Annotated in this window: 42 protein-coding genes and 2 tRNA genes (2 of these 44 running past the window's edge); 30 read left to right on the forward strand and 14 right to left on the reverse strand. The window is 45.9% G+C overall.

All coding sequences use genetic code 11. From position 1 onward, the window contains the following. The 5 genes from EIZ48_RS04315 to EIZ48_RS04335 all read left to right on the forward strand — a co-directional run. Positions 1-204, forward strand: partial view of an APC family permease gene (locus tag EIZ48_RS04315; RefSeq protein WP_160648863.1) — the final stretch only. The gene continues 1,203 nt to the left of window position 1, outside the view; 204 of the gene's 1,407 nt are visible here — the last part of the coding sequence; its start codon lies off the left edge, out of view; its stop codon occupies positions 202-204. A gap of 15 nt (positions 205-219) precedes the next feature. Then, positions 220-1,311, forward strand: coding sequence for an agmatine deiminase (gene aguA / locus EIZ48_RS04320; RefSeq protein ID WP_160648864.1), 1,092 nt, complete (start codon positions 220-222; stop codon positions 1,309-1,311). An 84-nt stretch (positions 1,312-1,395) separates the two neighbouring features. Beyond that, positions 1,396-2,442 carry an ornithine carbamoyltransferase gene (argF, locus tag EIZ48_RS04325; protein WP_075762775.1) on the forward strand — a complete coding sequence of 349 codons (1,047 nt, stop codon included), beginning with the start codon at positions 1,396-1,398 and terminating at the stop codon, positions 2,440-2,442. Positions 2,443-2,840: 398 nt separating this feature from the next. Then, entirely contained in the window at positions 2,841-4,106 is a 1,266-nt protein-coding gene (locus EIZ48_RS04330; RefSeq protein WP_160648865.1) for a RidA family protein, read from the forward strand. A 374-nt stretch (positions 4,107-4,480) separates the two neighbouring features. Then, entirely contained in the window at positions 4,481-5,029 is a 549-nt protein-coding gene (locus EIZ48_RS04335) for a hypothetical protein (RefSeq protein WP_160648866.1), read from the forward strand. A 132-nt stretch (positions 5,030-5,161) separates the two neighbouring features. On the opposite strand, the gene EIZ48_RS04340 is transcribed toward EIZ48_RS04335, so the two are convergent. Both EIZ48_RS04340 and EIZ48_RS04345 read right to left on the reverse strand, forming a co-directional pair. Next, complete coding sequence (locus EIZ48_RS04340) at positions 5,162-6,271, reverse strand: AAA family ATPase (RefSeq protein WP_160648867.1); 1,110 nt, start codon at positions 6,269-6,271, stop codon at positions 5,162-5,164. Positions 6,272-6,293: 22 nt separating this feature from the next. Further along, positions 6,294-7,505, reverse strand: coding sequence for a vWA domain-containing protein (locus EIZ48_RS04345; protein ID WP_160648868.1), 1,212 nt, complete (start codon positions 7,503-7,505; stop codon positions 6,294-6,296). Positions 7,506-7,641: 136 nt separating this feature from the next. Here EIZ48_RS04345 and EIZ48_RS29900 point away from each other — a divergent pair, with 136 nt between their 5' ends. Further along, entirely contained in the window at positions 7,642-10,497 is a 2,856-nt protein-coding gene (locus EIZ48_RS29900) for a BRCT domain-containing protein (protein ID WP_160648869.1), read from the forward strand. A gap of 152 nt (positions 10,498-10,649) precedes the next feature. On the opposite strand, the gene EIZ48_RS04355 is transcribed toward EIZ48_RS29900, so the two are convergent. Then, positions 10,650-11,048 (reverse strand): hypothetical protein, encoded by a 399-nt coding sequence (locus EIZ48_RS04355; RefSeq protein WP_160648870.1) that lies wholly within the window; start codon positions 11,046-11,048, stop codon positions 10,650-10,652. Positions 11,049-11,635: 587 nt separating this feature from the next. Between EIZ48_RS04355 and EIZ48_RS04360 the strand changes: the two genes are divergently transcribed. Next, positions 11,636-12,724, forward strand: a complete 1,089-nt coding sequence (locus tag EIZ48_RS04360) for a DUF871 domain-containing protein (protein ID WP_160648871.1) — start codon at positions 11,636-11,638, stop codon at positions 12,722-12,724. Positions 12,725-12,851: 127 nt separating this feature from the next. Here EIZ48_RS04360 and EIZ48_RS04365 read toward each other — a convergent pair whose 3' ends face one another. Together EIZ48_RS04365 and EIZ48_RS04370 are read right to left on the reverse strand one after the other, a co-directional pair. Further along, the gene (locus EIZ48_RS04365) at positions 12,852-14,531 is read right to left on the reverse strand and encodes a hypothetical protein (RefSeq protein ID WP_160648872.1); all 1,680 of its coding nucleotides are present in this window, start codon (positions 14,529-14,531) and stop codon (positions 12,852-12,854) included. 189 nt (positions 14,532-14,720) lie between these two features. Then, a complete protein-coding gene (locus tag EIZ48_RS04370; RefSeq protein WP_160648873.1) occupies positions 14,721-15,611 on the reverse strand; it encodes a LysR family transcriptional regulator in 891 nt (296 codons plus the stop codon). 179 nt (positions 15,612-15,790) lie between these two features. Here EIZ48_RS04370 and EIZ48_RS04375 point away from each other — a divergent pair, with 179 nt between their 5' ends. Next, a complete protein-coding gene (locus tag EIZ48_RS04375) occupies positions 15,791-17,047 on the forward strand; it encodes an adenylosuccinate synthase (protein ID WP_160648874.1) in 1,257 nt (418 codons plus the stop codon). 116 nt (positions 17,048-17,163) lie between these two features. On the opposite strand, the gene EIZ48_RS04380 is transcribed toward EIZ48_RS04375, so the two are convergent. Continuing rightward, positions 17,164-18,288, reverse strand: coding sequence for a M14 family metallopeptidase (locus tag EIZ48_RS04380; protein ID WP_160648875.1), 1,125 nt, complete (start codon positions 18,286-18,288; stop codon positions 17,164-17,166). 279 nt (positions 18,289-18,567) lie between these two features. Here EIZ48_RS04380 and EIZ48_RS04385 point away from each other — a divergent pair. The 4 genes from EIZ48_RS04385 to EIZ48_RS04400 all read left to right on the forward strand — a co-directional run bounded on the left by EIZ48_RS04385 (position 18,568) and on the right by EIZ48_RS04400 (position 27,648). Further along, positions 18,568-18,658: transfer RNA gene (locus EIZ48_RS04385), tRNA-Ser, on the forward strand. 41 nt (positions 18,659-18,699) lie between these two features. Beyond that, positions 18,700-18,776 (forward strand) — tRNA-Asp (locus EIZ48_RS04390). Between the two features lie 1,666 nt (positions 18,777-20,442). Beyond that, positions 20,443-26,631: a pullulanase-type alpha-1,6-glucosidase gene (pulA, locus tag EIZ48_RS04395; RefSeq protein WP_160648876.1), complete on the forward strand. Its 6,189-nt coding sequence runs from the start codon at positions 20,443-20,445 to the stop codon at positions 26,629-26,631. Between the two features lie 171 nt (positions 26,632-26,802). Then, positions 26,803-27,648, forward strand: coding sequence for a dienelactone hydrolase family protein (locus tag EIZ48_RS04400; protein ID WP_160648877.1), 846 nt, complete (start codon positions 26,803-26,805; stop codon positions 27,646-27,648). Positions 27,649-27,652: 4 nt separating this feature from the next. On the opposite strand, the gene EIZ48_RS04405 is transcribed toward EIZ48_RS04400, so the two are convergent. Then, positions 27,653-28,564 carry a LysR family transcriptional regulator gene (locus EIZ48_RS04405; RefSeq protein ID WP_160648878.1) on the reverse strand — a complete coding sequence of 304 codons (912 nt, stop codon included), beginning with the start codon at positions 28,562-28,564 and terminating at the stop codon, positions 27,653-27,655. 216 nt (positions 28,565-28,780) lie between these two features. Here EIZ48_RS04405 and EIZ48_RS04410 point away from each other — a divergent pair, with 216 nt between their 5' ends. Beyond that, complete coding sequence (locus EIZ48_RS04410; protein ID WP_160648879.1) at positions 28,781-29,488, forward strand: short chain dehydrogenase; 708 nt, start codon at positions 28,781-28,783, stop codon at positions 29,486-29,488. Between the two features lie 492 nt (positions 29,489-29,980). Here EIZ48_RS04410 and EIZ48_RS04415 read toward each other — a convergent pair whose 3' ends face one another. Together EIZ48_RS04415 and EIZ48_RS04420 are read right to left on the reverse strand one after the other, a co-directional pair. Next, positions 29,981-31,801, reverse strand: a complete 1,821-nt coding sequence (locus EIZ48_RS04415) for a methyl-accepting chemotaxis protein (protein ID WP_160648880.1) — start codon at positions 31,799-31,801, stop codon at positions 29,981-29,983. Positions 31,802-32,308: 507 nt separating this feature from the next. Continuing rightward, complete coding sequence (locus EIZ48_RS04420; RefSeq protein ID WP_160648881.1) at positions 32,309-33,421, reverse strand: NADH:flavin oxidoreductase; 1,113 nt, start codon at positions 33,419-33,421, stop codon at positions 32,309-32,311. Positions 33,422-33,815: 394 nt separating this feature from the next. On the opposite strand from EIZ48_RS04420, the gene EIZ48_RS04425 reads away from it, so the two are divergent. From EIZ48_RS04425 to EIZ48_RS04500, 16 genes are all read left to right on the forward strand, one after another. Next, positions 33,816-34,478, forward strand: coding sequence for a CatA-like O-acetyltransferase (locus tag EIZ48_RS04425; RefSeq protein WP_160648882.1), 663 nt, complete (start codon positions 33,816-33,818; stop codon positions 34,476-34,478). A 329-nt stretch (positions 34,479-34,807) separates the two neighbouring features. Beyond that, complete coding sequence (locus EIZ48_RS04430) at positions 34,808-36,055, forward strand: SGNH/GDSL hydrolase family protein (protein ID WP_160648883.1); 1,248 nt, start codon at positions 34,808-34,810, stop codon at positions 36,053-36,055. 311 nt (positions 36,056-36,366) lie between these two features. After that, a complete protein-coding gene (locus EIZ48_RS04435) occupies positions 36,367-36,810 on the forward strand; it encodes a type III secretion system chaperone (RefSeq protein WP_160648884.1) in 444 nt (147 codons plus the stop codon). Positions 36,811-36,819: 9 nt separating this feature from the next. Next, on the forward strand, positions 36,820-38,253 hold the full coding sequence (locus tag EIZ48_RS04440; RefSeq protein ID WP_160648885.1) for a hypothetical protein: 1,434 nt from the start codon (positions 36,820-36,822) through the stop codon (positions 38,251-38,253). A 203-nt stretch (positions 38,254-38,456) separates the two neighbouring features. After that, positions 38,457-38,924, forward strand: coding sequence for a hypothetical protein (locus EIZ48_RS04445; RefSeq protein WP_160648886.1), 468 nt, complete (start codon positions 38,457-38,459; stop codon positions 38,922-38,924). A gap of 59 nt (positions 38,925-38,983) precedes the next feature. Beyond that, on the forward strand, positions 38,984-40,582 hold the full coding sequence (sctC, locus tag EIZ48_RS04450; RefSeq protein WP_160648887.1) for a type III secretion system outer membrane ring subunit SctC: 1,599 nt from the start codon (positions 38,984-38,986) through the stop codon (positions 40,580-40,582). Between the two features lie 5 nt (positions 40,583-40,587). Further along, positions 40,588-41,781 carry a type III secretion system inner membrane ring subunit SctD gene (gene sctD, locus EIZ48_RS04455; protein WP_160648888.1) on the forward strand — a complete coding sequence of 398 codons (1,194 nt, stop codon included), beginning with the start codon at positions 40,588-40,590 and terminating at the stop codon, positions 41,779-41,781. Between the two features lie 205 nt (positions 41,782-41,986). Next, complete coding sequence (locus EIZ48_RS04460) at positions 41,987-42,202, forward strand: EscF/YscF/HrpA family type III secretion system needle major subunit (RefSeq protein WP_075761812.1); 216 nt, start codon at positions 41,987-41,989, stop codon at positions 42,200-42,202. An 8-nt stretch (positions 42,203-42,210) separates the two neighbouring features. After that, positions 42,211-42,585 carry a hypothetical protein gene (locus EIZ48_RS04465; protein ID WP_160648889.1) on the forward strand — a complete coding sequence of 125 codons (375 nt, stop codon included), beginning with the start codon at positions 42,211-42,213 and terminating at the stop codon, positions 42,583-42,585. Continuing rightward, positions 42,578-42,913, forward strand: coding sequence for a type III secretion system inner rod subunit SctI (sctI, locus tag EIZ48_RS04470; RefSeq protein WP_075761814.1), 336 nt, complete (start codon positions 42,578-42,580; stop codon positions 42,911-42,913). Before EIZ48_RS04465 ends, sctI begins: the two co-directional genes overlap by 8 nt. A gap of 2 nt (positions 42,914-42,915) precedes the next feature. After that, a complete protein-coding gene (gene sctJ / locus EIZ48_RS04475; RefSeq protein WP_160648890.1) occupies positions 42,916-43,692 on the forward strand; it encodes a type III secretion system inner membrane ring lipoprotein SctJ in 777 nt (258 codons plus the stop codon). Beyond that, on the forward strand, positions 43,673-44,503 hold the full coding sequence (locus EIZ48_RS04480; protein ID WP_160648891.1) for a SctK family type III secretion system sorting platform protein: 831 nt from the start codon (positions 43,673-43,675) through the stop codon (positions 44,501-44,503). The genes sctJ and EIZ48_RS04480 overlap by 20 nt, the downstream gene beginning before the upstream one ends. After that, complete coding sequence (locus tag EIZ48_RS04485) at positions 44,470-45,051, forward strand: HrpE/YscL family type III secretion apparatus protein (protein ID WP_160648892.1); 582 nt, start codon at positions 44,470-44,472, stop codon at positions 45,049-45,051. The genes EIZ48_RS04480 and EIZ48_RS04485 overlap by 34 nt, the downstream gene beginning before the upstream one ends. A 25-nt stretch (positions 45,052-45,076) precedes the next feature. After that, the gene (locus tag EIZ48_RS04490; RefSeq protein WP_160648893.1) at positions 45,077-45,538 is read left to right on the forward strand and encodes a type III secretion system chaperone; all 462 of its coding nucleotides are present in this window, start codon (positions 45,077-45,079) and stop codon (positions 45,536-45,538) included. A gap of 12 nt (positions 45,539-45,550) precedes the next feature. After that, positions 45,551-48,331 (forward strand): hypothetical protein, encoded by a 2,781-nt coding sequence (locus EIZ48_RS29045; protein WP_192928457.1) that lies wholly within the window; start codon positions 45,551-45,553, stop codon positions 48,329-48,331. Between the two features lie 187 nt (positions 48,332-48,518). Beyond that, entirely contained in the window at positions 48,519-50,702 is a 2,184-nt protein-coding gene (locus tag EIZ48_RS04500) for an AAA family ATPase (protein ID WP_192928458.1), read from the forward strand. A gap of 910 nt (positions 50,703-51,612) precedes the next feature. Here the strand turns inward: EIZ48_RS04500 and EIZ48_RS04505 are convergent. The 4 genes from EIZ48_RS04505 to EIZ48_RS04520 form a co-directional block, all read right to left on the reverse strand. Beyond that, positions 51,613-52,701, reverse strand: coding sequence for a phage exclusion protein Lit family protein (locus tag EIZ48_RS04505; protein ID WP_160648894.1), 1,089 nt, complete (start codon positions 52,699-52,701; stop codon positions 51,613-51,615). Then, on the reverse strand, positions 52,680-53,222 hold the full coding sequence (locus EIZ48_RS04510) for a hypothetical protein (RefSeq protein WP_160648895.1): 543 nt from the start codon (positions 53,220-53,222) through the stop codon (positions 52,680-52,682). Before EIZ48_RS04510 ends, EIZ48_RS04505 begins: the two co-directional genes overlap by 22 nt. 1,276 nt (positions 53,223-54,498) lie before the next feature. Next, on the reverse strand, positions 54,499-54,882 hold the full coding sequence (locus tag EIZ48_RS04515; protein WP_160648896.1) for a carboxymuconolactone decarboxylase family protein: 384 nt from the start codon (positions 54,880-54,882) through the stop codon (positions 54,499-54,501). Then, positions 54,875-55,861: an aldo/keto reductase gene (locus EIZ48_RS04520; RefSeq protein ID WP_160648897.1), complete on the reverse strand. Its 987-nt coding sequence runs from the start codon at positions 55,859-55,861 to the stop codon at positions 54,875-54,877. Before EIZ48_RS04520 ends, EIZ48_RS04515 begins: the two co-directional genes overlap by 8 nt. A 47-nt stretch (positions 55,862-55,908) precedes the next feature. Between EIZ48_RS04520 and EIZ48_RS04525 the strand changes: the two genes are divergently transcribed. Continuing rightward, positions 55,909-56,853, forward strand: a complete 945-nt coding sequence (locus EIZ48_RS04525; RefSeq protein WP_160648898.1) for a LysR family transcriptional regulator — start codon at positions 55,909-55,911, stop codon at positions 56,851-56,853. Between the two features lie 764 nt (positions 56,854-57,617). Here the strand turns inward: EIZ48_RS04525 and EIZ48_RS04530 are convergent. Continuing rightward, positions 57,618-57,671, reverse strand: the 3' portion of a protein-coding gene (locus tag EIZ48_RS04530; RefSeq protein WP_160648899.1) for a DUF6404 family protein. It continues 294 nt past the right edge of the window; 54 of the gene's 348 nt are visible here — the last part of the coding sequence; its start codon lies off the right edge, out of view — the gene reads right to left on this strand; its stop codon occupies positions 57,618-57,620.

Raw genomic sequence — 57,671 nt, forward strand, 5'->3', positions numbered from 1 at the left:
TCCATCGTGTGCTTCTTTGTCATCTTCCAGGCAGTCGTACTGTTTATCTTCCCGGAAGCACTCGATCTTACGGTCGCAGATTGGAGTTATACCGGCCCTGTATTGGCAGGTGTCATCGCCACAATCTTGATTGGTGAATGGATTCTGCTAGGTGCACTTAAACGCAAAAAAGAACAAGTAGAACAGCAAGAAGCAAAGGCTTAGTTCAGGAGAAAAATTATGAAAAAAGTATTAACAACAACGCCAAAAAAAGATGGTTTCAGAATGCCTGGTGAACATGAGCCTCATAGTGAAATTTGGATGGCATGGCCAGAGCGCACAGACAACTGGCGCAATGGCGCCAAGCCGGCACAAAGAGTGTTTACCGATGTCGCTAAGCAAATTAGCAAAACTACCCCAGTGACTATGCTGGTGAGTTCAGAGCAATACGATAACGCGGTGTCTCGCTTGCCAGACGATATTCGGGTACTTGAGATTTCTACGGATGACTCATGGATGCGTGATATTGGCGCGACATACGTCACCAACGACAAAGGTGAACGCCGTGGTGTCGATTGGGAGTTCAATGCGTGGGGCGGGTTTGTTGATGGCCTCTATTCACCATGGAATCGTGATGATCAGGTCGCACAAAAAATGTGTGAAGCCATCAGAGACTCACGCTACAGAGCGCCTATCGTTCTGGAAGGCGGTTCAATCCACGTTGATGGTGAAGGCACGCTCTATACCACTGAAGAGTGCCTCCTTCATGAAAGCCGCAACCCAGACTTAAGCAAAGAGGAGCTCACAGCTGTTCTGTGCGAACACCTCAATGTTGACAAGGTGATTTGGCTGCCTCGAGGGCTGTACAACGATGAAACTAACGGTCATGTCGACAACATTCTTCACGTCGTGAAGCCTGGCGAAGTCGTACTGACCTGGTGTGAGGATGAAAATGACCCTCAGTTTGAAATAAGCCGTGAAGCATACGACTACCTGTCCAGCCAAACGGATGCCAAGGGGCGAAATATCATTGTGCACAAACTGCCGATGCCAGGCCCGTTGTTTATGTCTGCTGAAGAAGCTGCAGGAATTGATATCGCAGAGGGAATGGAACGAGAGGCAGGCGAACGCTTGGCCGCTTCTTATGCCAACTATCTCATTACCAATAAGCAGATAGTACTGCCTCTGCTTGATGAGCGATACGACAACGACGTCAAAGCGATACTAGAGGACATCTATCCAGGCTACGAGGTTAATGGTGTACCAGCCCGTGAAATCTTACTTGGCGGCGGGAACATCCACTGCATTACCCAGCAAGTACCAAAAATTTAATTTAGATCTAATCCAACAACTTTCAATGAAACAAAAGGGGATGTTCGACAAGAAGATCCCCCGGATAAAACAAGGAACATTACTATGAAACTACCATCTTCAAGCGCGACTGAACTAAACAAAGCAAACATGGAACACATGGTGTCAATGAAAGACTTCTCTGTTGAAGAGATGGACAACATGATGGAGCTGATGACATACCTCAAACAAGCGCGCAGAGATAACGCCATCCCTCAGCTTTTCAAGGGCAAATCAGTAGGGATGATTTTTGAGGCGGGCTCTACGCGTACTCGCGTTTCTTTTGAAGTGGCAGCGACGTTACTTGGCGGACACGCACTGTTCCTGTCTCCTAAAGACATCCACCTGGGCGGTAAGGAGTCTATTGATGATACTTCACGTGTATTATCACGCATGTGTGACATCATCATGGCGCGTACGAACAGTCCAGAAACTCTCGATGGCCTGTTAGAGATGTCAACCGTGCCGGTAATCAACGGCCTGGATACTCGTTTCCACCCGACACAAATGCTTGCAGACCTTTATACCATCAGAGAGCACATCACGGATGGCCGCAGACTATCAGATCTTACTCTTGCCTTTATGGGCGACGCGACAGACGTATGCCGCTCACTGATGCTGACATGTGCAAAATACGGTATGGGCTTTAAGCAAATTGGTCCTAAGAAATACCATATGGAACCAGAGTGGGTAGAACTTGCAGAGTCTTTCTGTAAAGAGTCTGGTGGTCATATCGAGATCACGGATGATGTAGATCAGATTAGTGAGTGTGATGTGGTTTATGGCGACAGCTTCTACTGGGTAACACAAATGGATGAAAAAGAAGAGCGTCTAGCTGCCTTCATGCCAGATTATGTGATTACCGAAGAACTGATGGCGAAAGCTCGTCCTGGCGCAATGTTGCTGCACTGTCTACCAGCTAACGACAAAGAAGAGGTGACCCGTGGTGCGCTAGAAAGTGAGTACTCTGTCGCATTCGATGAAGCTGAAAACCGCTTAACGGCTCAAATGGCTATCTTGGTATACTTCACGCACAAGCATGCGGTCATTCCAACAGAAGAAACTATCAAGCATCATGAAGAGAAGATCAACGGCTTCTTAAAAACGCTATAATGCATAACGATTAACTTATATTAAATAATAAAGGCCTCTATTTCTTAGAGGTCTTTTTATATTTATGGTAACTATAGAAAGAAGATGAGAAACAGCTTTAGCAAAATATCAGTCACCTCTCTAGTGATAAAAACGCAATATCGGTTTTTCTATGTTATTTCTTTAATATATTTAAATGAAGCTAACACTTTTTATTCGAAACTAAGGATTAATCCGGAATGTTGACTCTAATCAAATTAAATTGTACGTCACTTTATCTATTATAAAGTTATTAACTATTCGCAATTTTAGCTATCCGAAATTACTTTTTATTTAAATAAGACAAGAGCAAATAAAGAATTAACCCAAGCCAATGCAAAGCAAATATTCACTTACTCTACAACAGGATAAACGCCGACATGACCAGCAAGATCGTAAAACTTTCAAGAAATACTGAGAACGCACCTAAAGACTTGGCCTCCACACAGACCGTTGCATTTTCTCACTATAATAATATTTCAGCTCAATTACCGATAGACCCTACCACAGGCCTTATTGTAACCGGTGGCATCAAAGAGCAAACCAAACAGTGTTTAGACAATATTAAAGCCATTGTTGAAAGCATCGGCCACATTATGGACGATGTGGTTAAACTCAATGTATTTGTTAAAAACATTGCTGATGTTGACGCTGTAAATGATGTCTACTCAAGCTTTTTCAACAGTTACCTTCCGACTCGAACAACTGTTGCAGTTGCTGCGCTGCCAATAAATGATGCGTTGGTTCAAATCGATGCCGTTATTTCTAATGGTGAAGGTACCCCATCACAAGAGCCGTGTGACCTCATCAAACTGGTAAGAAATACAGACAATGCGCCACAAAGCGCTTTGTCTACACAAACGGTGGCGTTTTCCCATTACAATAATGTGTCTGCTCAATTACCGATTGATCCCACAACGGGCCAGATTGTTTCTGGCGGAATCAAAGAGCAAACAGGGCAGTGTCTACAGAACATCAAAGCGATTTTAGAGAGCATTGATGTTCCATTTGATGATATCGTTAAAGTAAACATCTTCCTAAAAGATCTTAACGATATTGAAGCCGTTAACGAGATCTATAGTACCTACTTCCCGGATTCCGCAATTGCGAGAGCTGTTGCCTATGTGCCTGCTCGCTCAGTGGTGGCAGCTTCTGCATTACCAATGGATGCGTTGGTACAGATAGACGCAGTGGTATCACACGGTGACGGTACTCCACCGCAAGAAGTAGAAGATCGTCATGGCATCGTTATCAAAGCCAACAATACAGATAGCGCTCCAATAAGTCCGTATTACACTCAAACGGTCGCGTTTTCTCATTACAACCATATCGCAGCACAGTTACCCCTAGATCCTAAAACAGGCAAAGTTGTCGCTGGTGATGTAAAAGCTCAGGTCAAACAATGCCTGGACAATATCAAGGCGATCGTAGAAAGCATTGATCATGTTATGGACGATGTTGTGAAAGTGAATGTTCAATTAACAGATATTGCTGATATTGATGCCGTCAATGACGTTTATGTCACCTACTTCCAGGATGAACTACCAGCAAGAACAACAATTGGCGTTACGTCTATTCCTATGTCTGCCGCAGTCCAGATTGATGCCGTTGTATCTAACGCTGAAGGGACACCACCAAAACGATAAAAAGCAGCAAATAGTATAGTACTACGATAGAACACCCATTAACCTGAGGACAGCTTGGTTTAATGGGTGTTCAGGTTTTGAAGCCAGTCCTGTGTCGTTTCAGATATTCTAAACCCAGACTAATAGCGAGGGTATTCGGCTGGATTTAGCCTGCTTTCATATACACTCGTCCCCAAATGTATCCCCATGCTAGTACAGGCATCACAAAATGGCTCTGTAGCGCAATTATGGTTTATAAAGTTTGAGTTCTTTACGTTATTATCCACCGCATGATTCAATCATGATGACAAATTGCACTGGAAATATGAGCTCATTAAGAGCTTCATGTTGCTCAGAGTGTGGTTAACCCGCATAACATTAGAAGAGATTAGGTTTTGCTAGAGCTAGTTACAGAAGTATTAGGTTGGACGTCAGTGGCGTTCTACATCTCCATTACTGTGTTTAACAGTATGAAGTTCACCCGCTTCGCCGCGTTTGGTTCCGCTGCGAACGATATTATCTGGTCTATTCTGATGGGCTGGTGGCCAAAACTGATCCTCAACCTGTCTGTCGCGGCCATCAACACTTACCGTTACGTCAATGACTTTACCAAGGCTGCAAAAGTGGTGGTTAACTTACTGGCCGCGGTGATGGCTGCAGCAATCATGTACATCGTGTATGTTGCTGTTACGGCGTTTATTGCCGAGCCGACACTGCCTGTTGCCTTGCAGTTTATGGACTTGGGACTGATTGTTGCAGCCCTGTATATGACAACGCTACGTAAGTACCGGGTACTGATGCTGGTGTCAGGTTTTATCGGGATGGCGGCGTACTTCGGCAACCCGCAAATGATGGTTATCAAAGCCATGGTTATCGGCATTATGTCCTACAAGCTGATTGCGCCAAGCCAGCAGGAGAAAGGTGAGCTTGTTGCCCAAAATTAATCATTGCAGAAATGAATTAGGCTAACGCCGATCAGGTAACATCAAACAATTAGGTTCATGATCCGCTGAATAATTCCTGATCTTGGTAAAGTACCCTCAAGCAGTATGTTTGAGGGTATTTTTATGCTGGTTCTAAGCGGCCTGGCTAAGGAATAGCTTAGCCAGTTCGGCGTCTGCCAGGACGCCTTTCAGGCTGGTATTGCTTGAGTTCATCAAATCCTGCATTAAGCCCAGGCGCAAATCGTTCGGTAATACATCCATTTTGAGAAAAGCCTGGATATTGCCCATCTGGGTCTTGTTGACCTTTAGCCTGGACACCTCAAGGTAGTGGTGCAGTCTGGTGCAAAGTGTTGCCAGGATATCAATACGCGGGTTGCTGCTGCCGACAGTTTTGATGATTCGCGGACCAATTTCTTTGTCGAACTTTTTGCTGTCCACAATGGCCTGTGGTGATACTAGTTTGCTGAGGTTTTGCTCAACGAATACGATAAATGCCGCGCAGGTCGTTTCGTCGAGGCACGATTGGGCCAGCATGTTTACCAGCGGTAGCTGCTCTTTCAGATCGTCGATGGGTGCAATGCTCTGGAAAAACTGTACCAGCGAGCGGGGAGTGGTTCTCTCGCCATCGACCAGCTCCGGGTAGGTCAGTACAAAGTCGATACCGCGTGGATCTATTCCGTTCCTTTCTGCCCACATTGCCCATGCCTTGGCATTAAACTCCATCGTCACATGCATCATACGGGTTAGCATCGCATCATCCATTGGTGTGACTGAATAGTCACCCCCATCCGGGTTGGCAGTCAGCACTATCTGCCAGCCTTCTGGTAGCGTCCAGCTGATCAGCTCATGGTTTTGCAGTAGTTGCATAATGCCCCGCAGGATACGCTCATCGGCACGGTTAACGTCATCGATGAGCAGAATACCTGGCCCCGGTTCAGTCGGTACCCAATGAGGAGCGGCAAAGCGAGTGACTGTTTCACCGCTTTCCAATGTCTCGGTGATTGGCATTCCCAGCAAGTCTCCCATCTCTTCAAACTGAGCCGGCGCAATCGCGCGCCATTGCATCCCTTGCTCTTTGGCGATCTGTTCAACGAGTTGGGTTTTACCGATCCCGTGGCGACCCCAGATACACACAGGAACGCTGCGTTGGCCATCGACAGGCAGAAGGTGTTCGATAAACTGGCGGACTTCCGGTGCCTGACAGCTCAGGCCGTAATAAGTGTAATTGTGTTTGTGGCTCATAAGAACTCGCTTAGGGTCAAATTCAGGATGCAGGCATCGGGATCACGCGGCCGCTGCGGCGTAAATCGCTAGACGTATGTCCAGGTTCAGGGCTGTGCAGCAGCCATAACAGCGGCATTCGTGGAGCGATCTCTGGTGCCGGAGCGCCTCCGTCAGTGAAGTAAATAAGGGCGTCGAATTTGTGCTGATTGGCGTAGGCGATAGGGGCGTTAAAATCCGTCCCTCCGCGGCCACAAACGTTATCCGGGGCAATGCCCTTATACGGGTATGTCTGCTTAATCTCGGTATCGCACTCTTGTACGGTGATTTCTGCACCTGCCCGCCAGATGTGGCCAATTTCTTCAAAGAAGGCACTAAGTTGTTTGTTATCGACACTGGCAGACGTGTCCACGGCAACTAACAGGCGCTGATGCGGCTGGATCTTTGTGCCGGGAGTGGTTCCGTATCGCTTGGACGGACGGCGCAGGGTATTTTTGACTGAAGTACGACGGCTGCTGTTGGCAAATAGGCGTAACAACCGGCGCCAGTTCACTGTAGCCTGGCGTTTTTCCAGAAGCTGGGTCAACACATGCAGGATTGCGGCAGGCAGGTTACCTCGTGATTTCGCATCCAGTTCTATTCGCTGTGCTGCCTGGCTAAGTTTATTCTCCAGCTGTTGCTCCAACAGGGATCGTTCTGATTTAGCCGCATTGGTGAAGACTTGCCAACCATCGTGGCCCGGATTGAGGATCTGCGATGTATTGTTGTCACTGCCACGATCATTGCTGCGTTCACTATTGCCAATAGCAGATCGCCATTGCGGAGGAAGCTCTTCTGCTGGTTGCGCGATTGCCTGATAGTAATAGGCCACCTCGCGGTTAGGTTCTAGCGGAGGGAGTTTGAGCTCTCGACGCCAGTTGTTGAGATCTGAGAGCGTTATCGCTGTGTTGCCCAGTTGTTTGGCCTTAAGGTATTGATTGACGACGAGATCGGCGGCCAGGTCAAAACGGGCTTTATCGGCGTAGCGGCCACGCGCAAAGAGATGCCCAAACACCAAGTGCAGAGCTTCGTGCTTTAGTGCTCCCAACTGTTGATCTTCGTCCAGTTCTTGCCAGGTTTCACTTTGGCAAACCAGTTGAAGGTCGCTTTTTCCCTGTGGCTTTAGCTGAAGTGGCGGTGCATTTTCTGCACAGTTGCTCACTATCGATTTTTGAAAGCCTCCCAGATAGTGGCCATAGAAGGGCTCACGCAACATAAGCTTTACCAGTATGCGTGACAATGTGTGAGAACTAATGTGGTTGCACCGTTTAACTGTATGATTTTAAGGTGATTATCCATATAATGCGTGGATGGTCAATCGGTACAGAATAATGATTAATAAGGAATAATTCGTGACGAAAGCTTGTCTGGATGATTATGACGTTGAAGAAGTGCTAGCACAGGTGCACTCCAATGTCACCCACCTGAAATATGAATGCAGGAAAGAAAAGCCGGAATGGAGCGATGTTGCGAAGGCATTTCCCAGTCTGAGTTCGATTGAGCTTAACTGCTACAGTTATAGGGCAGATCAGAGTCGGTTAATCGATGCTGTTTTTTTTGCTCACTTCCCTGCACTGAAGCAACTAATCGCAAGAGGTTGCCTTGTGCAACTGGAAGGCGTTGATCCAGCCAATCTGTCTCAGTTGGAAACAGTGACGATCTCTTCAGTGCTGGATGCGGAATATCTCAGTGTGTTTGGCAATCTTCCTAAGCTGAGCCATTTAGAAGTGTCCGTACAAGGTACGTCTCTGGTGTTTGATGCGACATCGGCATCGGCGCTTGAATTCGTGAGCCTTGTTCTGCCATCGGTTGAGTTGCTGGATATCGATCTCAAGGCCGTCAACTCCCTGCGTAAGCTTGATCTCAATGATGAAAGCTATCATTTCGACAAAGATACTCAGCTGACAGTGAAGCGGCTAAGTTTGCCCGACAGTCTGGATGAGCTGCGACTGTCATTGCCTTGCGTGGATGGCTTGCCCGATAACGTGCTGGGTGATACTCCACATATGAGCAAGCTGGAGATGAACATTACGACAGCGGCGTTGCCGGAAAAGATGTTCGGGAATCTGCTTTCTGCCGATGAGCTGACAATCATGCTCAAAAAGCCGACGCCATCCTTACCGGACGGTTTGTTTTCTCAACTGAAGCGCGTTGATCGTTTGTCTCTTCGCATGAACAACAGTCCATGCAACATCGGCTGCCTGTTACATGATGAGCTAACGGTTAAAGAGTTGGCATTAAGTAATGCCAAAGGGGTAATGAGCGGCTTTGCACAGGTAAAGCAGCCAGCCCTTGAACAGATTGATTTATTCGGTGCTTCCATTGATGATTTGGGCTTTCTCAACCTTTGCTCCGATCTCCAGAGCTTGTCATTGGGTTCTATTCAAGGTTTGATGGATACCGCGGTCTTTCCACAGCTGCCGAACCTTAAAGCGTTGGCTTTATATCATTGCGACGGCACTGAACTGCATCCAGCAATTCGAACATTGAGTCAGATAGAGCAGCTCACTATTCAGACGTGTCGATTGCAGGCGCTTGGTGATCTCTCTGCAATGAGCTCGCTTGAGAAGATCGTCATTGACGATGTTTCAATGAATCTAAATCCGGTAAATCCACCGGAGTTGAGCGGGTTGCTTACTCTGCCTGCGTTCAAGTCTCTGGAGCTGGCGATTAACCCTGATGAGGAAGAAGGCTATAGCCTTGAAGCCCTGGCTGCTCTTCCACCAGGGAGCAGTGTTGAGATTAGCCTGTATGACAACGGACGTCGCAGTGAGATGCTACAAAAACAGCTGGCGGTATTAATTAATGCGGAGCTGACGGTAGATCAAAAACGTAATTATTGGCAACAGTTGCTCCCGCTGAAATTTCCCCGAGAACTGCCGATAATGGACGGGCGTTTCTACCTGACCTTCATGGAAGCGCGCTATACACCGTATAAAAAACAGGCGCTGGCATGGTTGCGACAGGTCGCCGAGTCAACGGTGGCCAAACGGCCGTTGGACAGTAATAGCTGTATATTCATTTGCGGCCGCAGTGGTTTTAAGTCTGCGGAAATCAAAGCAAAATCGGCTGAGCTTGGCTTTAGCATCAGTAAAAAACTGGATGATAAGGTTACTCATATCCTGGTGGGTAATAATCCGAAAGGTACAGCGGCTATTGATCCTGAACAGCACTTACTGGTTGACGATACCGCCTTGCAACAGTTTTTCCAGCAAGAAGCGCCACAGTTTCTGCAACAGGAAAGTGCTGTGGATAGCGGCATGATTGACAGCGTGCTGGAAATGCTGAACTCACCGGATGAGACATCACACCGGGTTGCGATTGAGATGCTGGCTCAGGGTGGTGTTACCAGCGCCATGCTGATGCCGCTGTTCTTGATCCTCAAGATGACTTCAGACAACGGTCTTCGTGCTCAGATAAAGGCGCTGCTTGCGGGTCATGGCAGCGAATTGTTCCAGCTGGCAGTCAATGATCGCACTTTGTTTAACACGGTGCGTGGTGACAACGGTGAAGGCTGGGATATGGGCGAAGGGCCGATGTTCAAAAAGCTTAAAGGTCTGCTTAAAAAGTGGGGACCAGAACTTTGCTTTGATTTTGCCAAGCACTACTTCGATCGCTACGGTGAAGGTCTGCTATTGGTGCTTACCCAGAAAGAAGACTCACCTCAACGCCTTGCCATCATAAGCGAATTGATCGAAGGGGAGTGCCTGAACTGGAATAAAGGTTGTGGATTCAATGGTCAGCTAGAAGGTGCCAGCGAAAAACGGATGACTGATAGTCATCGTTATCCGGATATTTATATGCAGCATCAGAATATGTTGGGAGAGCCTAAAACTCGCCTGCCGAAGACCTTGCCGGCTTCGTCTAAAATTACCGAGCTAAATCTGAGTAACTGTTACCTTGGTACTTTGCCATTCGGTTTTGAGCTGTATACCGATGTGACAAAACTGAGTCTTCGGTTTAACCACCTTGAGGGGCTGCCAGCTAAGCTTGCCAAGTTAACCGAACTTGAAGAGCTGGATTTATCTTATAATCACTTCGATGAGTTCCCTAAGGTACTGTTTAAGCTTAAGAAGCTGAAACGATTAGACTTCCGCCGTCCGAGCCAGCCAGACTACCGTACCGGTTATGGCAGTGGTTATGAGTCGGTCGCTGTACCACAGGCGTTTCGTGATGCCTTCCCGGATTGTGAAATCCTAGAAGATTAACGTTAAAACCGAGAGGGCTTAATCGCCCTCTTTCCAAATCGCTGAGTAGCCTGCACGGCTCGGCCAGACGCCAAGTAATTCTCGCTGAAACGAGCAGCTTGAGCTAGCTTAGGTATAAGTATGTCAGCTTATTATCAAATATAATGGGAGTTTTATTTCAGTATCGTTCTTAATCGCTCTATATCAATAATCCATTGCTTGTCTTGAAAGTTTTCAAAGCCCATGTTTTTTGCAAAATTGGCTAAACTGTCATTGGCACCTTCGATGCCGATATTATTGGTTTGATATTTATTTGATACTTTAACGATGAACTTGAGTAGATCGGTACCATGTCCAACACGGGTATGCTTAAACCCTATTTTTGCAATGACGATAGTATCGGATGTCCACATATCTGTAGCCGGCTTGAATCTTAAATAGAGATCAAAGTGTTTCCTGCTGGCATCAATAGTGAACATATTAGATGTGGCTGGGCCGGTTTTGTAATTGAACCTTTCCATGAGATACATATTTAAGTCTTGGCAAAAAAGCTGGATTTCCTTATTTGACATCACAGGTTCCTTTTTCTTACCCCATCTTACATGATTTTCATTTGGCTGAAGTATTGAACAGTTCATTATGTTTCAATGAGATGAACAAGAGATGCATTTAACTTACATATAACCACTCGGGATGTCAATGAGAGTTATTCTCATCTTTTGGCTGTGGCACTTGATGTTTATGTGCGATCACTTCTGCCGACTTGAGCGGTCATTGTGTACTTTGGACGAGAATTGGGTGCTGAGTGCGTTGCCCTATCTTTCCTCATCTCACACACTAATAATTGGTCATTATGTAATTCCGTGAATCTTCGTTTATATAATTGCGAAGTGTCCCGAAAAATTACGCGCTTACCTATGTCTAAGTTTGATGGTAATTGTGATCTTTGTTGTTTCAGGGGAAACTGTTTTTAAAGTGAAACCATTAAATAATGACTGGGAGTAGATTCATAAAAGGGGAAGAAATAAATGGTTTATGACCTCTTTTATCGTTCTTTTGAGTGAATAATATAGCGATTAGATACAAGAAGTTTGCTTATATGATTCCACCATATTTAATGAAATAGAATATCGAGCAGTTAGAATAAGGAATTAAATCAATGAGAAAGTTGGGTATATCGGTTTATCCGGAATTAGCAAGCTTAGAGCGCAATAAGGAATATATCGAAACGGCAGCCAAGTATGGCTTCAGTCGTATTTTTACCTGCTTATTGTCCGTTGACGGTGATAAAGAGCAGATCATTGCCGAATTTAAAGACATGGTATTGTGCGCGAAAGAGCATGGCTTTGAAGTCATTGCGGATGTTGCACCACATATTTTCGACGATCTGGGCATTAGCTACGAGAACCTGAGCTTCTTTAACGAAATGGGCGTGGATGGTATTCGCCTTGATGAAGGCTTTACCGGCAATGAAGAAGCCCTGATGACGTTTAATCCATATGGGTTGCAAATCGAGCTCAATGTCAGTGTGGCGAATGGTTATCTGGATAACATTTTGTCTTTCCACCCTGATACTGATTATCTGATTGGCTGTCACAACTTCTATCCTAAGCGCCGCTCTGGTCTAACGCGCGAGCACTTTATCAAGGGCTCAAAAATCTATAAGAAACACGGTTTGCGCGTTGCAGCCTTTGTTGGGTCGGTGGTTGAGGGGGCGAAAGGCCCTTGGCCGTTGGCTGACGGTCTGTGTACTATCGAAGAGCATCGTGACTTGCCGATTGATGTACAGGCGAAAGACTTGTTCTATACCGGTGTGGTTGATGATGTCATTATTGCTAACTGCTTCCCGAGTGAGGAAGAGCTGAAGAAGCTGGGTGAGCTACACAAAGGGCTGGTAACACTGGATGTCGAGCTGGAAGTCGAGCTTAACGATGATGAGGAAACTATCGCATTTGAAGAACTACACTTCTTCCGTGGAGATTGCGGCGAATACACTATTCGCTCCACCATGCCTCGCCTTAAGTTTAAAGATGCAGTGATCCCTGAGAAAAATGCGCGCCAGATCCGCCGGGGAGATGTGATCCTCGATAATGCCAACTCGCCACGCTACAAAGGTGAGTTGCATGTTGCGCTGGTTGATTTCGACAATGACGGCAGCAGCAATGTTATCGGCCGTGTCACTGATACCAACTTACGCTTCCTGGATCAAATCCAGCCTTGGCAGAAGTTCAAGCTGGCCAAAGCGTAATTGCGTTTAATAGGATTGGTATCCTCTTAGCCAGACTAAAAAATTGCCTGACAATGTTAATAAACAAAGCCGAGCAACTGCTCGGCTTAGCTATTTAAGTCATTTGAAATTGGCTGTTTATTGGCGGTTAACCAAGCCACGAAAGCCAGTTTTCACGCTCATTCCGTGCAATATTCAGCTTGTCATGAAGAATATCAGCAAGCGCCTTTCTGGCTTTGTTGTTGGCACTACCGGCAGCAATCGCTTTCACGCACAAGACACCGAACACGCCGAGCAGTGCATACGGGATCACCAGTAATTCTTGCATGTAGTTGGCAGAGAAGTAGAAGTAGAGCCCACCAGCGGCTGCCAGAAGAAGCAAGTTTACTGCTTTTGTCGCCCCTGTTTTGTCAAGCTGGGTAATACACTCTTTCTGCCACAGATCATCTTTAGTCAGGTTAAAGTAGTACTGCTGGAAGCTGGTCTTGTCCTGATCACCGAAGTTTGCTTCAGCAAAACCAATCATTACATGGTCACCAACATCGGTGCTGCCAAGTTGGGTACTACCTGGATTATACGGATATTCCTTACCATTAAGTGTACGAATGACAAGGTAGCCGTTGATGTTCGAGCGACGGTGGTTAACACTGCTCACTACACGTGACTCAGTACGCGTAGTATGGCCGTAGCCATTCTTATAGGTTGTTGTTTCAATCTGCTCTTCAGTCCAGCTGTTAATGTTGGATGTCAGATCGCGGTCGATCACTGTGCCAAACAGCACATGGCCGTTTAGTGTGCCAGTCGCAGAGCCAATGGCGTATTTATGCGTATAATCAGTCGCTTCTGAGTACAGGGCTGGAGAGACTTTTTCAATCAAGCGTTCCTGCGCTGAAATTGTCGACTTTTGCTGCACTGTTACTTCAGTACTTTCCCCGCTGTCACAGTTTGCTTCTGTTGTTGGCTCTGGAGCCACATTGCTGCTGCTACCACACTTAAAGCAATAGCTTGATGAGGATGGAATGCGGGTATCGCAGTCAGGGCAGATACAGTCGTTTGACTGGTAGATACGCTTGATGTGCGTTGCCTGTAGCTCGTTGGTCTGGCAGCCAAGCATACGTTTCAGGTAATGCTTGATTGTACTGTGGAGCTCGGTTTCTTCCTCGAAGCGCGCCTTGTCTTTACGAATGGATAAGGTTGCCAAAATACCCCAGAGTACAGCGCCGATAACAAGGAAGCTATCCATGGTCATGTAGATACGCTGGCTGTCGATAAACCAGAAAAATAATCCCATTAGAATCGCACTTCCTAACAAGGTGCTGAAAATGCTGCTGGAAATATTGCGTGGTGTCGGATCATAGATAGGATCCAGGCTTGAACGCTGACCTTTGTCGTTGTGAAGAACGACTGCTGGTGCCCAGTCATCGTTGGTGACAATTTCCTTGGAGTCTTTGCCTAATACTTTGTAGGTTTTCGTTGCCGGGGTTGGGCGGAAAACAGTAATAATGTCGCCTTTGTTCAGGCTGTCGAGGAAGTCATCTTCGGATGAAAGTGTAAGCTGACGTTTGTTTTCACCGTCATCAAGGGTTACCCACCAACAACCGACTTCTTTGTTATTTGATTTATTCCTTAAGATACGCTTATAGCGGTGCGTGTCGGTCATGACACCCGTAAACACCTCGGCGTTTGGCAGCTTTTCGTGAATCTTGGCAATTTCAGAATCAATATCACGACACTGGTTGATGGTCATTTTCGTTTGATGCTGATCACCGCATTGTGGGCAATATGAGTCGGAAAGATAACGTGCAGACTCGCACTTTGAACAAAGCATACAACTCCTTGGTTTTACTTAATATGCAGATTGTTATTAAGAAATTGGTCGCGCATAGTATCAGTGAGGTCTTGCTATATCAAATATTTCAATAGCTTATGTGTTATATGTAACATTCTGTGAAGTGGCGAGTAATATCAAGATTGTTCCCGGTAGCAGAATTTATATGCAACCATTACACAAAGGCGGCTAGGTATTTACCTGCTGTGACCGGACAATTTCTTCGTTTACCCAGTTCAGTAGCTGCTTGATTGCCCGGGATAGTACCTGATTTTGCCTGACGATATAGCCGAGACTGGTGGTCGGGAAATTGGGCAGTGGAGTGATGGTTGTTTGCAGATTGAGCTTGGGATGGAGGGAGAATTCCGGCACTATCGCCACCCCGAATCCGGCTTCGGCCCAGTCGATTTGGGCATCGACACTACCAACCTCCATCACCCGATAACTGGGGAGGTTGAGTGTCGGCAGGGCGGCATCAAGGAGATCACGGGTACGGGTATCGTGGCCGAGCAAGATCAGTGTGGGCTCTTCCTGCTTGTTTGTCTGGATTCCTTGCTGCCAGCTTTGCAACCCATTACCGAGCGCGCACCACTTAACCTGTTGTAATTCGGTAAAATGCAGCGGTTGGCTTTCCTTCTGTGCCATCACGAAGCCCAGATCTGCCTTGGCGCTTTTTACCAGTTCGGCAGCCTGTGACGAGGTGGTGTTGAGCAGCGACAAATCAATGCCTGGAAACTCCTGTTTGAACGACTGGAATGGTGAGATAAGCAGTAATCTTGAAATGATGTCACTGGCGGCGATCGTCAGTGTTCCCTGACACAAGTCGTTGATAGCATTGAGATCGGCCTGGCAAACCTGTAACTCCATCAGGGTATTTTCTGCACTTTGCAAAAGTCGTTCGCCGGCCTGTGTTAACCGAAACGGATTGCGTTCAATCAACTTTACTCTGGTGGCTTGTTCTAGCTGTTTAATATGCAGGCTGACATTAGGCTGGGTCATGTGTAGCTCGGTTGCCGTTTTGCCGAAATGCTCCAACCGGGCTAGGGTCACAAAGGTGTTGAGCCAGTGAATATCTAACATGGGGATCCTGTGATTAGTTGTGGGAATGAGAAGCTCGAGGTGATATTAGCTCGCAATATTCTACGCCGCTCTCAAAATAATCCCATATGAGATTCTTATCAAGGTGATAACGATTATTAATTTTTCTTATTTTCAATCGAGGCATAGGATAGTGGCATCGCTTTTGAGGAGAGTAAATCATGTCGTCTATTGTTGTTGTTGGTGCTAACTGGGGTGATGAAGGTAAAGGCCGTATCGTTGACTATTTAGCCGATCAGGCTTCAGCGAGCATTCGTTTCCAGGGTGGCAATAATGCAGGTCATACCGTGGTGAATGACTTCGGTACATTCAAGCTGCACCAGCTTCCAAGCGGCGTATTTAATCCTGACTGTATTGCGGTGCTAGGCCCAGGCATGGTGATCAGCCCGGCGCCATTAACCGAAGAATTGGCTGAAGTAAAAGCAGCTGGCGTTAACGTCAACATGCGTATTTCAGACCGCGCGACACTTTGTCTTCCACTCCACGCTATTGAAGACACACTAGAAGAAGAGCGCTTGGGTGATGGGGCTTATGGTTCGACACGTCAGGGCATAGCACCCGCTTATGGCGACCGAGTGATGAAGAAAGGTATCTTGGTCGGTTGGCTCAAGCAGCCTGAAGTACTGCGTGAACGTATCCAGTTTATGCTGGACTGGAAACTGCCACAGCTTAAGGCGTTGTATCCGTCATTTGAATTTGAGCAGACGGCAGAAGAGATGACCGAGTGGTTGCTTGAAGTCTCGGCGCCTTGGCGCGATGCGATCTGTAACGTTACCCTGCCTCTGAAAGAACTGCAGGCAAAAGAGCAAAATCTGTTGTTTGAAGCACAGCTGGGTGCTGGCCGAGATTTGGTTTACGGCGAATACCCGTGGACGACATCATCCAACGTGATCTCAACCTACGCAGGTATTGGTAGCGGTTTGCCGGCACTGCGCCCAGAGCGTGTCATCGCGGTTGCTAAGGCATTCAGTTCATCTGTGGGCACCGGTACCCTGATCACGGCGATGGAAGAGCAAGATGCATTCCGTGAGTCAGCCAACGAATATGGTGCAGTGACCGGTCGTCCGCGTGATATGGGCTATTTTGATGCCGTAGCAACACGTAACGGGGTGGAAATTCAGGCAGCGACCGAGATTGCGCTAACTAAGCTTGATTGCTTGAGCGGCATGGCTGATCTGAAGATCTGTGTTGACTATGATGGCGAGCACAGCGAGAACCCAATTTGGCCGCAGACGGCTTCACTTGCGCCAGTATACGAGCAAATGGAAGGCTGGAGCGAAGATATTACCGGATGCCGTACATTCGAAAGTCTGCCAGTTGCCGCGCAGAAGTACGTACTGCGTATCGAAGAACTCATGGGTGTACCGGTCAAAATGATTTCGGTAGGCCCGGAGCGTGAGCAAATGATTAATCGCTAAAACAGCGGTTGATGTAGTTGTTCACATACCCAGGGAAGCAATCAGGCTGGCCAGCAATGGTCAGCCTGTTTGTCATTTGGCGCTTTTTGCTATTTGAGGCTTGTTAACTTTGAAGCCTAAATATCATCCGTAACAGCCAGTACTGCCGCCAATACATCCTGACCAAAGGCTACGCTGCGCTCTGGCGACCAGCCGTAGAAGCTATCGGGATGAAGGATATGATCCTTAAATGGCATCTCTACCGTATAGGACAGGCATTTAAACTGTTCGGCCACCCAGCAGGAGCCGATAGTCAGGTTAGCGTGGCCCGGCTTATCTTTGTCATACCCATGCTCGTCCTGGAATTCAGGGGTAATGGTCAGCAGGGCCTGCTTGAATTTACTCTCCAGGCTTGCCAGCCTTTCGTCATAGGACGGGATCCCTTCACTGCCTGCAACGAAGTTGTACGGAATAGCCTCGTCACCGTGAATATCCAGGAACATATCAACACCGCTTTTCAGCATTTGCTCCCGAACCAGGAACACTTCCGGGCTCTTTTCTATTGATGGCGTCTGCCATTCGCGATTCAGATTCACGCCGACGGCATTGGTACGTAAGTGTCCGCGAATACTGCCGTCCGGGTTCATATTCGGAACGATATAAAAGACCGCCTTGTCGAGCAGGGCGCGACCAGCGGTGTCGGTTTCATCCAGCAGGCGTTGTAGCAAACCTTCGATAAACCATTCTGCCATGGTTTCGCCTGGGTGCTGGCGGGCGATAATCCAGATATTTTTCTTCTCATCCGACGGCTTGCCGATTGTCAGCAAGCTCATGTCGTTTCCGTCAAGGGTCGAGCCAAGGGTTGTCAGCTGACAATTAAAGTGAGTTTGTGCCTGATGCAGCAGGTCTTGGTGGCGGTCGTAGCTGTAAGGAGCAAAGTAGGCAAAATACATCGAGCCGTATTCCGGAATCACTTTGAAGCTCAGGGTATCACCGTCGAACTCGGCCGGAATGCGGAACCACTCCTCGCGATCATACGACGCGACCACATCGTAGTCCTGCCAGCCTTCCGGATAGGCGGACTTGGCCAGGTTCAGCAGCTTGATGTGGTGCTCAGTCTGAGCTCGAGTTTCCAGACGAAAATGAAACCATTGGTAGAACTCAGATTGGTTGTCACAGGGAATGGTTAGCTGGATATCTTCGGGGGTGTCGGCTTTGACAACATGGATGTTGCCACTTTCAAAGTTGCTGAATATTTTCATCGTTGTAGTTATCTATTTTTGAGTGAAGGTTCGAGGTTAGCATAACTATAGCCGCTGCATAATCAATTGGGTGTGATGAAGAGGGGGGCCGGGGTACAGTTAAGTGTTGTTGGGCTGATTCGTCATAAGATGTGTGTAATTAATAACCGTGACAGACATGTTTTGTCCTGAACAGAGATAAATAAGAAATAAATCATCAAAAATGGTTATCTGTTGAGCAGTTAACTATGTTGATACTTTACAACGGCCCAAGGGCTGCGTATCATTCACCGCACTTACGGAGAGATGGCTGAGTGGTTGAAAGCACCGGTCTTGAAAACCGGCATACGTTTGTAGCGTATCTAGGGTTCAAATCCCTATCTCTCCGCCACATTCTAGAAATTGGGCACAAGCCGGGTTTCGTACAGAATTGGAGCGGTAGTTCAGTTGGTTAGAATACCGGCCTGTCACGCCGGGGGTCGCGGGTTCGAGTCCCGTCCGCTCCGCCACTGACTTAAGCCTGATGCGAAAGCGTCAGGCTTTTTTCATTTAACGCTCCCGGAAAGTGCTTCGCACTTTTTCGCGGGCCGGAATGCCGGACCATCGAGTCCCCGTCCGCTCCGCCACTACACTGAAGCCCCGTCAGAAATGACGGGGCTTTTTTGTATGCCTTGAGTTAGGGTTCGCCCTACGGTCGAATGAGTCCCGCTTGATCGCAAGCCCGGCCGTTCCGCCACTACACTGAAGGCTCAGTCGAAAGACTGGGCCTTTTTTGTATGCGTTGAGTTAGGTTTGTCCTGCGGTTGAAACACTGAAAAGTATACTTCAGGTTTATTTAGTCGGCAGTGAAGGCTATTTATGGTTCTTCTATGAAACTTATCTAATAATTATTATGCATCTAATTTATTAGAAAGTATAAGAAGCATCTAAAATTACCAGTGTGCTTTATTTACCTATTAGCATATAAAAAGTTGTTGGGTTAGTGATGGTCCACAATAGAGTTGTATTTTTATTCAAATTATTTATACAAGTGTTAACGAAGAATCGATTGAAAATTTAATAATATGAAAGAGTGTTAATAATAAATCACCACGATAAAAAAGAGAAAAAGTATTTAAGTTTTTTATAAATTAGCCGTTAGAATAAGGTACACACATTAAAAGTATTCACTATGATCCGAAGTTACGCTTTATTTAGCCAAAAATACAAGAAAAGTCATTGCTTTATAGTCAGTGCACTGTTGCTCACTATTGTTGTGAGTATAATATTGCTTCTATCTGAGGAGAAAATAATCTTCTTACTTGGCTTAATCATACCCGTATTTCCGTTAATCATTATTGCCAGAGCCTCTGAATATAAAAGAAAATATCTTAACGACTAGCAATAATACTCTCTGTTTATATATTTAAATGCGAATGATTCTATTTTATAGAATATCTGTATGCGTTTGGCTTAGCTCTGGTTTCATAACGTCATTTTCAATTACTAATTCTAAATTATTGAAAAAATAGGATTTTTATAAAAGGATTTATGATGTGGGTAGATGGTAACGATTAACGTTATTATTTAACACGGTTTACCTCGCCTAGTATTATCATGCTGAAATGAATTCGGAGTGATGTCCCTAGGCTTGTATTGGTTCAAAGTGGATATTTTTACACCAAATAAAACACATCGTTCAATATGAAAATTAGAGCCATCCTTTTGGTGGCTTTCACAGCATATGGGTAGTTTTATGCGTACCTGACGCATACTTATTTTTTTACTTGGTTTAGATTGTTTATTATCCATAAGGTCCAAGTTTTCTGCAGTTTATCCAATGTACTTTTATTGATTAACAGCACAAATTTGTCATTATTGTTGATTTGCTTAAAATGTTATTTATTTTCATAACACTCTCATTTTGTCGAACTAAAGGTGACAGCTATCGCGAACTGTTGGTTTATCTTGTAAATCAATTAAATAAATAGACTTACAAAGAGTGACTCTCGTCAATTCTTTAGTTTCTACGCCTCTATCCTCATCCCCCTATCGGTATCCTGATAGGGTGAGGAAATGTATCCCCTTACTCTTATACCCTTTTTTTATGTGTAAAGGTGAACAGTGCGCAGTTTCCTTTCGTTCTCGTTAGGGCGTGTTTTCACCGGTGCCTTTTATAAATCAATGGGTAGAACAATGAAAACGAACCTAACCAAGCTGACCGTTGCCCTAGCATCGCTCGGTGTGATAGCGGGTTGTGGCGACAATGACACAGGTTCAGTGTCACCTCAGCCGTCAACCCAGCCGGTAACACAATTAAGTGTTCAGGCAATGGATGGCTATTTGCAAAAGGCCCAGGTATGGCTGGATGTGAATGGTAACTTCAAGCTAGATACTAACGAGCCACAGGCGACAACTGGTGCAGAAGGTAAAGCGACTCTGGATTTGACCCAATTTAATGGTGATCCGGCGCACTATTCGCTAATGACCAAGGTGCTGAAAGGGCAGACTATCGATGAGGACAACCCTGGCATTGCTGTTACTCGTGACTATGTGATGATGGCTCCTAAGGGTTACCAGAAAATCAGCCCGGTAACGACCATGATTGGCCTGAAAATGGCTGAGGGTGCCTCGGAAGAAGAGGCTCTGGCTGCAGTGCGTAAAGAGCTGGCTCAGCCTGAACTGGATCCAAAGCAAGACTATATCGCATCTGATAATACGCTGCTTGCCCAGTCGGCACGTGCTATTGCCCAGCTGTTACCTGAGCAGATAGAAACAAATACTATTGCCGAGCAGAAAGCGGCGCTTTCTCAGGGAGCAACAGCGCTTGGACAAGAGATTGATGCCCAGCGTAAGAATAATCAGGAACCGAACCTGAAAGATAAAACGTTAGTTAAAGATAAAGACGGAAAACCAGCTGTTGCTGCTGACAGTGATAATGACGGTTTTGCTGACGATATAGATCTTTTCCCAAACGATCCGAATGAAAGTGCTGATTTTGATAAGGATAAAATTGGCGATCATGCCGATCTGGATGATGACAACGATGGCTTCAATGACAGTGTTGAGTTGCGCCTGGGATCGGATCCTTATGATTCAAGCTCAACACCGCCAGACTTTGATGGCGATAAGATTGCCGATGCAGATGATCCTGATGACGACAACGATACGTTCAAAGATACCGAAGAGCTAGAGGTTGGAAGTGATCCCAAGAATCCGCAGTCGACACCGTTGGACTTGGACGGTGATGGTTGGTCGAATGCTGATGAGGAGCGTCTAGGCTCAAGCAGCAAAGATAAAGCGGATCAGCCTGCTGATCTTGATGGCGATAAGATCGCCGACGTGGACGATGCTGATATCGATAATGATGGTGCAGACAACAAGAGCGATGCATTCCCACGTGACCGATTTGAGAGTCTTGATACCAATGGTGATGGCCTAGGTGACTTTGCCTCAAGTGATGACGATGGTGACGGCATTCCTGACAGTATCGACCCTGATCCTAAAGGGACTGACAGCACGCCGGACAAACCTGCGCCTGAATACACGGAAGCGGTGATCCACTACAAGCGCGCCGATGGTAATTATGATGGCTGGGGCCTGCATATCTGGAACAACGACACTTGTGACAGTATTGCCGATAGCGCGCTGGAAGGTGTGTCTTGGGGAACGCCTTTCTTGCCAACCGAGATAAGCAACGAATATGGTGCGGTGTATAAGCTGCCGCTGAAGGCCGGCCACTCTAGCTGTATGAATTTCATTGTCCACAAGGGTAACGACAAAGCGCTAGGCGGCAATGATCTGCAGCTCGATTTTTCCAAGGGCGATAAGATTTACACCTTTGACGGTAACAGCACGCTTTATTATGAAGCGGTTACCGAAGTTCCGGTGAAATTGTCCGGGGCATCAGCGCATTGGTTGGATCTCACCACATTCGCCTGGTTCGAAAATAGCGACGCGAGCCGTTACGAGCTGTGGTCTACAGACAAGGGTAACGGTGATATCACTAAGCCCGATGATTTTACGCGAGCAGCGCTTAGCCAGTCTGGGGTGATTAAGAATTCGAAGTTCCCGCACCTTGCCGGTCGGACGGCGTTCACTCTTGATGTCGAAAGCGATGCTGCCAAAGCATTGCTGAAGCAGCAGCTTATTGCTGTCGCGATTGATGATAACAACAAAGTTGTTGCAGCAACCAAGGTTCAAATACCGGGAGTGGTTGATCAGCTCTATACCGCAGGCAAGCAGGATGCGGATGAGGCTCGACTGGGATCATGGATAGAGGCTGGCGAGGCCAATTTTGCGCTATGGGCCCCAACAGCAACTGATGTTGAGTTGTATTTATACGGTGCCGATAAGTCGTTACTGGCAGAGTCGCCTGTTACCTTGACAGAGGATCCGGCTACCGGGATCTGGCACTATAAAGGCAGTGCTGATCTGAAAAATGTCTTCTATCGCTATCGGGTTAAAGCCTACCACCCTAAAACTGGCCATATTGAGTGGATGACGACAACGGATCCGTATTCGTTATCATTAAGCACTTCGAGCCTCTATTCACAGCTGGTTGATCTTTCCGATCCGGCCGCTAAGCCTGCTGGCTGGGACGCTCAAATGATCCCGACTCTGGCAACTCCGGAAGAGAACATCATCTATGAACTGCATATTCGTGACTTCAGTGCCAGTGATAGCAAGGGAAGTCCTGAATATGACGGTAAGTATCTGGCGTTCACCGAAGAGGAGCGTGACAGTGTCAGCCATCTTAAGAGCCTTAAGGAAGCAGGCCTGACAACAATCCACTTGCTGCCAAGTTATGATTTGGCATCAATTCAGGAAGATACTGCCAAGCGTGTCGATCTCAACGATACCGTCGAGAAGCTCTGCACAGTGAATCCTAAAGCCAATCTGTGCAGTGACGGTACTTCGCGTTCATCAACGATTCTTGAGCTTTTGGAGAAAATCGACCCGACTACCGGCGGTGCGCAGGCTCTGCTGGCAGATATCCGACCGCTGGACGGCTTCAACTGGGGCTATGATCCATTCCACTACAATGCGCCAGAAGGTAGCTATGCGGTAGAAAGTGACGGCGTCAGCCGGATCAAAGAATACCGTAGCATGATCCTCAAACTGCATGAGCTAGGCTTCAGAGTTGTACAGGATGTCGTCTATAACCACACCTTCTCATCGGGTCTTTATGATAAATCGGTACTGGATAAGACTGTTCCTGGGTATTACCACCGCCTGAATCCGGTAACGGGGGCTGTCGAGAACTCAACCTGTTGTGACAATACAGCGTCAGAGAACCGGATGTTTGAGAAGCTGGTTGGCGACAGCATCATGATGTGGGCGCAGGACTATAAGATTGATGGTTTCCGCTTCGATTTGATGGGCCACTTGATGAAGTCGAGTATGGTGAAAGTCTATGATCAGGTGAAAACGGTTGATCCGGATAACTGGTTCTATGGTGAAGGTTGGAACTTCGGCGAAGTCGTCAACGGTGCACGTGGCGAGAATGCCACCCAGTGGCCAATGGCCGGGACAGGGATTGGTACCTATAACGATCGCCTGCGAGACGGTGTACGAGGTGGTGGTCCGTTCGACAGCGGTCTTGCCTTGCTACAAACGCCGGGCTTTGCCAATGCCGGTGATCGTTTCGATGCCAACCTGAAGTCAAAAATGGATCTGATCCGCTACGGCATGACGGGTAACCTTCAGGCTTATCCTCTTGAAACCTCGACGGGTATCACCGTAAATGGCCGTGATTTTAACTATGGCGATCAGGGTGCTGCGTATACTTTGGATCCACAGGAATCCATTAACTACGTATCTAAGCACGATAACCAGACCTTATGGGATTTTAACCAGTACAAGGCAGATCCGAGTGTAACGGTTGAGGATCGTGCGCGGATGCAGATTGTAGGTCTGGCACCGGTTATGCTGGGGCAGGGGATCCCGTTCCTGCATATGGGCTCGGAGTTGCTTCGCTCCAAGTCCATGGCGCGTGATAGCTACGACTCCGGTGACTGGTACAACAAAGTTGATTTTAGCAAGCAAACCAATAACTGGAATGTGGGTCTGCCACGGGCAGACAAAGATCAAGCCAACTGGGAGGCGATCAAGCAAGTTATTGCCAACCCGAACACTCAGGCTCGCCCGCAAGATATCGAATGGACTGATGCTCGCTTCAAGGAGCTGCTGAAGATCCGCTCGACGACGCCATTGCTTAAACTGAACACTGAAGACGAAGTACTGAAACGTGTTCGTTTCCACAACACCGGAGCATCATCCGCGCCGGGAATGATCGTGATGAGTGTGGACGACGGTGTTAATGCTGGTGCTGATCTTGATGTCAATTATCAGGCGTTGGTTGTGGTGATTAATGCCAACATCAAGACCCAGTCGGTAACGCTTAACGGCACAACTGGATTTGAGCTTCATCCAGTGATGGCAAGTTCTGCCGATAGCAAGATCAAACAGTCGATCTTTACAAATGGCACTTTCGAGGTACCGGGATTGACTGCGTCAGTGTTTGTTAAACCACAAGGCGGAGATCAAGGTGAAGGGCTTGGCGGCGAAACCAAACCTGTGGTGAAAGCCCCTTATGGCAGTGAAAAGATCTTTGTTCGCGGTTCTTTCAATAGCTGGGAGCAAGATGCCGAGATGCAATATATCGGCGACGGAAAATACTTGTTTGAAAGCTATTTTGAGCCGGGAGTGTATGAGTTTAAGATCGCCTCGGGAGACTGGAGTACGGTGAACTTAGGCTTTGATCAGGTTAAATCCGGTGACGGTTCGGTCAGCTTTGAAAAGAATGGCGATAACATTCGTATTACGGTAACTGAGCAGGGCGTGTGGCGCTTTGAGCTTGATGCCAGCAATAAAGATCAGCCTTCCGTGGTGGTGAAAGGTACCGGTACTGACTTTGCCTGTTATGGCGGCGACAATAAAGCCTGCGAGCTGCGGATGTATCAGGTGATGGTTGAGTCATTCGTCGATGGCGATAGCAGCGCCGATTATAACGAAGGGTATGGTCCGTCCCACCACCGTGGTGACCTGCAGGGGATCATTAATAGCCTTGATTATATCAAGAGCCTTAATGTGAATGCGCTGTGGCTGACTCCTGTGTTTGACTCCTGTGCAGGTTCGGCAGGGGATAACAAGCTGGATGCAACAGGTTACTTCGCTTGTGATTTCTTCAATGTCGATCCGAGTTTCGGAACTAATGAACAGTTGAAAACCTTGATTAACAAGGCCCATGAAAAAGGTCTGTATGTCTTCCTCGACGGCGTTTTTGGCCACACCAATAAGGTAACGGTGAAACCATCGCCAACAGGCAAACTGCCGACGTTGAAATCGGGTGGGTCGAGCTATCCGGGCCAGCTGGTAGTTTACCCTGACAGCGATAGTCTGGCGTTCTTTAAAGAGGTGGCAACGCACTGGATCACCGAGTACGACATCGATGGTTGGCGCTTGGATCAGTCCTACCAGTTGCCGTTAGCTGAGTGGCGTGAGATTCGTACCGCGGTTGAAGCTGCTTCTGCTGATAACAAGGCTGCAGGCAAGACTTGGGGTACCTTGGGTTACATGGTCGGCGAAGTATGGAAAAGTGCAGGGGAAATTGCAGCGACGACCTACGGCACCGACAAAGAACCGGCGCTATCTTCAGCGTTTAACTTCCCGCTACGATACGGTTTGGTTAAAGCTCTGGCTGTGGAGGAATCAGGGGATTCCGGTAACGCAACCGGGATCAATGCATTCTGGAACAAGATCGAAAACTACCCATACCATGCAATGCCTAACCTGATGCTGGGCAACCACGATTTGGTGCGCTTTGGTGATTTGATCCAGCGTGGCAATAAAGGTGAGTACTTCCAGCGTCATAAGGCGGCGTTTAGCTTCATGGCGGCTTGGTCTGGCCCAATCACCTTCTACTACGGTGACGAGATTGGTGATGAAGTTGACGGCTTTGCTGCCAAGGTCTCTGATGACTGCGCATCGCAAGGACTGTGTGATGATCATGTCGCACGTTCAAGTGCCAAGGTTGAAGGGGTAACAGGCGTCACACTATCGGCCGAACAGGCAGATTTGAAGGCTTGGCTTAGCAAGGCGATGGCGGTACGTGCTGCTACTCCTGCATTGTATAAAGGTAAGCGCCGTAATCTGTTGAGCTCAGAGACTGTGTATGCGGATCTGAAGCAGTACGGTGATGAGCAGGTTGTGTACGTACTGAATACCTCTACCGATGAGCAGAATTTCGAGCTGGATATGAGCAAGGTGAAAGCGACCAGCCAGCTAGTCGATCTGTTAACGGATGAAGTGATTGTAACGGGAGATCAGAAGACGACTATCACAGTCCCAGCCCTCACAGGTCGGCTGTTGAAAGTTAATTAATCGAGCTCTATCACACAGCTATCATCCTGATAAAAAAGAAAAAGGTCTGCCTCGGCAGGCCTTTTGTTTTAGGTGGTCTGCTCACACATTGTGCAATGGGAATGTTTTATGCTAAATCATTGACACAGTTGATTATTTATTGATGATTAAGCCTCTAATTAGGACGCTCTGATGATAAAACGCGTAATTGCTCTGATTGTATTTTGTATATTTCCGGTGATGGCGAATGCCCAATATAAAGGTGAGACGGTTCAGATCCCGATGGTAGATGAGGGGCTTCTTTGGGACTCGAATATCATTCTGGAAGCGACGCTATACAAACCCGAGGGGGATGGCCCTTTTCCTCTAGTGATCTTTAACCATGGTTCTACAGGTGATGGAGTTATTCCCGAAGACATGACTATCAACCCATGGGGCTTTGGTAGCTATTTACTTAAAAAAGATATCGCATTGCTTATTCCGATGAGAAGAGGACGAGGGGCTTCTGGCGGAAGCTATGATGAGCAATATACCTGTAACCCAAAGGGGATCACCGAGGGTATTGAGTATGCACTGGAATCACTTGATGCCACATATAGCTATCTAGAGTCTCAGTCGTGGGTTAACAAAGAGAAAATTGTCCTTTCCGGTCATTCCAGAGGAGGAATGCTTTCACTTGTCTATGCTTCTGAACATCCTAAATCCGCGGTTGGCGTACTTAATTTTTCGGGTGGTTGGGTGTCGGATAGTTGCCAAGTTAAAAGTGAGTCAGCCAACTTGTCTATGTTCAAAAATGCCGGGCAAAAAATGCAAGTGCCGAGCCTGTTCATTTACGGGCATAATGACCCTTTCTATGCCGATGAGAGTATTGAAGAGTTTGCCGAAACTTATAAAGCCTCTGGAGGCGATCTCACATTCAAATTTTATCAGTTAGGGAAGAAAGTCAGCGGTCACAGTGTATTTGAGTCGTACTGGTATCTATGGACTGGTGTTGTTGATGACTTTCTGCTTAAGCAGGGCATGACAGAAAGTCACTAGCTTCCTATTTAAGGTGCTGCAAAATGAAGTCAACACAGTGCTTGATTTTGGGGATCTGGTATTTGGCTTGTTGATACAAAACAAATATATCCAGATTAGTATGCTGCCTGCTGGAAACAGGGGAGTTAACCGGTACTTCAACCAACTCCCCTGAGGCGAGGTAATCGCTAACCCACCAGTGCGGGTAGAGTAGCAGCCCTTCATGCGCCAGGGCTGCAGCGAGTAATGACTCGCCATTGTTACAAAGTAAGATCGGGTTAATGGCGATCTTTTCCCATGCATCCCCATTGAAAGTCCACCATGAGAACACTCCCTGATTTCCGCGATATTGTAAACTGGGGCTAGATTCAATATCGGCCACAGTAAGAGTCTTACGATGAAAGCGCTTTTGTAAGGAATGTAATAGCTGAGGCGTCGCGACCAGTATGAATCTTGCACTGGATAAGTGCTTGGCAATAACGCGTTCTTCCGGTACATGGCCAGCCCGTATGGCGATATCTACGGCATCCTTGCTGAAAACAACGCGTTCGTCAGAATAATCGAGATCCAGAATGATTGAAGGATATTTTTGACGAAATTTTTGTAAAACAGGAAACAACACCTTCTCACCATAGCTGGCCGTTGAGCTGATGCGGAGCTTTCCACTCATTTCACCGAGTCGCTGTGAGACGAGTTCGTCAGCATCATCGATTTTTTGCAGGGCTTCAACAATAGAGCGGTAATACACGCTACCGAGTTCAGTGGTACTGACATTGCGCGTTGTACGTTTGATGAGTTCAACACCTAGTTCACTTTCCAGATCTTTAATCCTTCGTGAAATCGATGATGGCGGTACGTCAAACTCCTGGGCTGCCAGAGTAAAGCTGTTAAGCTCAGCAACCCTTTTGAAATAGCGTAATGCACGTATTTTGTCCATAATCCTACTAATAACTAAGCATTATCGACCTAAATCTATCTTGTTTTTGTCATAAAGACAAAATTGATTTGTTTCATATTATCTGTTTCGCCTAAAACCTCCTCTGTATTGTATCTGTATTCCATTGGTTGAGCGTCAAGTTCAGGGTATTGGGATTGTCTCGTTTAGATAATGAAAATGACCATTAACGTGGTAATACGCAAAAGGTGTAATGACATGAAAGTTCTAGTGATTGGTGCAACGGGTACTATCGGTTCAGCATTAGTTGAGTCGCTGAAGCAAGGAAATAAAGACAATGATATTCAGGTTATTGCCGTGGGACGTGGGACTAAGCCTGATAGTGCGGTGAAACTGGATTACATTGCAGATTTTGAGAACATCGACAGCATAGAAGCAGTACTTAAAGAGCAGGGTACAGTTGACGCTATTGTTAACTTTGCGGGTACAGCAGCCCTTGGTAAGGTGTTTGGCGACGAGAGCATGACGTCAGACGAATACAACATTGGATTCCAGTCTAAGCTCATGGGTCAGGTAAAGCTGGCTAAACTGGCGGTAGATTACTTAGCACCCGGCGGTAGCATTACCCTGACTAGCGGTGAAACAAGTTCCGTTCCAGTTCTTGGTATGACTGCGGCAGGGATGGTAAATGCTGCTATTGATACTTTTGTACAAGGTGCGGCATTGGAGCTAACCGATGGCAAGCGCATTAATAGTGTGAGTCCGGGCATGATTAAGCAGTCAATGGAGCTAATACCAGGCGCAGATACGACCGGTACCGTTGATCTCAAAAAGGTGGTACAGACCTATTGCGAGGTGATTATGGACAGCAGCATCAATGGTCAAAAGCTGGTGGTCAGCACCGAAGACAATGCAATAGCACTTAAAGCTTTCGGCGAGATCTTAGCTTCTATGCCGAAGCAATAATTGGCCGAGAATATTTAAAGCGAAGGGTGAGGCTGATTTATATTAATCAATATGTTTCATAATGTTGGCTCAATTTAAATCGTTGGTTGAGATAATGTAAATGCTTGTGCTGGATTAGCATTGTCTCTTTATTTATCATATACAACTAAATCGATTATTTGAGGTGAACTTAATGAAATATACACTTGCAGCCTTATCCATTGTTCTACTCCTTAGTGGATGCGCTGAGACATGGGAAGGCGTTAAAAAGGACTCATCTTCGATTTGGACTGAAACGAAGCGGACAACAAATGAAGTGGCTCAGAGTACAAAAGAGGCGATCCACGAGGCTACTGAGTAATCGAAAATTAAGAACGGACGGACCCGCAATAACTCCAATAAAGAGCTGAATGATCACACGTGGAATATGGGCTTTTGCACTGTATTAGTTCCGATCTCGAGTATGACGCTCGGCTTGTCTAACACCGAGCATCATGTAACTTAGCCGCTTTATCAAAGCTTGAATTGTCCTATTAAGGCCTTCAACTCTTGAGTCATAGTGGCCAATTCTTTGTTGGCGATGGCTAACTGTTCCATACCTGCTGCCGACTCTTCACACACATTGTTGATGTCTTCCATATGGAGGTTAATCTCATCACTGGTATGACTCTGTTGCTCAATTGCAACGGCAACGTGACGGTTCATTTCACTGACACATTCAACCGTTTTAGTAATGTCATGCAGCGAGTGGTTAGCCATCTTCGTCTGCGATACTGCACTTGTAGCGAGACCTTCGCTGTTTTCCATCACCTTGGTGGCGGCTTCAGCGTCTGTTTGAAGCCCGGCGGTAATAGTCAGGATTTCTTTCGTAGCTTCCTGCGTTCTAAATGCCAAGGAGCGAACCTCGTCAGCAACAACGGCAAACCCTCTGCCAGATTCTCCGGCACGAGCGGCCTCAATAGCAGCATTCAGCGCTAGCAGGTTGGTTTGATCTGCGATGCCTTGGATAACGCTAAGTACTTCGCCGATATTTTGGCTATGTATAATCAATGTCTTAATTACATCAGTAGCACTTTCTACTTCATTGGCTAATAGAGTGACTCCCTGGATACTTTGCTCTGCCATTTCGCACCCTTGCTCGGCTTCCTGATGGGCGTGCTCTGCTGCGTTATCGGCTTGGATTGTGCTTTGTTTCACTTCTTGCACGGCAGCATTCATTTCCTCCATGACAACAGCAATTTGGCTAATATCTCGCTGCTGTTTGAATGCGCCTGTTTTCGCCTGCTCCATAACAACCGACATTTCCTCTGTGGTTGAGGCCAATTGCAGAACTGAGCTTGCAACAACATTGACTGTGCTATGGATCTTCCCTACGAAAGTGTTAAACGCCAAACCCAACTCAGCAATTTCATCATTACCTTTGGTATCTAGTCTCACGCAAAGATCACCGTCTCCATGCGAAATTTCGTTCATGATCTTGGTGACTTGGGATAAGCGGCCTGAAATCCGACTCGCGAAGTAAATCACTAAGGAAGAGATGATGATCGTAATGCCAATACCAAGCATGAGAAGGTAAGATTTCGCTTCATCTTGAGCCAGGCTTATCTGGGTTTTTAGTTGGTTCGCTTCCTCAGCCAGAAGAGATTCAGTCCTTTTAATCGAGCTTCTTAGTTCGCCAATTAACCCTTGATTTTCAGTTAAGCCTTTTTGGCGTGATAGGGATACAAAAAGGTTAAACGACTCTTGGTATTGCGCCAGCGCAGGGGTCAGGTTAGTTCTTACTGCAGTATATTCAGGTAATAAAAGTTGGTGCTGCATGTGTTTTAAACGTTCAGTAAAGGCGTCAGCATATTTATTCTGGCGCTGCAGCATAAAGTCCTTTTCCTGGCGACGAAGAAGAAGTAGTTGAACACGTAATTGAGCGTCATCAATGAGGTTTATTTGCGATTCTAACGTATGGGCCGCATTTCGCAGTGAATTGAAAATACCGTTGTTTTTGCTTAGACCAATTTTCTGTTGAATTAATACAACTTCATTAAAAATTCTGTTGTATTCGCTAGTAATGGATTTTAGTTTTGGGAAACTATCAAACGAAATATCGGCGTTGGCTAATGTGAGATTTAGTGCTTGCAAATCGGCTTGTAATTGGTTGAAATTTGAATCGAAATTATCTTTGTATTCCATATCTCTGCGGGCTAAAAAATCTTTTTCGTCCTTACGCATTGCCAGCATATCTGCTTCGACCCTGTAAACGAGTTGAGAGGCATTTATTACAGCTTGAATTTTTCCGATAAAATAATGTGAACTTGAAATCATGGCGATCATAGCAAACATTAAAATGATCACCATGCAGTGTAGCGTTCTCTTTATTGACATTGTTGTAATTTAATCCTATCACTAGTACCTAAGCAGCATTTCTATATCAATCAGGTAAGTCTTTGTTCAGCTATTTGCACGGAAAAAATCACTTAGAACAAGGCTCGAACTACAGCTAACGAGTTACTTTAATTGTAAAATCATAACGCAGTTATAAACGATTTTAGCCAGTATAATGATCAAGTACTTACGTTGATTGGTATTACAGTCCAATTAACTTTGATGAATAATCGTGATTTTCCTTCCATTTGTTATACAAATGAATTTACAGCGTAGTATAAGACAAGTTACGGACAATACAAAGACCTGCAAAGCAAAAAACTTGCTACTTTCTCATTGAAAACTCGCACAATAGATCATGTAATTTTACTATGAAGCAGGTGTAAGTGAGCAATGGCTTTTAGATGGAACAAGTCAGCAAAGGTTTGCTGACTTGGTATTGAATTGAGGTTTATTGCTACTGACTTATAAGCTAGCTAGTTGAGATTTTCTTTCTTTGTTTACGACACAGATATTGCCACGTTTTGTGCGGCATTTGGAGCACCTTTCACACTCTACTGGTGCTCTGTCGCCTTCTTTCCAGCGCCTAATTAAATGCGGTTCAGACAATAAAGGTCTTGAGAGAGCAAAGTATTGGATGTTGGTTTTATCCGCAATTTCCTCTATCGCATCAATGTCCGTTAATCCGCCGACGGTAATAACGGGAACATTGATCTCTTGACTGATAACATGCCCATATTCATGGAAGTAGCCTTCTTGCTGAATGGTATAGCCGTCATAACATTCGCCAATCATGGTATTTGCCTTACCATGGATATTGCCCGAGATGATGATTGCATCGACGCCAATTGCTTCTAATTTTTTACAGACAATACGTGTTTCATCGAAGGTCAAGCCACCCTCAAAAAACTCAGATGCCGTCAATTTAACTAAGATTGGATATTCATCACCGACCAGTTTTCGTATTTCGGCATAAATCTCCAGGAGAAATCTCATTCGATTGTCTAGGCTGCCGCCATACTGATCTTCTCTTTGGTTGTAATAAGGACTTAGGAACTGATTGATTAAATAGGTATGTGCTGCATGAATTTCGATACCATCAAAGCCTGACTCTTGCGCTCTTCGGCTTGCTTGAGCAAAGGCCTGGACGATGTAATCTATTTCATCCTGGGTCATCGCTTTGCCTGGTGTTTTTGTGCCTCTTTCACACACTTCACTTGGCGCATAGATCACTCTTTCGCCGACATTGTAAGTGGTTTTTGTACCGCCGTAGGCAAGCTGCATGACTATTTTAGAGTCGTTGTTGTGTACCAACTCAGTAAGCTTTTGGTATTCACCGATAAAGGAATCATTGTACATTCCCATCATGCCGGCATTTGGCTTCTCTTCCTCTACAATATTGGCGTAGCCCGTAACAATCAGACCGACATCTCCTTTTGCGAGTTCTTCGTAGATGGCGTATAGCTTATCCGTCATATGGCCTTCTTCAGTTGCCATATTTTCCCACGTCGCGCTTCGAATGAAGCGGTTTTTTAATGTCATGTTGCCAATACGGGTTTCTGCAAACAGAGTACTCAAGTCCAATCCTCTTAAAATCGTTTTGTATTATTCATCAGCCTTATAAAGAACAGTCTTACTTATGTATGGCTGTTCTTTTATCTACTTTTGCTATGTGCAATCGGCAGCGGCAAACATTACCGACTATATAGATGACAATCCTTAATCTGGATTAAGTTAGTGCCATATATATGATTTAAGATCTGCACTTAAAGCGTGATTTCTGCTGCTCAAAAGAAGGGAGGGAGGCTTGTAGTTGGTGTTGATTCTTATTTCGGCTTTACTGGTGCCATATGAGATGGCTTCGAGACGGGGACTTATATATTTCAAGTGTATGTATTTCTAATTCCCATTGTTTCAATAAAGCAATATCATCGCCACAATCATCAAAGGTATAGGTTTAAAGTGAAATTCAATGGCATATAAAGTACAGGATAAAAGCCAGTGGTCACGTGCAGAGCATTTCAAGTTTTATCAAGGATTTACTCACCCCTGGTATAACATCTGCACAAACCTCGATGTGACTGAGTTATACAAGTATTGTAAGCAGTATGGTCATCGTTTTTCCCATGCTTATCTTTATCTAACTCAGCAAGCGCTTAACCAGTGTGAGCCGATGGCATATCGCATTGTTGGGGATGAAGTGCGCATCTATTCACCAATGTGTGTCAGCGTTGCTTTGCTGGCTAATGACGAGACAGTAAGATTTTGCGATTTACCTCATAAGCCTATTTTTAAAAAATTTACCCAGAGCGCGACTGAGGTAGAAAAAAGAATCAAGGATTCATCTTTTATTCTGGAACAGTTTATTGGCAAAGAAATGCGTCAAGATACTATTCATATGACTGTACTGCCTTGGGTCGATTTCACCAGCATGACGCACGCAAGGGATACGAAACATCCGGACAGTATTCCCAAAACAGCCTTAGGGAAGTTAACACAAGAGGGCGAGCACTGGAGAATGCCCTTTTCGATAGAGGTGCATCACGGGTTGGTGGATGGCCTACATGTTGGCCAATTCATTAATACTCTGCAGGGACTGTTCAATCAGCCATCCTTGTTAGATTTGAGTAATTAAACAGACAGAAAGAGTTTGTAGAGTCGTTCATCAGAGCCGCGAATGCGGCTCTTTGATATGGGCAAGCCATGTACGTGTTCGTTGCCGAAGATTGATAATTTATTCCTCTGGCAAAATCTACTGTTCGGCTGAGCTTCATATGCCGGATTGATATTTGTTGTGAGTATCATTCAGAAAATAGAATATTTCACGTGAGTGATACCTGTTGCAGTGCTCTAATTTAGAGTAAAAGCACAATTGGCTAAATAGATTTGCATTTCATTGCAATTTATCTCCCTGACCTTTCTTGGCGGGGAAACTCCATCACAACAAACTATAAGTAGATAATAATGAATAAACACATCTTACTACTCTCTATGCTACTGCCGTTTGCATCACAGGCGTCTGCTGATGCAACGATAACCCCTGAGGCCATTACAGCGGCTCAAGTCAGCAGCGTCCAGGCTTCGGAAACTTACACCTATGTTCGATGTTGGTACCGCCCGGCGGCTAGCCACGATGATCCGGCGACGGATTGGGAATGGGCGCTCAATGACGATGGCAGCTACTACACCGTTTCCGGTTACTGGTATTCTTCCGTCTCGTTCAAGAACATGTTCTATACCGACGAGTCTCAGGACAACATCAAACAGCGTTGTGATAAGACCTTAGGTGTTACTCACGATACGGCTGATATTACGTATTTCGCGTCCGATAACCGCTTCTCATATAACCACTCTATCTGGACTAACGATAATGTGTTCCAACCAACTGCGATCAATAAAATGGTCGTGTTTGGTGACAGCCTGTCAGACACGGGCAATATGTTTAACGGCTCTCAGTGGATTTTCCCTAACAGCAACTCTTGGTTCCTTGGCCATTTCACGAACGGTTTTGTCTGGACGGAATACATAGCACAAAACAAGGACATCCCGCTGTATAACTGGGCTGTAGGTGGTGCGGCAGGTACCAACCAGTACGTAGCCCTGACGGGAGTTTATGATCAGGTTACGTCTTATCTGACCTATATGAAGATGGCCAAAAACTATCGCCCGGAAAATACGCTGTTCACCCTGGAATTCGGCCTGAACGACTTCATGAACTATGACCGTGAAGTGCCGGAGGTTAAATCTGACTTTAGCGCTGCGTTGATCCGCCTCACCGATGCCGGTGCGAAAAACATCCTGTTATTTACTCTGCCGGATGCAACCAAAGCGCCTCAGTTTAAGTATTCGACTCAGGAAGAAGCACTGAAGGTTCGCCAGAAGATCGTCGAATTTAACCAATATATTGCGGAACAAGCTCAGTACTATCAGGGCAAAGGCATTAACGTGCAATTGTACGATGCCTATTCGCTATTTGAGCAAATGACGAGCAACCCACAGGAGCACGGCTTCCAGAATGCCTCTGAGCCTTGTTTGGATATCAACCGTAGCTCGGCGCTGGATTACCTGTACAGCCATAGTCTGACAAACGAATGTGCCTATTATGGTTCTGATTCCTATGTATTCTGGGGAGTGACTCACCCGACAACGGCAACTCATAAATATATTGCTGACAACATTATTGAAACGGTACTTAAGAAGTTTACCTTCTAATTAACCAAGCCGTCCGAAGAAAAGCCTCAGCCGTTGTGCTGAGGTTTTTTATATATCCCTAGGCTTCTTTAAATCGCTGGCCTCACTCTGAATACTGCACCTTGAGGTAGCTTGGGTATAAACTCTGAAGCTCAAAAAACTCTCAAATAACCAAGTAGTCAATAAGTTGTGAAATAAACCAGTACCTTAAGTACGCTTGGTTTCACTGCTTGTCGAAAACACATCAAGAATTCAGCAATCTTTCCTGTTTTTATCCTTATTTGATGAGACTGATTAATTACTCTAGCGCCTTATTTTACGGGAGGTGTTAGATGGAATTAAAACAGTTGATGGCAGATTTTTGTCAGGACTACGGTATCGACCTGATTGAGCCTAACGACGAGGGCATCGTTACCCTCGCAATCAACCAAGATAGTGTTCGTCTGCATTTGCAGGAGCACAAAGGCTATTTGGTTCTGTTTACTCAGGTTGGCATCTTGCCTGAGGACATCACGGTGAGTCAGCTTAAGCAAATCCTTGCGGCCAACTATTTCTGGCTGGGCACCAAAGGTTTTACGATCTCACTGTCGCCAGAAACCGACATGCTGATAGCCAGCCGTCAGGATTCAATGGAAGTTGTTCAGTATGAAGGGTTTGCAGCAATGATCGAAGCGGCGGTTGAAGTGGTCGAACATTGGCGGAAGGTGATGGCCGACGGGTTTAAATCGGTAGAAAGCCAAACTCCGCAACCTGATGTCACAACCATGATGGTGTAGGAGACGACGATGAGCCCTGCACAAGTTGGAAATACCTCGTCAAATGTCCCGCTGCAAGATTTTATGCAGTATGCCAAGAACTCAGATACCCGATTGCTGGCCAAAGACGGCACTGTGGTTAAGGCCGATTCAAAAATCGACAGCATCACCAGTCTGGTATCAAGCAGTAAGGCCGAAGCGCTAAAGCAAGAGAATATCACCACTGGCCGCGAGTTTAAGGCGGCGCTGCAACGGGAGCACTCTAAAGATGGTCTGGATGCGTTCAGCCCGCTGGAATACAACCTGCGTAAAGGCGATCCCATTACCCGCCGCAATGTCCAGGAAGTGAAGCAGGTGTTGCAACAGCTGAAGATAGATCCGGACGCGTATAAATGTCTTTCCGAATGCTTTAAGACGGCGGGCCGGGATCCGCGGATGATTGCGTTGCTGGAGGATTACAAGCCGGGCTGTTTTGACGGAAAAGTGAAGCAGTTAGCCAAGGAGCATGTCGGCAAGCCAGCGACTGATGTCTGGAACGACACCAAAAAAGGAGATATCAGCGGGCCGGTTAAGAAGGCAGCCAAGTATGTGCCGGTGATTGGTAATTTTGTCGGTATTGTCGATAAGTGTGTAACTGCCTCCAAAGAGTGTGACAAAGAACTGTTTGCCGGACGGATCGGCAAGCTGGCCGAAAAGCCAGAGACCCGCAATACCTTTGCCCACAACCTGACCGATGTTCTCTATGAAGGCCATGAAAAGCAGGCGCGCAAAGCGATGTTCTCGACAGCGGTCGATTTTATCTTTATGCCGCTGGGGGCGTTTAATCTTGGTCCTGTCGGTAAGGTGGGCATTAAGCCTATCGTTAATGGTGCCGTTGATTCTGCAGTCACTAATACGGTCGGCAATTTTGCCGCCAAACAAGCCTATTCGCTTGGGCTGACAGGAATTAAAGCGGCGGCGAACCATGTGATACCGGAAGCTGCGGCCAATGAAGACAGTGCCAAGCGGATGGAGATCGGTATTTTGCCTCGTTTGGAAGCAACCCATAACGGCAAGGAGAAATCGTTCGAGCTGACCGATACCAGTACCGTTCGGGCTCTGCTTCGGTATCTCGGTCCGGCAGAAAATACCCACATGAGCAAAGACGACTTTGGTTTTGAGCCTAGCGATGAAGACAAGGAGCTGGAGCTGAACCGGATGGTATTGAAAACCATGCTGGGCTCAGAGCCGTCGGAAGAGCTGGAATTTGGTTCGAAGACCGGCCGGAAATCAGACAAGGCCTTGCTGTCATTGATGAACGATCAAGACGGTGTGTTAGGCCGAGTGATTGACGGTATGAACACCGGCAAGGATCCGCACTTTGTTCGTGACGAACTTAATCAGCAATTTCAGGATGTGAAGAAGGATGGGGTTCCAAGCTATCTTCGCATGCTTTACCTATCAGAGGGATGGATGCGCCCCTAACGGATTAAACGGAAGCTGTTCGTGACACAACAAATTCGCCCCGTTAGGCGTTTCAAATCTTTGTAGCCCAAAGCGACCACAGGCATTGCCATTGGTCGCTTTTTTTCTCAAAACATGATTCCAACTTATTTGAGGTTTTTTTGAGGATTTATGAAGTGGGCAATGTTGCAATAACTTCTTGAATAATCGGGGTGAATTTATCAATGGCGACACTGGCATCAAAGCTCGACGCGTTTGTTGAAACACATGATATAGCCGTGCAGCAACTTGACGGTATCGAAGTGTTATTAATCCAAAACACCCTGGTGCAGGTGGATGTCAGTAAAGGCGTTGCATCGGTCGCATTTATGTTGCTGCCAGATGAAAGGCAGCAGCCTGATAAGCTCTGCCGCCAGTTATGCGCAGTACTAAAAAAAATGGCCTGGGTGGCACAGCATACTCAGGTCGAGCTGATGGTGGAACCGGATCACACAAAGCTGACATTGCTGCAGCGCCTTACAAGAGACGGTGAGCTGTCTGGCGATCGCAGTGAGGGCGTTGATTTGGACGGGAGAATAGAGCAGTTGTTGTGGGTTGTAGACGTTATGCATGAATTGACTGGTCTAGAGCAACAACAACTGACGGTGCCGTCAGCTACCTCTGTGGCAGCTAACAATATGGTGTTCGTCTGATGCTTGAGTGGGGATCGAAATGCTTATCTGAGCCCTTGTTTAAATGGCTGTTTAAACGGTTGTCTAAATGGTTGCGGTTATCACCAAAGAGGCCGAGGGCATTATCCATCTCTATTTTGCTGTTGCTCTCAGTTGGGGGCTTATTTTCAGCACAGGTCTGGTCACAATCTTTACCGCGTAGCGGCTATCAGCATATCGGACAGGACGAGCCGCTGGCAGATGTGCTGAAAGGGTTTTCAGCTAATTACCGATTATCAGCTGTTGTCAGTGAATGTATTAGTGAAAAGTTCAATGGACAGGTCGCGGCTTCAACGGCGGAGCATTTTTTAAGTCAGCTACAGGCTGCATTTGGCTTTATCTGGTTTCGCTATGGCAACACGCTTTATTTTAATTGCGGCAGTGAAATGCAGACCAAGGTACTGACCTTGAAACGGATGTCACCGGCTGCGCTGAAGCAGGCCATGGGGCAGGTTGGTTTGGATCTGGACCGTTTTGGCTGGCGTTCATTGCAAGACAAGGGGCTGCTGCTGGTGTCGGGACCGCCGCGGTTTGTTGACATTGTCGAGCAGGTGGCTACCGGCCTGGACGAGCAGGCCAAGGTCAAACAGGCAGAAGAGCTGCAAACGTATGTTGTTCCCCTGTACTTTGCCTGGGCGGGGGATCGCCAGGTCGGGGATGGCAAGACAGTACCTGGGGTTGCAACGACACTGCGAAAGCTAATGGGGTACAACTCGCAGGATTCTATCGGTCGGATCGAATCGGATGAGAGCCGTAACGCGGTATTGCTAAGAGATACCCAGTCAAATATCGATCGTTATATGCGAATGATCCATGCAATGGACAGGGCCCTTAAGCAAGTCGAAATCGGGGTCACGATCATTGATATCAAGGAAGACGCATTGGAGGAGTTCGGCATTGACTGGGGAATCAATGGCTCGTCGGGCAGTTTGAGCTATCAAGGTGGTGTCATTAGCGGCGTACTGGGGGACGGGTTAAATCTTTCCACCATTATCGGGGCCAATATTACCGGTGTATTGTTCCGCCTCAAGGCGTTAGAGAGCCAGAGTAAAGCGCGAATGCTGTCTCGGCCTTCTTTGCTGACCCAGGAAAATACAGAAGCTGTGCTGGATAACAGCGAGACATTTTATGCCCGAGTGACATCAAAGGAAGACGCGCAACTGGTGCCATTGACTGCCGGGACGAAACTCACTGTTACCCCAAGGGTTATCCCTGATAAGACGGGCGATGTGGTCAAGCTTGATATCCAGATCACCGATGGCAAAACCACGGATGAGCGCGTCGACAACCTGCCGACAATTAAGGGCAGTTTCATCAAGACGGAAGCGATGGTGAGAAAGGGCCAGAGCTTGCTGATTGGAGGATATTTTGTGGATTCGGAAACCATGGGAACGGACAAAGTGCCTGTGTTGGGGGACATACCGATGATCGGGGCGCTTTTCAGCCAAGAAAAAACAACAACCAGCCGAATGGTTCGCCTCTTCCTGATCCGGCCAAAAGTCTTGGAGCCCGGTTTGAATAACCTGGCCGAAGCCCGCCAGCAATATCCTGAATTAAGGCAAATCGTGCCGGGAGTTGCCGAGGTCGAGGCGCTGGAGCAAGCCTTTGTCTCTGGTTCTACACATCATTTATATAGGTAACGGGCATGACAAGGTGGATATTAAAAGTGCTGTCCGGCAGCCATGCCGGGGCCGAAATGGCAACCGAGCAAAATAATATTGTTCTGGGTTCAGACAGTGCACATGCCGATTGCGTGTTGTCTGATTGTGGTTTTGCCGCTGTTGCTTGTCAGCTGACCCTGACCGATACCGATCAGGTAATAAAAATCTTGGCAGATCAGGTCTGGTATCTGAATGGAAAACGACAGTCGGCCGGTATTGCCCGTATCAAGCCTTATCAGGTTATTCAAGTCGGGGGAGTGGCGTTTGCTTTCGGGCCGTCGGATGTTGTGTGGCCGGTACTGACTGTTCCAGTTGTTAGTCGCCGCCGGATCCCTTGGGCAGGCATTGCCTTGTCTGGGGTTCTGGTAGTCGGCAGTTTATCGGCATCGCTGGTGGTATCGACAAAGTACGCCAAGGCGCGACGGACAACAGCGGCTCAGCTACTGGAACAGCTGGACTACTCCTCGGTTACCCTGCAGCCACTCAATGATCGATTGCTGTTGTCAGGGTATGTCGAAGACAGGGAAAGTTTGCAAGTGTTAAAAAATACCCTTGCCGAGTCTCAGCAACCCATTGAATGGCAAGTTTATCGCGTAGATAGCGTACAAAACGCCGTGACGACCTGGCTTGCCCAGCATGATTTGGCAGGCTTGGATGTGACGGTTGATACCCAGGGTGTTGCCCACATTAAAGGGGTGCTGAAAGACGGCCTTGAACTTGCCAAGATCTCTAACAGTCTTCAAGACGATGTTCAGGGGCTTACCCGGACGGACTGGCAGACCGCCCGAATATCAGGCTTGATCGGTTGGCTTCAGCAAGCTATCCGACAGAAAAATTTACCAGGATTGATGGTGGCTGAATCCGACGAGCATATCTATCTGACGGGTAAGCTGGCAGAGCAGGAGAAGCCGAAACTGACTGCGTTACTCGAGCGAGCAGCCGAGCAGTTTGGGCGTCAGGTTCCAGTGAAATATCAGGCTTTCTTATTGCCAGACAGTCCATTGCCGTCTATCCGAGCAGTGAGCCTGAGCAGGACACCGTATGTTGTGATGTCCGACGGTCAAAAATACCTGACCAGTGCTGTTATTGGGGATGGCTATACGATTCGGAAGATCACTGATGAAGGGATCGCGATAGCCAAACAGGGCAAGCAGTGGTGGTTACCGACAGGAGGTTGAATGTTTTCAGATACCACTTTATTAGAGCAGCATTTTTGTCAATTTGAGCGGGCATTGGCACAGGTAGAAAATCGGCTGCTTGAGCCTATGCTACCCGCACAGTTTGCTCAGACGGTGCGTTGGCAGCAGGCGTTGAAGTTGGCTGTCAGTCATATTCTCGACCAAGGAATAGCGAATAAAACCAACGATAAAGGAAGGCTGAATTATGAATTTCGATACCATCAACCAGGGGCTTGGCAAGATAATGGAAGCCAAGGATACCGAGCTGACTCGCTTCTCGACCGAGATGGATCCGGGCAAGCCGGAAGATTTGATGAAATTTCAAAAGATGGTCAGCGAGTGGTCAATGGTGATGGGGCTCCAAAGTGCGACGATCAAATCAGTACGCGATGCGCTGCAGGGCATTATTCAAAAGATGTAGTACAGGGCTTGGCAAATCTTGCGTTGCTTTTTGGCGGTCAGGCTCGACTCAAGGATGCCGAGACGTTGCTGGCACCGATACTGGAAAACCATGGTGATGATAGCGAATTGTCTCCGGCAGACAGCGAACAAAGGCGATACCAGCGCAAGGTTGCCACCATCATTCAGGCAATGTGCCTGTGTGAAGTCAATGATACGCATCAGGCTCAGGCGGTATTGAAAAAAGAAGGCGGCCCGGAAAATCAGGTGCTCATTGCAATGATCCACCTGTTAGAAGGTGAACGCAATTTGGCTGGTGAGGTTCTGGGGAGAACCATATTGCCGATGGCTGATGCATTAGTTCCCGTTAGCGAGCAATTGATCAAGGAGCTGAACCATGGTTGATCCCGTCGCCCCGCTGCAATCATCATTTGTGTTACCGCAACAAAGCGTTTCCAGTGTGAACCTGGAGCAACTGTTTACCCAACAGCTTGAGCAAAGCACCCAGCCGATGGGCGATGCCATGGTGGAGGGAATTCAGACAATTCGCAACGATTTGGATGTTCAGGCCGACCAGATCCAGAGCCGCCTGAACGACAACCCGGAAATGTCCCTGCATGATTTGATTCAGGTCCAGATGGACTTGTCGCGCCTGGTTTTGGTTGAGGAAACGCTGGCCCGTTCCGTCAGCAAATCGAGTCAGAACATAGATACCCTGTTAAAGAGCCAATAGTTATGTCTGCTATTTCCTTCCTTGGTCCGCGATGGCTCCGGTGGTTGTTGATCGCATTGGTTGTCTGCCTTCTTCAGGGTTGCAAAGACAACCTGTATTCCAACCTTTCCGAACAGGATGCCAACCAGATGTTGGCGCTGCTGCTGAATCATGGCGTCGATGCCGAAAAGCAGGGAGCCAGCAGCGATACCATTAGCCTGAAAGTCGAGAAGACGCAGTTTGCCTATGCGGTTGAGCTGCTAAAGCAGAATGGTTATCCGCGCCAGCAGTTTTCCACGGTAGAAGACTTGTTCCCGCAAGATGGGTTGGTGGCAACACCCACCCAGGAAAAAGCGCGTTTTGTTTATGCGCTGTCGCAGGCACTGGCTGAAACTCTCAACCAGATTGATGGGGTGATCAGTGCCAGAGTGCATTTGGTGGTACCGGAACCCGTCAGGGGAGCGACGCTGAAGCCTTCATCGGCTGCCGTGTTCATCAAACATGCGCAGAACACAGATGTCGGTCAGTTGATCCCGCAGATCAAAAGTCTGATCCAGAACAGTATCGAAGGGCTTAAGTACGATGATGTTCAGGTTGTGATGGTTGCCTCGCAGGTCTCGGCGCAGCTGTTAGCACCAGTTATTGCAGAGAATCTGCAGCCATCGCCAATGGTGCTATACGGTGTGATTGGATTGCTTGGCACCATGATGCTGGTACTCATTGGCGTCATGATTTGGCAAAGAAGGCAGCAAAAGCGACGCGATCTGGAGGTGCTTGAGCGTGTTACTCAGAGCCAGTGATACAGAGCAGCAGTTGGTAGTGAGACATTGCTTGTGCTTGCATCAAGTGATTCACCCTACCCAGACAGCGGCAGCACTTGCTGAACTCGGATTAACGAAAGCAGAACTACCTGAGAGTGAAGGCTCTGAGTCGATTAATGCGGGCTTAAATAGCAGCCAGTGGTGGACAGAGGTGCTATCAGCGCCTCAGCAAGCCTGGCTCAATCAGGGGCTGCTTGAGCACTTTGGTTTGATGTCGCTGTTGTCCGAACAGGCTCAGCTGCAGTACTGGGCGCTATTACCGTGGCAGGTACTTGAAGAAGTGCTGACACTCTGGAGTGCCTGGTTTCACCTTGATGCGATCACCCGGATAATCTGTCGGAATGACCTGCAAGCAATCAGAGATAATCTTGGCAATGATTACGATTGGCTGATGGCACACGGTCGGCTGCATCCTGCCAATCCACACCCTACGGAGTTATCGAGTTACTCTCATTCCTCATTGTCCTGGCTTTCCAACCTCACCAGGCGTTCTCGCTCCAAGTCTGCCAGGACTCCATATTCAATTACAGCATTGAATTGGCAGCAGGAAAAAGCGCGAACACGAAATTTGATAGTGGGAAAGCTCACTCAAGACTGGCCTGAAAGCTGGCGACAGCTGATGCAGCTAAAGTTACCGGTTTGTTCGGAAAACGAATCGACGTCTTCATCTGCACTTTCATCATTGTCGATAAACACGGCAACTTCGAAAGCCCTCTCTCCGAGTTTAATGGTTTGTCTGCAAAGGAAATCCCCTGAATGGTACGAGTGGTTAAAACGATTCCAGCCCTGATGTCGGCAGGAGCGGGAAATAAAATCATAACGGCATCGGAGCTTGAGCAGCACCAACAGGCAGAAGAAATACTGGCGTCTGCACATACGCAAGCCGAGGCGATGATTGCCGAAGCGAAGTTAAAGGCTGAGGAAATGCTCGAGCTGGCAAAAAAGGAAGCCGAGGCCAGACAAGCCATCGTCGTTCTTGATATCGAGCAGCAACTGCGAGAACGCTGGAAAGAGACCTTTTCGGCATTGGAATCCGAGCTGGCCGGAATAGTCAAAGAGGCTTTGATGACAATGATTAGCCAATATCCGGAAGCCGATCAAGTCAGATCATTGGTCAAACTTGCTCTGAGGGAAGTGCAAGACAGCCAGAACGTGATAGTTCGCGTACCTACTGAGCACCTCAGCGTGATGACTCATGATTTTCCCGATATTCAGTGCGAGGGGGCTGACCATTTACACAATGCGTGTGAAGTTGAAATTGGTGACCAACTGTTTGTGGCATCGATGGGGCATGTCATCGAACAGCTTGAAACACGACTTTCAACGGCATCGCAATAGATGATAACAACAAGAAGAGGTAACTATGAACAAAGAAGCATGGCAAAAAGCGTTGGCCGAAGTGACGGGAAGTCCTTTGGGGTTTGATGAAAATGATGTGGCATCAATCAATCATCCTTCGCTCTCGCTTACAGTCAATTTCTATTATCGCCCTGATGGCGTCGTGCTCTATACCCAGGTAGGGCGTGTAAATCATGATCAACAGTTGCGCGAGTTACTGTCTGCCAATTGTATGTGGCAGCAGACAAACGGGGCGACCTTATCCGTATTCGAGGGCAACCAGGTATTGCTTGCCTATCTGTTCACCGCCGAACAAGCACTGCAATGGGCACACCAGTATAACCAGTTTTTACAGGCCGCAGCGTTCTGGGCTGAAAAACTGATTTCACCAGATGAGACGGTTCTTGATGAGACAGCATCTGATGAGACTGTATCTGCATTCGCTGATCTAACACCATCGGCAATCGCCAGCGCGAGTTTCGTTTGATAAGGAGTTTCCATGGTTAATTTCAATGCATCAGCGGTTGGACAGACGCGAGCGCTCGATCAGACGCAACATGTTCAGCAGCAATCAACATCATCAACTCCCGGAGCTATCCCACCACCCGCAACACTATCAACGATACCGAGCCATAACATTACTCAGCCTGCCGATCGGGTGAGTCGATTGTTTTCTGCACCTCAGCTCGCACAGTTCCACCAACTCCCAGAATCCTCGCGCCATTTATTACTCGAAACGCCTTTTCTCAAGCAGCAGCAAGAACCGCTGAGCAAACAAGCTTTTCATCAGGTGATGGCAGCAGCCGGTCAGCTAGAAACATATAAAGGCTCTGACGAGCGACTTCAGTTAACAGCCAATGCACTGTTGGGGAAAACCTATGCGGCGGGTGATCAGACTGTTGTAGCCAAAGCACTGGATCACCTCAGCACCCGTGCCTTGCCGACAGAGGCAAAAGCCAATCTTGTCAAGGCGCAACAGGCGGTAAAGAATCTGGCAACCCAGACGGACGCGAAAAGTCACAGCCAGGCCTATGAGGCGTTAAGAGATCTTGCAGCATCAATGCCGAAAAGTGATCCGCAGACACTTTCTGTTCGCCAGCTTGCCGAGCAAGTAAGAAGCGGCGGGATGGAACAGCTGAGAAATGAGTTTAAGCAGAGTCTGCAACACCAGTTCCATCATCTGACCAAAGGAGGCACGGAGCGTGCCGTGTCCTTAAAGTTTGATATCGGACCGGCGCTGGGATTATTTAACCTCAAGGCGGCTTCAGCGACCGTCGGGTTTGGGTACGACGTTAAAGTCACTGGTAATGACGATACCCGGATCCGGGCATCGCACAAAGGAAGCTTGAGTGTCAATCTGGAAGCGGGTGGCGGTGAAACCCCTGTCAAAGTTGCGCTGAGCGGCAGTCTGGGGCTAGGCAAGACACAGGCATTTGCCAACCTTGACAGTTTCATTGATTACCATGCCAATGACATGCTGGTTATGTTGGCTGGGGAAGGAGCCGGTAAGCTAAAGCATAATTTCAAGGGCATGATCCAGGCGCGCAGGGCGGATGCCCAGATGCGTAATGTGGTTAGCCACAACCAGCAACTGACGAAGCAGTTAATTCAGCAAAACATATTGGGGCAGGGCGATAAGATTCAAGTCAAACCCCGTCAGTCAGCGACGCCGATCACGGCGGTAGGTATGAGTGTCGACGGTAGTGCCTCATTGGAGGCCGGCATTCACGCGTTAGCCAAGTTAAAAGGGGCGCTACAGGGTTCTGTTGTTCATACCACCTTTACCAAACATGCCAACTTGCTTGATACCTTGATGACCGAGCCCGATCGCATAGAGAGTCGGCCCGGTAAGTTCTTCTCGGTATCGGTTCCCCTGAAAGATACGGCTGTGATGGATTTGTCTGATTTTCTCGGTGATCGTCAGACTAAACAAGGCGCGGAAGGAAGACAGTGGATTCAGGAGACAGAAAATGAGCTGAAGAGACTGTCAACAAAACTAAGCGAGGAGCCGTTCGGCCAGGATCATGACGGGGAGATGTATCAGGACAAACTAGCGGCCAAGCGCAGTGAACTGAAGGATGTCATTGTTGCTCTCAAGCTGGAATATGATTCATACCTTAATGTTGTAAATAGCTATGATGCAGCACGAAATGGTGGGGAAAGTGGCGCGATAAAGCGCGATCTTGGCCATATCAAGCATGCTTTTGAAGGAAGCCGGGGAGCTGAAGGGCGCGGTGAGTATTTAAGGGCAGTAATGTGTACTCATGCCAAGCTGAATCAGGCTTATATGGCAAGCTTCAGGGAAGGGGAAGTACCGCATCTTAATCCTCAGGAAGCACCGTTTAGCCAGTTTCTGAAAAGTGTGGCTGACGACTTCAGGACACCTCAGCTAAACCTCGAACAGCAAAAGCATATCGATAAATCTCTTACGCTGACATCGGGAGCCATGAGTACCAATACTCAGTTAATGGGGACCGTTTCTACTTCGGTTCAGGTGCCCGTTTTGGGCGAAAAAACCGTTGATCTCGGGGTGAAATACAACAAGATCGACGGTGATATCAACCCCGATAATGACGGCGAATATATCAATGCGTCATTGAAGCTTGATATCCCGGCAGTGAAGGACAAAAGCTCTGCGATCAAAGGGATCCTCAAAGAAGGCATTGGCCGGTTCTTGAGTGAAAATAGCCTGGAGTTGAGTGAAATTGACGGCCTGGATGATTTGGCATTAAGTGGCTCGCTGAGCGCCAGTACCCAGTTTGAAGGCAACTTTGTCAAAGGGGAAGACAACAAATACCACCTTCAGTATATCCGTGCGACAGAATCGACGTCGTTAGGCGGAAACGCATCAGCCACAGCCGGAGTGGTTAAGCTGGGGGCGGGTATCACTCACAGCAGCAATGATCACCTTGCAGAGTGGATCAGTGATAACACACTGACCTACCTGCAGACAAAGTTCAATGGCTGGCAAAACGGCCAGCAGCCTGCACTGTGGGATCAGTACGCATCTCACCACGAAACAGGTATCGGCAAAGCCTTCGATAAACTGACAGAGAGTGACTCGAATATTGCCAAAGAGCTGGACAAGCGAGCGAGTGATATACCAAACGGGCAGCACCTGAAGGAAGCGCTCTTAGAGAAAGCCGGACAATGGAAGGCTGAACATAATAAGGAAAACTTCCAGCAAGCGATGGGCGCTCTGAATGACTATTTCGAAGCGCAGTACCTGACCTATAAAAGCGAAAGTGCTGAGCGATTGACGCCTAGATATAACGATTAGTTTTAGTGATTTGGTTATTGAATTAGCGTGGAATCAACCTGTCAGTTTCGACTAGAGCTGACAGGTTGAGTTAACTTGTTTTTGCCCTAAATCTTGTTAGTCTGATTTCATATCTCAATTCATTAAGCAGTTATTTGACCAACCTTTTCTAATGAATGTAATGTGTCAAAATAATCTACGGAACATTATGATTTATTGGGGAAAACCAGTGTTAACTGATATTGTGCTAGATAATGTAGCGAGCTATAGGTCAAAAAACGAGCTAAAAACTGACAAAAAAGTCAATATAATCTATGGACTGAACGGGTCAGGAAAAAGTACTTTTTCAAACTATTTTTATAATCCTGAAAGTACAAAATATCGGCAGTGCTCTCACCTTGGTTCTGATGATACAGTTCTTGTTTACAACCAGAAATTCATCCAAGATAACTTCTATGCAAAAGATACTCTTAGCGGTATTTTTAGCCTATCTAAGGAAAATAAAGAAGCAAAAGAGAAGGTTGAGGCAGTTACTCTTGAATTAGAGCAAATTGCTAAAGATAAGCAGCAGATCCAAAAAGAAATCGGTGAACAACGTTCTAAGATTAATGAAGCAAAGGAAAAAGCTCAAAAGAAAATTTGGGAAATCAAAACCAACTACGCAGGTGGTGATCGTGTACTTGAATTTTGTCTGAAAGGTAAAATGGGCGGTAAAGAACCACTTTTCAATCATCTTTGCTCTATACCCCTACCTACATCTAAACCATCTAAGACAATTGCAGACCTCAAAGAAGAAGCAAATGCTATAGATGGTGATACTGCAATTAAACACTCTGTTCTTTGTAAGCTAGGCATGTTTGATTTATCTGCTGATGACTTAGCTTCATTAAATGAAATCATTGTAGGTAGCGAAGACAGTCCAGTTGCAAAACTTATTGGGAAGCTTAAAAACTCTGACTGGGTAAGTGAAGGCCTTAAATACCTCGATCAAATCGAGGGCTCTCAGTGCCCTTTCTGTCAATCAGAGACGATTACAGAACAACTAGCCGAACAAATTCGTGGCTATTTTGACGAGTCATACCAGAACAGCGTGAATGGAGTTAAAGCAATTCAGGCTCGTTACAGCGCAATCGTTGAGAGTATTCCAAGCCTAGACGATTATAAAGCAACTCAATTCTCTACAGGCTACATAGCTCAATTAAATGAACATTACACCAAACTATCTAGAGACGCAGAAGCTAATCTCAAGCTAATTAAGCAGAAAGTTTCAAACCCTAGTCTACAAGTCGTATTGACAGATGTTTCTGAGTCTGTTGAAGCATTTAACTTTGTTGTTGATTCGATTAATAAGCTTATAAGTGAACATAATGCTAAGATCGATAACTCTGCAATTGAACTAACCAAAATTAAGGCTGAGTTTTGGCAAATCTTACGATACGAATATGACCAGACAATCAGCAATTTCAATGATTTTCAAAAAGGTGCCAACAAGGTCATCGCGGACAAAACTAAAGAGGAAACTGCAAAAGTAGGTCTAGAAGAAGCAAAGGACGCTGAAAGGGCTGAGCATCAAAAATCAACTGTAAATATTGATGATGCGATATTCAGTATTAATCAAGGCTTAACGGATATTGGCATTACAGACTTCTACATAGAGAAGTATGAAGATGAGTTGTATCGCTTAGTTCGTACTGACTCTAACTCGAAAATCTTTTCATCATTAAGTGAAGGCGAAAAGATGATTATCAGCTTCTTGTACTTTAGAGAGCTATTCAAAGGGAAGCGGAGCGCAACGGAAGGACAAGTAAAAAAAGTCGCGGTCATTGACGATCCAGTATCAAGCTTGTCACACATCTTTGTCTACAACATAGGCCAATTAATCAAAAATGATTTTTTTAATTCAGAAGACATTGAGCAAGTATTTGTCTTAACTCATAGCTTGTACTTTTTCTATGAACTTGCTGATGCGAATCACAAAAGAAGGAAAGAAAATCAAAATTTATACCGTCTATCGAAGAATGCCTGCGGCAGTTCAATTAACACAATGAAATATGAAGAAGTACAAAATGACTATCAATCTTATTGGTCTGTAATTAATGATGATAAACAGCCACCAGCATTAATTGCTAACTGTATGAGAAATATTATTGAATATTTCTTTAACTTTGTGCAGAAAGCCGATCTAAGTAATGTGGTTCAAAAGCCCGAATTGAAGAATCCAAGGTTTCAGTCATTTGTACGTTACATCAATCGCGAGTCGCACTCATTAGGTCAGAATATCTTCGATTTTAAGGAGTTTAATTACCACGATTTTAAAGAGGGCTTTAGATTGGTTTTTGAACAGACAGGCTATCCTGAACACTATGAAAAAATGTCCAGAATTAGAACCTAACGCTAGCAAAGGCCACTCGTACGAGTGGTGTTTCCGTAAAAAAGTGGACGAACTTGGGTACTTCAGCTAATGCTGAAGTTGTTGCATTAGACAACAAGTATATTTCCCCACATTAAGCCAGCTGAACATCGCTGGCTCAAAAGTGCCCATTATCATTTAGAGCAGATGTCCATATACGTTGTATTAAATAAAATTTGCTATATCTCAGCTAATGTTAAAGACAGTTTACTAGGTCAATCAATAGTAAGACGTTGGCAATCCCTTTTACAAGCTCACTGAGCTTAGGTAAATTCTCAAATTTCTCACTACTTATGTTTTATACAGGCGACTTCTGTACACGATAATAAACGCTGTATTTTGTCAAATAGAGCTGACTTTTCGTGTATGGACGCTATAGCGAACCAAATATTAAGCAGTTAAGCGCCACAGTGGCTCGTTTTTGCCGCGCGTCACTAATAGAAAATCTGAGCTTCCTCATTTTTCTAGCATATCCGAGCGGCTTATTAGCATTTTTCCTGTGATAGTTGAGTAACTAAGGGGGATTGGGCAAAAATTTCAAGTGGAAAGACGAGCTCACCGACTAATATAATGTCAGCTGCCGGGGGGCAAATAAAACATGGCAATATTAGAATTATTGTCTAAAAGCTCTTGAAGATAATCTTTATAGATGCTTTGTCAATTATATGCATTACTCAAAAGTCTTAACTCTCACCTACCTAGAAGTAATGAGGTTTAATTGTGAGGTTCTAGAAGTCAAAGCGTGCGATAAATTTCAAGTTAAATTGGCGTATAAATAAGGCTTTAGCTTTAACTCTAGAGTGAAAGCACTGCTCAATAGATTTATCTGACATTTCACAATGACAAAGCCGCCCATGGAAACATTGGCGGCGTTTAGGAAAGTAAATAACAGCTAATTCGCAACCAACATTTCCTCACATCTGAGTTTAGCTACGTTTTCTTGTTTTGTAGATGTACATAACTCATCTTTGCATTTGTCTTTGGGTTGATTGTATTTGTTTATGCAGGCAGTTACGCACCCCTCAAACATCACTTCCATGCAGATTTCAAACTTCTTGCTTGAATCATCCTTAAAATCTGTTTGTTGAGATATTAAGTCTTCAACATGGTACAGAAGCCTTTTATAGGCATTAGTGGCCTGTTTTGTGTCTACCTTCGGGAAATACGGAGAATGACCGTTCCATGAGTCAACATTGTCAATCGTGTATTGCAGCATTTTCCTGATTCGTTTGAGATCTGCTGGGTGCGATTTTTGGTATTCATTTTCGACACCAAATTCATCCATGTAGTACCAATACATGAGCGCAGGAAACGCTGCGGCAGGTGGTAAGCCGAGTTTGATTAGGGTTTTACTAGCCCAGTCATCGGCTTCTTGTTCTCTTTTTCTATTTTCTTCTAATGAGATAGAAGGATTTTCAATATGACCCAATACGTGATGGGCAATTTCATGAGCCAATACGTACCAGAGAACTAACGCATGGTTACCATAAACAGTCGCGACGAACTTTTTATCGTTCCATGGAGAGTTATTTCCCGATAGCCCCGCATAATCCCATGCCGATTGATTAACGTGTGTGATGCTATTTTTGGCATAGTTTTCGGTGACGTATCGCGTGTATTCTTCACCAAAATTATTGATGTCAAGTGCTGCTTCCATGTGGTGGGCAAAAGTAATCATAAATGTCACTGTAGAATACCCTGTGCTGACTTGAATATGTCGTTGACCTTTAGCAGTTTTGAAAGCTCTTACTATGTCGGGGTTTCTGTTCTGCCACACGCCAATATTAATCTTATTTATGATGCCCTTTTCTTTCTTAGTACTTACGCTATTAATTTCGTGCAGACCGTCTACGAGCATGTCATAAGTGGTTTTTTTTACCTCCTTCATCCCGCTATTTGGGCTCGAACCAAGTGAGGGAAAAGTAAATGAGAGTAGAGTAGTGACAATAACTACTGCTTTTAATAGGTTCCATTTCTCCATGATTCTATCTCCATGAATGATTCAGTGTTTCTACAGGCATGCTGTTGGTCTTGTGAGTAACACTTTTTGTATTCATCAACCTTCTCAGCCCCAAATACTTGGCGAACGAGATTGTCTCGATACCCCTGTAAGCTGTTTATAGCTTTTTTGATTCTCTTTCTTTTCCCGGGTATCGTGGCCAGCATTTCCATATCTACAAGGCTTAAGGTATTGATTGATTGAGCAATCACTTTTCGCTCATCTTTATTTTCTCCAGCGTACATTATTATGGCTTCATCTTTTTTAGTCGTGCGTGTTAAACCGTTGATGAGTGCGATTGAAAGTACGATTGAACCAAATAAGGCGAAAAATACTCCTGGTCCAGCTTTTTGCAAAGCAAACTTATAACCTTTCCCTGAGAACACTGCAGATTGAGGGTCAACGACTCCAACCCGAAATAAGTTCCAACCAAGAAAGATGGAAGCGCCGGAAAAAATGACGATAATTAGCCTTTCAATTCCTCTGATTATTTCAATATCCATCTGATTTTACTCCTAACATTATTGCCAAAAGAATAGTAGGGAATTTAATTTACATCAAAGAAAGCGTGTGAAATTTGAGCAGTAAATCTAAGAATTGTCATATCCTATAGGTTGGATACAAGAAGTACCTTTTTAAAGGAAAGCGACTACAGATAAATATTATCGACTCGCTTTTGAATTGCTTGATATGGAGGCTTAATATGATTAAAGCCTACGTAAGCTTTGTTGAACCTCTATTTAGAAGAAGCTTAAACTGTAGTTGCGTAGTGACCACTAATCAAAATCGTAGCAAATCCGTGTCATTTCTTATGGATGTAAAGCAAAAACGAAAAGTTAGATGCTTTTTCTTATCTCAGATAAGTCCGTTAGTTCGGCAGCGCTAAAACGTTTCTGCCCAATAACGAGTTACTGACGCTGAATATTTTTGTGATCACCAAGCGATTCTATCGTATGTTCAGCTCACACAGCTAAACCTACCAGGTCAATTTTGAATCAATACAAATAAAAAATCCCAGCCAATGATACTTGGCTGGGATTTGCTAGTTGTTATAGACTAAATCTGTTCGTTGAAAATGCTTAATCAACCTTGAAGTAACTGACTTCTTCTTTTAGCTCTGTAGCTAGCTAATTCAAAGAATTAACCGCTTTCTAGTCGCTTTGGCAACTTCACGGATACTGGTCAGTGAATCTGATGCTTGTTGTTCGATACTGGTAAGCCAGCCTACTGTTTGAAGTCGCTGGCTTTACTGGTGTTTCCGTTATTGACGATGACTAGCCACATTATCAGCTCAAATCCTTTATTGAGCAGCTCTGAAGGAAGCGCTATTAGAGAAAGCTGGACAATGGAAGGCTGAACACAGTAAGGAAAACTTTCAGCTAGCGATGGGCGCCCTGAATGACTATTTTGAAGCGCAGTACCTGACATATAAAAGTGAAAGTGCCGAACGGCTGACGCCTAAACATAACGATTAGCTAAAGTGGTTCGGTCATTGAATCAGCCTGGAATCAACCTGCCAGTTCCGACTAGAGCTGGCAGGTTGTGCTGACTCGTTTTTGCCCCTTTCCGAGTTTGCATAACAGAATAGCTCTCTTCCTTAGCGGAAAACAGCCCAACTTTTTCTAATGGTTGACTGTACAGCACCAGCGCACGCTTTCTCCCAAAAGTAATCAAAAGGACAAAAAATCCAATCAACTGATAAGTGAATAATCATTTCATTCGCATATTGGCAGTAAGTATTTGAGTAAACTCTGGTATTTTGACTACCAGAGGATCTTACTATCGTGACTCAAATACGGCTTTTGCGGAAGATATAGCATTCATTGCAGCGGGTATACCTGCGTATACTCCGACTTGCAAGACAATTTCGATAATCTCTTCACGAGTAACACCTGTATTTAACGCTCCCCGCATATGAAATTCGAGTTGGCCTGATGCCTTTCCCATTGCGGCAAGCATTGCTACGGTAAGCATCTCCCTTGTTTTTAAGTCTATACCTGGCCGCGAAAGCACATCGGTAAATGCGAAGCCTAAAGCAATCTCAACCATATCAGGGTGAAAAGCATCAAGATTTTTTGCTACCCGCTCAGGAGCACCAGGCTCTATTTTTTCCAGAAGACTTAATGCCTGTATTCGTCGCTGAGATTGCTGGTAATCACTCATACATTAACCCCTTTATTCCCTCTGCAGTGTATCTATCACCAACTATCGCTATTTCATTAGTCACATTTTCCAATAGCTGTTGCTCTTCTGAAGTTAATGTAATGCTGGCAGCAGCGGAGTTTTCGGTTAGGTATTTTTCTCTTTTGGTTCCTGGTATAGGAACGATATTGCTGCCTTTCGACAGTAGCCATGCCAGTGATAGCTGGGCTGGAGTACAACCTTTTTGATTGGCTACTTTGGCAACAGCATCTGCGATGAGTAAATTTTGACCTATAGCGTCTTCCGAAAACCTAGGTAAGTTTCTTCTGAAGTCACCTTCCGGAAAATCTGTGTGTTTCTGATATCGCCCAGTTAAAAAACCGCGCCCCAACGGTGAATAAGGAACAAAGCCTATTCCCAGTTCCTTACAAACAGGGAGTATTTCCAACTCTACGTCACGTGTCCATAAAGAGTATTCGGTTTGTAATGCCGTGATTGGATGAATAGCATGAGCCTTGCGTAACGTTTCAGCGTTAACCTCACAGAGACCAATTCGCGCAATTTTGCCTTCCTCAATTAGCTTAGTTAAGCCAAGCATTGTTTCTTCAATCGGCTGACTATCATCCAGACGGTGAACATAAAATAGGTCGATTTGTTCAACGCCTAGCCTTTGTAAGGATGATTCACACGCCTGTCGTGCGTACTCAGGGGTATTGTTAATGATACGTTTATATTCCCCCGGCTTTCTTACAATCCCAAACTTTGTAGCAACTTTAATTTTCGTATTATGAGAAGCAATGAAACGACCCAATAATGCCTCATTGTGATGGAGTCCATATGTATCTGCCGTATCAAAAAAATTGATACCTAAATCAATAGCTTTTTCTAATACTCTTAGTGATTCTCTGTCGTCACTAGAACCATAAAATTCACTCATACCCATACAACCAAGCCCTATCGTCGAAACGATAAGGTCAGTGCCGAGGGTTCGCATATCCATAATCTTTCTCCTTGAACAGCTTTAAGCTAGTGTGGCACTATTCGAATATGAAAAATATAGAAGCAAGTGGAAATGAGTTTTTCAGTTCTGAAAAACACTCGGAGTGGGTCTGGGATGATACCCGTTCGTTTCTTGCTGTAGCTCGTACAGGTACGTTGAGTGGCGCAGCGTCAGAACTCAAAATAAGCATCGCTACGTTATCGAGGCGCATTGAACGTTTGGAGAGTGCTCTAAAACTACCACTTTTTATTCGTCACCAGTCGGGTTACCAATTAACCGCAGAAGGCTCTGCTCTTTTAGAAAAAGCAGAGGCTATAGAGACTGCAGCTAGAAACTTTAGTTCTCAGGTTGCAACTCATACTACAATGGCGGGAAGGGTGAGGTTTGCTACAGCAGAGAACTTAGCAAATGCTATCATCTTACCTGCTCTACCTGAGTTCTATCGTAAATATCCCCAAATTATTATTGAGCTAGTTACTGATACTTCAACCGTTAATCTACATAGTAGAGAAGCCGATTTAGCTCTTAGAATGGTGAGGCCGACAAGTGGGAATGTTATGCTAAGAAAGCTGGGAAAGCTGGGATACGGTTTGTATGCAAGCAAAGGCTATTTATCAAAACGCCAATCTGAAGTTGACTCAAATATCCACAGCGGTGACTTATTTATTGGCTGGGATGAAAGAAAGTCACATTTAATTACAGCGCAGTGGCTTAATAAAGCCTTAAAGGGTAGTAGCCCTATACTGACAACGACTTCTCTTTTAGGTCAAATCGAAGCTGCTAAGGCAGGACTCGGTATTGCTGTTTTACCGCATTTTTTAGCTTTAGAATCGGGCTTAGTGTGTGTTGAAGCTGATATAGGTCTTGATCAATCTATTTACTTGGCCATTCAAGCCGATATGGCTCACTCTCCCCGGATTAGAGTCTTTGCCGACTTTATAGTTGACCTTGTTGAACAAAACAGACATAAGTTGAGTGGCAATAACGAATAGGTAGCTCTTCAGTAGAATAGAGATTCTATACTAGAACCAAGCTATCAAGTAGACTAATGCGTTGCGCAACGCTCATTTCGGCCCCAAAAATTTCAGTTTCGGTACCTCGTATAGTGGTGTCTTTGTAGTATTTGAGATAAGAAAAGTTATCCGAAGCGCCCAAATTAGAGTATTAAATCTAACGCATTTCTATCCAATAACGAGTTAGCTGACGCTGAATGTGATTCTGTCGTATGTTCAGCCCACAAAGCTAAACCTATCAGACTGCTTTTGACTCAATATAAATAAAAAAAACCAGCCAATGGTACTTGGCTGGGATTACTAGTTGTTTTGGTTGAACTCGTTCAAACCTGTCCGCTTAGGTTGCTTAACCAACCTTGAAGTAACTGACTTCTTCTTTTAGCTCTGTGGTGAGCTGATTCAATGAGTTGACCGCTTTCTCGTTGCTTTGGCAACTTCTCGGATACTGGTTAATGAATCTGATGCTAGTTGCTCGTACTGGCAAGCCAGCCTAACTTTCGTAGTCGCCAGCGTTACTCGTGTTTCCGTCATTGACGATGACTAGCCACATTATCAGTTCAAAGCCTTTACTGAGCATAACGTGAAATCCAGCCGGCACGACAAAGAAGGTCATAAAACATAAGACTTCACTTTGTTTGGACAGAGGCTCTGTGATAGTTGTTATCACTTTGATGGAAAGAAAACTGGTAAGGCCAAATACGAAAACGTTTCGTAGAAATGATTGTAGAAATGATCTGTACATTTTAGATCTCGTCCCATCTCGTCAACTTACATTGTTTAAATTTCCAGCTGTAATA

The sequence above is a fragment of the Photobacterium alginatilyticum genome (genome assembly GCF_009910675.1).
In the GTDB taxonomy this organism is placed as follows: Bacteria; Pseudomonadota; Gammaproteobacteria; order Enterobacterales; family Vibrionaceae; genus Photobacterium; species Photobacterium alginatilyticum.

What these genes read in the sequence shown, in the direction of transcription:
- EIZ48_RS29045 (WP_192928457.1), top strand. Translation starts at nt 45,551, where the DNA reads ATGGTTAATTTCAATGCATCAGCGGTTGGACAGACGCGAGCGCTCGAT.
- EIZ48_RS04490 (WP_160648893.1), top strand. Translation starts at nt 45,077, where the DNA reads ATGAACAAAGAAGCATGGCAAAAAGCGTTGGCCGAAGTGACGGGAAGT.
- sctI (WP_075761814.1), top strand. Translation starts at nt 42,578, where the DNA reads ATGGTTGATCCCGTCGCCCCGCTGCAATCATCATTTGTGTTACCGCAA.
- EIZ48_RS04435 (WP_160648884.1), top strand. Translation starts at nt 36,367, where the DNA reads ATGGAATTAAAACAGTTGATGGCAGATTTTTGTCAGGACTACGGTATC.
- sctJ (WP_160648890.1), top strand. Translation starts at nt 42,916, where the DNA reads ATGTCTGCTATTTCCTTCCTTGGTCCGCGATGGCTCCGGTGGTTGTTG.
- EIZ48_RS04360 (WP_160648871.1), top strand. Translation starts at nt 11,636, where the DNA reads ATGAGAAAGTTGGGTATATCGGTTTATCCGGAATTAGCAAGCTTAGAG.
- EIZ48_RS04410 (WP_160648879.1), top strand. Translation starts at nt 28,781, where the DNA reads ATGAAAGTTCTAGTGATTGGTGCAACGGGTACTATCGGTTCAGCATTA.
- EIZ48_RS04365 (WP_160648872.1), bottom strand. Translation starts at nt 14,531, where the DNA reads ATGCTTTGTTCAAAGTGCGAGTCTGCACGTTATCTTTCCGACTCATAT.
- aguA (WP_160648864.1), top strand. Translation starts at nt 220, where the DNA reads ATGAAAAAAGTATTAACAACAACGCCAAAAAAAGATGGTTTCAGAATG.
- EIZ48_RS04440 (WP_160648885.1), top strand. Translation starts at nt 36,820, where the DNA reads ATGAGCCCTGCACAAGTTGGAAATACCTCGTCAAATGTCCCGCTGCAA.
- EIZ48_RS04345 (WP_160648868.1), bottom strand. Translation starts at nt 7,505, where the DNA reads ATGTTGCGTGAGCCCTTCTATGGCCACTATCTGGGAGGCTTTCAAAAA.
- EIZ48_RS04425 (WP_160648882.1), top strand. Translation starts at nt 33,816, where the DNA reads ATGGCATATAAAGTACAGGATAAAAGCCAGTGGTCACGTGCAGAGCAT.
- EIZ48_RS04380 (WP_160648875.1), bottom strand. Translation starts at nt 18,288, where the DNA reads ATGAAAATATTCAGCAACTTTGAAAGTGGCAACATCCATGTTGTCAAA.
- EIZ48_RS04485 (WP_160648892.1), top strand. Translation starts at nt 44,470, where the DNA reads ATGGTACGAGTGGTTAAAACGATTCCAGCCCTGATGTCGGCAGGAGCG.
- EIZ48_RS04355 (WP_160648870.1), bottom strand. Translation starts at nt 11,048, where the DNA reads ATGTCAAATAAGGAAATCCAGCTTTTTTGCCAAGACTTAAATATGTAT.
- EIZ48_RS04430 (WP_160648883.1), top strand. Translation starts at nt 34,808, where the DNA reads ATGAATAAACACATCTTACTACTCTCTATGCTACTGCCGTTTGCATCA.
- EIZ48_RS04405 (WP_160648878.1), bottom strand. Translation starts at nt 28,564, where the DNA reads ATGGACAAAATACGTGCATTACGCTATTTCAAAAGGGTTGCTGAGCTT.
- sctD (WP_160648888.1), top strand. Translation starts at nt 40,588, where the DNA reads ATGACAAGGTGGATATTAAAAGTGCTGTCCGGCAGCCATGCCGGGGCC.
- EIZ48_RS04500 (WP_192928458.1), top strand. Translation starts at nt 48,519, where the DNA reads ATGATTTATTGGGGAAAACCAGTGTTAACTGATATTGTGCTAGATAAT.
- EIZ48_RS04340 (WP_160648867.1), bottom strand. Translation starts at nt 6,271, where the DNA reads ATGAGCCACAAACACAATTACACTTATTACGGCCTGAGCTGTCAGGCA.
- EIZ48_RS04460 (WP_075761812.1), top strand. Translation starts at nt 41,987, where the DNA reads ATGAATTTCGATACCATCAACCAGGGGCTTGGCAAGATAATGGAAGCC.
- EIZ48_RS04375 (WP_160648874.1), top strand. Translation starts at nt 15,791, where the DNA reads ATGTCGTCTATTGTTGTTGTTGGTGCTAACTGGGGTGATGAAGGTAAA.
- EIZ48_RS04525 (WP_160648898.1), top strand. Translation starts at nt 55,909, where the DNA reads ATGAAAAATATAGAAGCAAGTGGAAATGAGTTTTTCAGTTCTGAAAAA.
- pulA (WP_160648876.1), top strand. Translation starts at nt 20,443, where the DNA reads ATGAAAACGAACCTAACCAAGCTGACCGTTGCCCTAGCATCGCTCGGT.
- EIZ48_RS04445 (WP_160648886.1), top strand. Translation starts at nt 38,457, where the DNA reads ATGGCGACACTGGCATCAAAGCTCGACGCGTTTGTTGAAACACATGAT.
- EIZ48_RS04415 (WP_160648880.1), bottom strand. Translation starts at nt 31,801, where the DNA reads ATGTTTGCTATGATCGCCATGATTTCAAGTTCACATTATTTTATCGGA.
- argF (WP_075762775.1), top strand. Translation starts at nt 1,396, where the DNA reads ATGAAACTACCATCTTCAAGCGCGACTGAACTAAACAAAGCAAACATG.
- EIZ48_RS04370 (WP_160648873.1), bottom strand. Translation starts at nt 15,611, where the DNA reads ATGTTAGATATTCACTGGCTCAACACCTTTGTGACCCTAGCCCGGTTG.
- EIZ48_RS04520 (WP_160648897.1), bottom strand. Translation starts at nt 55,861, where the DNA reads ATGGATATGCGAACCCTCGGCACTGACCTTATCGTTTCGACGATAGGG.
- EIZ48_RS04330 (WP_160648865.1), top strand. Translation starts at nt 2,841, where the DNA reads ATGACCAGCAAGATCGTAAAACTTTCAAGAAATACTGAGAACGCACCT.
- EIZ48_RS04505 (WP_160648894.1), bottom strand. Translation starts at nt 52,701, where the DNA reads ATGGAGAAATGGAACCTATTAAAAGCAGTAGTTATTGTCACTACTCTA.
- EIZ48_RS04400 (WP_160648877.1), top strand. Translation starts at nt 26,803, where the DNA reads ATGATAAAACGCGTAATTGCTCTGATTGTATTTTGTATATTTCCGGTG.
- EIZ48_RS04510 (WP_160648895.1), bottom strand. Translation starts at nt 53,222, where the DNA reads ATGGATATTGAAATAATCAGAGGAATTGAAAGGCTAATTATCGTCATT.
- EIZ48_RS04515 (WP_160648896.1), bottom strand. Translation starts at nt 54,882, where the DNA reads ATGAGTGATTACCAGCAATCTCAGCGACGAATACAGGCATTAAGTCTT.